The sequence below is a fragment of the Vibrio sp. 1751 genome (assembly GCF_033339895.1).
In the GTDB taxonomy this organism is placed as follows: domain Bacteria; phylum Pseudomonadota; class Gammaproteobacteria; order Enterobacterales; family Vibrionaceae; genus Vibrio; species Vibrio alginolyticus.
The window spans coordinates 1-57,671 of the sequence record NZ_JAWOVM010000022.1; the positions used below are offsets into that span (position 1 = coordinate 1).

The 57,671-nt window shown below is 42.7% G+C and carries 47 protein-coding genes (1 of these 47 running past the window's edge); 20 read left to right on the forward strand and 27 right to left on the reverse strand.

Annotated features, from left to right (window positions below; translation table 11 throughout):
• Nucleotides 1-117: 117 nt before the first annotated feature.
• From ccoP to ccoN, 4 genes are read right to left on the reverse strand one after another with little or no spacing between them, the layout of a single operon-like run.
• The gene (gene ccoP, locus R7041_RS09800) at nucleotides 118-1,092 is read right to left on the reverse strand and encodes a cytochrome-c oxidase, cbb3-type subunit III (RefSeq protein ID WP_005377487.1); all 975 of its coding nucleotides are present in this window, start codon (nucleotides 1,090-1,092) and stop codon (nucleotides 118-120) included.
• Nucleotides 1,092-1,265 carry a cbb3-type cytochrome oxidase subunit 3 gene (locus tag R7041_RS09805; RefSeq protein ID WP_005377485.1) on the reverse strand — a complete coding sequence of 58 codons (174 nt, stop codon included), beginning with the start codon at nucleotides 1,263-1,265 and terminating at the stop codon, nucleotides 1,092-1,094. The genes ccoP and R7041_RS09805 overlap by 1 nt, the downstream gene beginning before the upstream one ends.
• 9 nt (nucleotides 1,266-1,274) lie before the next feature.
• Nucleotides 1,275-1,895, reverse strand: a complete 621-nt coding sequence (ccoO, locus tag R7041_RS09810; RefSeq protein WP_005377475.1) for a cytochrome-c oxidase, cbb3-type subunit II — start codon at nucleotides 1,893-1,895, stop codon at nucleotides 1,275-1,277.
• 12 nt (nucleotides 1,896-1,907) lie between these two features.
• Nucleotides 1,908-3,335, reverse strand: coding sequence for a cytochrome-c oxidase, cbb3-type subunit I (ccoN, locus tag R7041_RS09815; protein WP_005396488.1), 1,428 nt, complete (start codon nucleotides 3,333-3,335; stop codon nucleotides 1,908-1,910).
• A gap of 257 nt (nucleotides 3,336-3,592) precedes the next feature.
• Between ccoN and R7041_RS09820 the strand changes: the two genes are divergently transcribed.
• The 3 genes from R7041_RS09820 to R7041_RS09830 all read left to right on the forward strand — a co-directional run bounded on the left by R7041_RS09820 (nucleotide 3,593) and on the right by R7041_RS09830 (nucleotide 6,955).
• Complete coding sequence (locus R7041_RS09820; RefSeq protein WP_005377473.1) at nucleotides 3,593-3,949, forward strand: hypothetical protein; 357 nt, start codon at nucleotides 3,593-3,595, stop codon at nucleotides 3,947-3,949.
• Between the two features lie 113 nt (nucleotides 3,950-4,062).
• Nucleotides 4,063-5,244, forward strand: coding sequence for an FIST signal transduction protein (locus R7041_RS09825; RefSeq protein WP_064368425.1), 1,182 nt, complete (start codon nucleotides 4,063-4,065; stop codon nucleotides 5,242-5,244).
• Complete coding sequence (locus R7041_RS09830; protein ID WP_206949497.1) at nucleotides 5,234-6,955, forward strand: ATP-binding protein; 1,722 nt, start codon at nucleotides 5,234-5,236, stop codon at nucleotides 6,953-6,955. The genes R7041_RS09825 and R7041_RS09830 overlap by 11 nt, the downstream gene beginning before the upstream one ends.
• 620 nt (nucleotides 6,956-7,575) lie before the next feature.
• Here R7041_RS09830 and R7041_RS09835 read toward each other — a convergent pair.
• From R7041_RS09835 to matP, 3 genes are all read right to left on the reverse strand, one after another.
• Complete coding sequence (locus R7041_RS09835) at nucleotides 7,576-7,899, reverse strand: hypothetical protein (protein ID WP_017634287.1); 324 nt, start codon at nucleotides 7,897-7,899, stop codon at nucleotides 7,576-7,578.
• 114 nt (nucleotides 7,900-8,013) lie between these two features.
• Nucleotides 8,014-8,325: a DUF3634 family protein gene (locus tag R7041_RS09840; protein ID WP_064368427.1), complete on the reverse strand. Its 312-nt coding sequence runs from the start codon at nucleotides 8,323-8,325 to the stop codon at nucleotides 8,014-8,016.
• 15 nt (nucleotides 8,326-8,340) lie between these two features.
• A complete protein-coding gene (matP, locus tag R7041_RS09845; protein ID WP_005396497.1) occupies nucleotides 8,341-8,790 on the reverse strand; it encodes a macrodomain Ter protein MatP in 450 nt (149 codons plus the stop codon).
• A gap of 210 nt (nucleotides 8,791-9,000) precedes the next feature.
• On the opposite strand from matP, the gene R7041_RS09850 reads away from it, so the two are divergent.
• Nucleotides 9,001-10,641: an AAA family ATPase gene (locus R7041_RS09850; protein WP_064368428.1), complete on the forward strand. Its 1,641-nt coding sequence runs from the start codon at nucleotides 9,001-9,003 to the stop codon at nucleotides 10,639-10,641.
• Nucleotides 10,642-10,711: 70 nt separating this feature from the next.
• Nucleotides 10,712-11,230: a bifunctional 3-hydroxydecanoyl-ACP dehydratase/trans-2-decenoyl-ACP isomerase gene (gene fabA, locus R7041_RS09855; protein WP_005390081.1), complete on the forward strand. Its 519-nt coding sequence runs from the start codon at nucleotides 10,712-10,714 to the stop codon at nucleotides 11,228-11,230.
• 140 nt (nucleotides 11,231-11,370) lie between these two features.
• Here the strand turns inward: fabA and rmf are convergent, their stop codons facing one another.
• The 14 genes from rmf to R7041_RS09925 form a co-directional block, all read right to left on the reverse strand.
• Nucleotides 11,371-11,544, reverse strand: coding sequence for a ribosome modulation factor (gene rmf, locus R7041_RS09860; RefSeq protein ID WP_005377453.1), 174 nt, complete (start codon nucleotides 11,542-11,544; stop codon nucleotides 11,371-11,373).
• A 181-nt stretch (nucleotides 11,545-11,725) separates the two neighbouring features.
• The gene (locus R7041_RS09865; protein ID WP_033905318.1) at nucleotides 11,726-13,459 is read right to left on the reverse strand and encodes a DUF3466 family protein; all 1,734 of its coding nucleotides are present in this window, start codon (nucleotides 13,457-13,459) and stop codon (nucleotides 11,726-11,728) included.
• Between the two features lie 7 nt (nucleotides 13,460-13,466).
• On the reverse strand, nucleotides 13,467-15,386 hold the full coding sequence (locus R7041_RS09870; RefSeq protein WP_005377449.1) for an ABC transporter ATP-binding protein: 1,920 nt from the start codon (nucleotides 15,384-15,386) through the stop codon (nucleotides 13,467-13,469).
• Nucleotides 15,364-15,606, reverse strand: coding sequence for a glutaredoxin family protein (locus R7041_RS09875; RefSeq protein ID WP_017821808.1), 243 nt, complete (start codon nucleotides 15,604-15,606; stop codon nucleotides 15,364-15,366). Before R7041_RS09875 ends, R7041_RS09870 begins: the two co-directional genes overlap by 23 nt.
• Before the next feature lie 21 nt (nucleotides 15,607-15,627).
• A complete protein-coding gene (gene rlmKL, locus R7041_RS09880; RefSeq protein ID WP_062730585.1) occupies nucleotides 15,628-17,748 on the reverse strand; it encodes a bifunctional 23S rRNA (guanine(2069)-N(7))-methyltransferase RlmK/23S rRNA (guanine(2445)-N(2))-methyltransferase RlmL in 2,121 nt (706 codons plus the stop codon).
• A 486-nt stretch (nucleotides 17,749-18,234) separates the two neighbouring features.
• On the reverse strand, nucleotides 18,235-18,777 hold the full coding sequence (locus R7041_RS09885; RefSeq protein WP_005377444.1) for a cell division protein ZapC: 543 nt from the start codon (nucleotides 18,775-18,777) through the stop codon (nucleotides 18,235-18,237).
• Nucleotides 18,778-18,945: 168 nt separating this feature from the next.
• Nucleotides 18,946-19,956: a quinone-dependent dihydroorotate dehydrogenase gene (pyrD, locus tag R7041_RS09890; RefSeq protein ID WP_017634281.1), complete on the reverse strand. Its 1,011-nt coding sequence runs from the start codon at nucleotides 19,954-19,956 to the stop codon at nucleotides 18,946-18,948.
• A 311-nt stretch (nucleotides 19,957-20,267) separates the two neighbouring features.
• A complete protein-coding gene (locus R7041_RS09895) occupies nucleotides 20,268-25,109 on the reverse strand; it encodes an NAD-glutamate dehydrogenase (RefSeq protein ID WP_064368429.1) in 4,842 nt (1,613 codons plus the stop codon).
• Between the two features lie 201 nt (nucleotides 25,110-25,310).
• A complete protein-coding gene (locus R7041_RS09900) occupies nucleotides 25,311-25,529 on the reverse strand; it encodes a DUF2835 domain-containing protein (protein ID WP_080659264.1) in 219 nt (72 codons plus the stop codon).
• Between the two features lie 65 nt (nucleotides 25,530-25,594).
• A complete protein-coding gene (pepN, locus tag R7041_RS09905; RefSeq protein WP_064368430.1) occupies nucleotides 25,595-28,201 on the reverse strand; it encodes an aminopeptidase N in 2,607 nt (868 codons plus the stop codon).
• Nucleotides 28,202-28,427: 226 nt separating this feature from the next.
• The gene (locus tag R7041_RS09910) at nucleotides 28,428-29,093 is read right to left on the reverse strand and encodes a hypothetical protein (protein WP_053304489.1); all 666 of its coding nucleotides are present in this window, start codon (nucleotides 29,091-29,093) and stop codon (nucleotides 28,428-28,430) included.
• 194 nt (nucleotides 29,094-29,287) lie between these two features.
• A complete protein-coding gene (prc, locus tag R7041_RS09915; protein WP_017634279.1) occupies nucleotides 29,288-31,294 on the reverse strand; it encodes a carboxy terminal-processing peptidase in 2,007 nt (668 codons plus the stop codon).
• A gap of 17 nt (nucleotides 31,295-31,311) precedes the next feature.
• Nucleotides 31,312-31,938 (reverse strand): RNA chaperone ProQ, encoded by a 627-nt coding sequence (proQ, locus tag R7041_RS09920; protein ID WP_005377435.1) that lies wholly within the window; start codon nucleotides 31,936-31,938, stop codon nucleotides 31,312-31,314.
• A gap of 97 nt (nucleotides 31,939-32,035) precedes the next feature.
• Nucleotides 32,036-32,509: a GAF domain-containing protein gene (locus R7041_RS09925; protein ID WP_005377433.1), complete on the reverse strand. Its 474-nt coding sequence runs from the start codon at nucleotides 32,507-32,509 to the stop codon at nucleotides 32,036-32,038.
• Between the two features lie 92 nt (nucleotides 32,510-32,601).
• Here R7041_RS09925 and R7041_RS09930 point away from each other — a divergent pair, with 92 nt between their 5' ends.
• The 4 genes from R7041_RS09930 to rsmF all read left to right on the forward strand — a co-directional run bounded on the left by R7041_RS09930 (nucleotide 32,602) and on the right by rsmF (nucleotide 39,901).
• Nucleotides 32,602-34,398 (forward strand): ABC transporter ATP-binding protein, encoded by a 1,797-nt coding sequence (locus R7041_RS09930; RefSeq protein WP_021033889.1) that lies wholly within the window; start codon nucleotides 32,602-32,604, stop codon nucleotides 34,396-34,398.
• A gap of 24 nt (nucleotides 34,399-34,422) precedes the next feature.
• A complete protein-coding gene (locus R7041_RS09935) occupies nucleotides 34,423-35,673 on the forward strand; it encodes a paraquat-inducible protein A (protein WP_005377429.1) in 1,251 nt (416 codons plus the stop codon).
• On the forward strand, nucleotides 35,666-38,314 hold the full coding sequence (locus tag R7041_RS09940) for an MlaD family protein (protein WP_017634276.1): 2,649 nt from the start codon (nucleotides 35,666-35,668) through the stop codon (nucleotides 38,312-38,314). The genes R7041_RS09935 and R7041_RS09940 overlap by 8 nt, the downstream gene beginning before the upstream one ends.
• A 150-nt stretch (nucleotides 38,315-38,464) precedes the next feature.
• Complete coding sequence (gene rsmF, locus R7041_RS09945) at nucleotides 38,465-39,901, forward strand: 16S rRNA (cytosine(1407)-C(5))-methyltransferase RsmF (protein WP_170890642.1); 1,437 nt, start codon at nucleotides 38,465-38,467, stop codon at nucleotides 39,899-39,901.
• Between the two features lie 285 nt (nucleotides 39,902-40,186).
• On the opposite strand, the gene R7041_RS09950 is transcribed toward rsmF, so the two are convergent.
• Nucleotides 40,187-41,020, reverse strand: coding sequence for a S1 RNA-binding domain-containing protein (locus tag R7041_RS09950; protein ID WP_176310977.1), 834 nt, complete (start codon nucleotides 41,018-41,020; stop codon nucleotides 40,187-40,189).
• A 192-nt stretch (nucleotides 41,021-41,212) separates the two neighbouring features.
• Between R7041_RS09950 and R7041_RS09955 the strand changes: the two genes are divergently transcribed.
• Nucleotides 41,213-42,565 carry a hypothetical protein gene (locus R7041_RS09955; protein ID WP_005377421.1) on the forward strand — a complete coding sequence of 451 codons (1,353 nt, stop codon included), beginning with the start codon at nucleotides 41,213-41,215 and terminating at the stop codon, nucleotides 42,563-42,565.
• A gap of 33 nt (nucleotides 42,566-42,598) precedes the next feature.
• On the opposite strand, the gene R7041_RS09960 is transcribed toward R7041_RS09955, so the two are convergent.
• The gene (locus R7041_RS09960) at nucleotides 42,599-43,096 is read right to left on the reverse strand and encodes a DUF4442 domain-containing protein (protein ID WP_005377418.1); all 498 of its coding nucleotides are present in this window, start codon (nucleotides 43,094-43,096) and stop codon (nucleotides 42,599-42,601) included.
• 372 nt (nucleotides 43,097-43,468) lie between these two features.
• On the opposite strand from R7041_RS09960, the gene R7041_RS09965 reads away from it, so the two are divergent.
• Both R7041_RS09965 and R7041_RS09970 read left to right on the forward strand, forming a co-directional pair.
• On the forward strand, nucleotides 43,469-44,527 hold the full coding sequence (locus R7041_RS09965; RefSeq protein WP_005390197.1) for a 3-deoxy-7-phosphoheptulonate synthase: 1,059 nt from the start codon (nucleotides 43,469-43,471) through the stop codon (nucleotides 44,525-44,527).
• A gap of 21 nt (nucleotides 44,528-44,548) precedes the next feature.
• The gene (locus R7041_RS09970; RefSeq protein ID WP_005377415.1) at nucleotides 44,549-45,031 is read left to right on the forward strand and encodes a YajQ family cyclic di-GMP-binding protein; all 483 of its coding nucleotides are present in this window, start codon (nucleotides 44,549-44,551) and stop codon (nucleotides 45,029-45,031) included.
• Nucleotides 45,032-45,133: 102 nt separating this feature from the next.
• On the opposite strand, the gene R7041_RS09975 is transcribed toward R7041_RS09970, so the two are convergent.
• The gene (locus R7041_RS09975; RefSeq protein WP_064368434.1) at nucleotides 45,134-46,054 is read right to left on the reverse strand and encodes a bifunctional precorrin-2 dehydrogenase/sirohydrochlorin ferrochelatase; all 921 of its coding nucleotides are present in this window, start codon (nucleotides 46,052-46,054) and stop codon (nucleotides 45,134-45,136) included.
• A 460-nt stretch (nucleotides 46,055-46,514) separates the two neighbouring features.
• Here R7041_RS09975 and R7041_RS09980 point away from each other — a divergent pair, with 460 nt between their 5' ends.
• The 5 genes from R7041_RS09980 (at nucleotide 46,515) to R7041_RS10000 (ending at nucleotide 51,756) form a co-directional block, all read left to right on the forward strand.
• Nucleotides 46,515-47,543: an amino acid ABC transporter substrate-binding protein gene (locus R7041_RS09980; protein WP_005377403.1), complete on the forward strand. Its 1,029-nt coding sequence runs from the start codon at nucleotides 46,515-46,517 to the stop codon at nucleotides 47,541-47,543.
• A gap of 217 nt (nucleotides 47,544-47,760) precedes the next feature.
• Entirely contained in the window at nucleotides 47,761-48,966 is a 1,206-nt protein-coding gene (locus R7041_RS09985; RefSeq protein ID WP_005377402.1) for an amino acid ABC transporter permease, read from the forward strand.
• 1 nt (nucleotide 48,967) lies between these two features.
• On the forward strand, nucleotides 48,968-50,065 hold the full coding sequence (locus tag R7041_RS09990) for an amino acid ABC transporter permease (protein WP_005389988.1): 1,098 nt from the start codon (nucleotides 48,968-48,970) through the stop codon (nucleotides 50,063-50,065).
• Between the two features lie 23 nt (nucleotides 50,066-50,088).
• Nucleotides 50,089-50,838: an amino acid ABC transporter ATP-binding protein gene (locus R7041_RS09995; protein WP_005377400.1), complete on the forward strand. Its 750-nt coding sequence runs from the start codon at nucleotides 50,089-50,091 to the stop codon at nucleotides 50,836-50,838.
• A 249-nt stretch (nucleotides 50,839-51,087) separates the two neighbouring features.
• A complete protein-coding gene (locus R7041_RS10000; RefSeq protein ID WP_005494926.1) occupies nucleotides 51,088-51,756 on the forward strand; it encodes a Bax inhibitor-1/YccA family protein in 669 nt (222 codons plus the stop codon).
• A gap of 76 nt (nucleotides 51,757-51,832) precedes the next feature.
• Here the strand turns inward: R7041_RS10000 and R7041_RS10005 are convergent, their stop codons facing one another.
• On the reverse strand, nucleotides 51,833-52,207 hold the full coding sequence (locus R7041_RS10005; RefSeq protein WP_005377398.1) for a chromosome partitioning protein ParB: 375 nt from the start codon (nucleotides 52,205-52,207) through the stop codon (nucleotides 51,833-51,835).
• A 908-nt stretch (nucleotides 52,208-53,115) separates the two neighbouring features.
• Between R7041_RS10005 and R7041_RS10010 the strand changes: the two genes are divergently transcribed.
• Nucleotides 53,116-53,445, forward strand: a complete 330-nt coding sequence (locus R7041_RS10010) for a TusE/DsrC/DsvC family sulfur relay protein (protein ID WP_005377396.1) — start codon at nucleotides 53,116-53,118, stop codon at nucleotides 53,443-53,445.
• 2 nt (nucleotides 53,446-53,447) lie between these two features.
• Here the strand turns inward: R7041_RS10010 and yccX are convergent, their stop codons facing one another.
• Nucleotides 53,448-53,720, reverse strand: coding sequence for an acylphosphatase (gene yccX, locus R7041_RS10015; protein WP_017634611.1), 273 nt, complete (start codon nucleotides 53,718-53,720; stop codon nucleotides 53,448-53,450).
• A 90-nt stretch (nucleotides 53,721-53,810) separates the two neighbouring features.
• Between yccX and R7041_RS10020 the strand changes: the two genes are divergently transcribed.
• Together R7041_RS10020 and R7041_RS10025 are read left to right on the forward strand one after the other, a co-directional pair.
• On the forward strand, nucleotides 53,811-55,214 hold the full coding sequence (locus R7041_RS10020; RefSeq protein ID WP_031781373.1) for a methyl-accepting chemotaxis protein: 1,404 nt from the start codon (nucleotides 53,811-53,813) through the stop codon (nucleotides 55,212-55,214).
• Nucleotides 55,215-55,375: 161 nt separating this feature from the next.
• Nucleotides 55,376-56,569 carry a class I SAM-dependent methyltransferase gene (locus R7041_RS10025; protein WP_025766603.1) on the forward strand — a complete coding sequence of 398 codons (1,194 nt, stop codon included), beginning with the start codon at nucleotides 55,376-55,378 and terminating at the stop codon, nucleotides 56,567-56,569.
• Between the two features lie 53 nt (nucleotides 56,570-56,622).
• Here R7041_RS10025 and R7041_RS10030 read toward each other — a convergent pair.
• Nucleotides 56,623-57,671: part of a VWA domain-containing protein coding region (locus R7041_RS10030; RefSeq protein WP_318114821.1), annotated on the reverse strand (this coding region is incomplete at its 5' end). Its footprint extends 2,398 nt past the window's final position; the window shows 1,049 of its 3,447 annotated nt.

The following is a 57,671-nucleotide window of genomic DNA, read 5'->3' on the forward strand; positions in this document are numbered from 1 at the left end:
AGGCTTTACCATAAAAAAGTTCTCAACAGCTAAATGAAAAAATGTAAGGCGTTAAATTTAAAGGAAAGACAGCCCCTCTGAAAGGGGCTGTTATTGCTATGTTACGTAATATCTCAGTTACTTACTCTCTGAGTTACTTAAACTCCAGACATATGAGGCAACGAGCTGAACTTTATCTTCACCCAAAATGTCTTTCCACGCAGGCATTACGCCTGAGCGTCCGTTCATTACGGTTTCTGTTACAGCTGCACGAGAGTCACCAAATAACCAGTCTTGGTCTGTAAGGTCAGGCGCACCGACTGCAGGGTTACCCTTACCATCGGTACCATGACAAGCTGCACACACTACGAAGCGTGCTTTACCTGCCGCGGCTTCACGAGCATTTACTTTACGACCAGATAGACTAAGTGTGTAACTTACAACTTCTTGAACACCTTGCTCACCAAGGGCATCTTTCCATGCTGGCATTTGACCAATACGGCCGTGCATGATGGTTGTAACGATCGCTGCTGGCTCGCCACCATATAGCCATGCATCATCAGTCAGGTTAGGGAAGCCTTTCTGACCACGTGCATCAGAGCCATGGCATTGAGAACAGTTTTGCAAAAACAAACGCTGACCAACTTTTAATGCTTCAGGATCTTGCGCAATTTCAGGAATTGGGCGTAGACCACTGTCATTGTGCGCAAGTTTACGGAATGCTTCGCCGAAGTAAGCGTCGGCATCATCCAGTTCTTTTGCATATTGGTTTAGTTGCTTGTTCTCTTGTGCTGCAGCGATGGCTTCTTTTGACTCTTCTAGTGAGCGAACGGTTTGAGCCGAACTCTGCCAGTTTAAAAAGCCCTTGAAGCTACCTAGGCCTGGGAATAGGGCAAGGTAAACTGCTGCGAACACAAATGTGCTTACAAACAGGTAAGTCCACCACTTTGGTAGAGGGTTGTTTAGCTCGCGAATACCATCGTACTCGTGGCCCATGTCTTCCCCTTCCTCGACGCCCATTTTATCTTTAGCGCACCAAGTCAGGAGAATCGCACAGCCTACTAGCGTACCGACAGTAATCACGATAATCCAGAGACTCCAGAATGTAGTCATTACTTCTTCACTCCTTGGTTATTAGGGGTCTTTTGTTCTTCGTCAGCAAACACCAAGTTGGCATCTTCTTCAAAGCGTGCTTTACGCTTTTTACTAAATGCCCACCATACGATGCCAATAAAACTAGCGAAGAGTACAACGGTATAAATACTATGAATTGTACCGAAATCCATATGATCCCCTTACTTCATTGCATGACCAAGAGACTGAAGGTAAGCGATGATTGCATCCATCTCTGTTTTACCTTCTACTTCTTTAGCCGAATTCGCGATCTCTTCATCAGTGTATGGAACGCCGAACTGATCACGAAATAGCTCAAGTTTCTTCTGAGTTAGCTTACCGTCTAAAACGTTTTCAGCTAGCCACGGGAAACCTGGCATGTTTGACTCAGGTACAAGCTCACGAGGATCTAACAGGTGAACACGGTGCCATTCGTCAGAATAACGACCACCAACACGAGCTAAATCCGGGCCTGTACGCTTAGAGCCCCAAAGGAATGGGTGTTCCCAAACACTCTCACCAGCAACAGAGTAGTGACCGTAACGTTCAGTCTCTGAGCGGAAAGGACGAACCATCTGGCTGTGACAAACGTTACAACCTTCACGGATGTAGATATCACGGCCTTCCATCTCCAAAGGAGTGTAAGCGCGCAGATTTTCTACAGGTTCAGTCGTTTGCTTTTGGAAAATCAGAGGCGTGATCTCTACAAGAGCGCCCCAACTGATAGCAAACACGATAAAAATAGCCAACAAACCGACATTACGTTCTAAGATTTCATGGCGATTATTAGAATTATTACTCATTCTTAAATCTCCTTATGCCGGATGTGGGATAGCTTTTAGGCTTTCTTTAGGTGCACTTACCGTTTTGTACGTGTTGTATGCCATTAGGAACATACCAGATAGGAAGATAAATCCGCCTAGGAAACGTACAAAGTAGAACGGATAAGACGCTTCTACAGACTCAACAAAGCTGTAAGTTAGCGTACCGTCAGAGTTAACCGCGCGCCACATAAGACCTTGCATTACACCAGAGATCCACATCGCAACGATGTAAAGAACGGTACCGATTGTTGCTAGCCAGAAATGCACATTAACTAGACCAACAGAGTACATACGCTCCTGGCCAAATAGGCGAGGTACCAAGTGATATACAGAGCCGATAGAAACCATCGCAACCCAACCTAACGCACCAGAGTGAACGTGACCAATGGTCCAGTCTGTGTAGTGAGAAAGTGCGTTAACCGTCTTAATCGACATCATCGGGCCTTCAAAGGTAGACATACCGTAGAACGACAGTGAAACGATTAGGAAACGTAGGATAGGGTCATAACGAAGCTTATGCCATGCACCAGATAACGTCATAATACCGTTGATCATACCACCCCAAGAAGGAGCAAATAGAACCAGCGACATAACCATACCTAGAGACTGAGTCCAGTCTGGTAGCGCTGTATAATGAAGGTGGTGAGGGCCTGCCCAAATATATAGAGAAATAAGTGCCCAGAAGTGAACGATAGATAGACGGTAAGAATAAACAGGACGTTCAGCTTGTTTAGGAACGAAGTAGTACATCATACCTAGGAAACCAGCGGTCAGTAGGAAACCTACCGCATTGTGTCCATACCACCACTGAACCATCGCATCCACTGCGCCCGAGTAAATCGAGTAAGATTTACCGAGTGACACAGGAATAGCCATGCTGTTCACGATGTGAAGTACTGCTACTGTGATAATAAAGGCACCGAAGAACCAGTTTGCCACATATATGTGTGACGTGTTTCGTTTCACCAGTGTGCCGAAGAACACCACCGCATATGATACCCATACTAGCGCAATTGCGATATCAATAGGCCATTCTAGCTCAGCATACTCTTTACCCGATGTTAAACCGAGAGGCAAAGTAATGGCTGCTGCTAGGATGATTGCTTGCCAACCCCAAAAGGTGAAGGCAACGAGTGGGCCACCAAAAAGACGTGTTTGACATGTGCGCTGTACAACATAATAAGACGTTGCGAACAGAGCACTGGTACCAAACGCAAAAATTACCGCATTAGTATGCAGTGGACGTAAGCGACTGTACGTCAACCACGGCGTATCAAAGTTTAGCTGTGGCCAAACTAATTGAGCGGCAATCAAAACACCAACAGCCATACCAACTATGCCCCATAAAATGGTCACAAGGGTAAATTGGCGAACGACTGTATAGTTGTAGTTTTGTTCAAGCTGCTTTACTTGGCTCATTTGCATGCTTCCAATTTCTAATTAACTACACTTTTACTTCCAACACGACTTGCGTCGTAACACCACCCAAGTAAACTCTAGAATTCAAGTGTTATCATCACCTTATTTCCATTGCTGACTTTAATAAAAAGTGGCATTTTCAGCGTGACACTATACTTGAATTAACAATTCAATGACAGGGTAGTAACCTTACTGGACCTCTGGAAATCATTTTTTATTTAAAAAGTTTGAAGTTTGTAACAAGGATATTAGTAATTATGCCTGCACAAAAGTTAACAAAGGCGCGACTTGCACAAATCTTAATCATGCTCAGTGTTTTAATAGGCGCATTTTTCTGGCGTACCTTTACACACGAGAGTGTTAATAGCGTTGACTGTTCACAAAAAGAACGATGCGATGTAACAATTGAAGGAGAAATAATCACGATTAATCGTGACTCAATGGGAATTTCGCTCGAAACGACAGAAAGTAGCACTCTAAAAATTGATCTAAATCAATCTGGTAATTTTATCAATCTCAATGAGAAGCATAAGTCAGTAGAATGGGACATCATGCCTGAATCGAAAAAAATCACCTTTAAAAAAGGTGAAAACATTGTTGTAGTTCAATTATAAATACGATCTATCACGAGATAATCGTAACTTATTAATGAAATTAACACCTTCTTACCTAGAGAAAATTGGTTGGAATGGTATAACAGCAGAGTGATATCCAATTATAAAATCGTATGCATTGCCAATCAGTTTTTACTCATATTAAAGATGAAGACTCAGCGATAAAAACGCTCAGGTCCGAATTGACACAACAGAACTTGTCTTACGTGATGTGTTACTACACGGAAGAATACAATTTCGAGTTGATTCGAGAAGCGTTTCTTGCGCATTTTCCTGGTGTGCCTTTTCATGGCGCCAGTTCATGTCAAGCCGTAATGACAGATCAGGGCTTTCATACAGGCCCAGTAATTGCGGCGCTTGCTGTTTATGATACAGGTCCTCATGCTTATGGTACTGGTATTTCTAATCACAACTCAGGTGACAGCGTCACCAAGGCTTTGGATATGGCCCTTGAGAGCTCTAACCGTGTAGGAGAGGTACCAAACTTAATTCTACTTCATGCCACACCAGGGCAAGAGGAATCAATCATTGCGTATATAGATGAAAGATTTGGAACTCTAATTCCAATTATTGGTGGTTCGGCCGCTGATAATAACATCGCTGGGAAATGGTCTGTGATAACCGCCCAAGGCTCTCAAACTTCAGGTTTAAGCTTAACTCTCTTTTACTCCTCTCAACCTGTTGATATCGCTTTTAGCGCTGGACATACACCAACTAATATCAAAGGTGTTGCAACCAAGACCAACGATAGATGCTTACTTGAAATTGATAACGAACCTGCGCTCAATGTTTATAGAAGGTGGACAAATCACCAGGATAACCAAGTAGGTAAAGATAATATGCTGTTTACAAACTCGAGTGCTTATCCATTAGGGCGGATCGCAGGTCATCTCTATGATCGCCCATATTACAAGTTATCCCATCCGATCCGAGAGACGCAAGATGGTGGAATCGAGTTGTTTACACGAATAGAAGAGGGTGACGAGCTCACATTAATGAAAGGAAGTCGTGAGCATCTCGTTGCGCGCGCTGCAAAAGTCGTCAATGCCGCTTTTAACCAAAAATTAGAAGAGTCTCGAAAAATTGGAGTGATAAATATCTTTTGCGCAGGTCCCATGTTGCACTTAATGCAAGACATGAATAGCGTTTGTGAACAAATTAACCAAGAACTAGAACATTTGCCTTTTATTTGCCCTTTTACTTTCGGCGAGCAAGGTAGATTTATTGGTGGTGAGAATGGACATGGAAACCTGATGATTTCATCGGCTATATTCCATAAACCTTATGAAAGATAAATACTTAGACATATATCAACAGGAAGCGCTTCAAGAAGCGTTAGTTGAGCTAAAGCAGGCTAGACAAAGAGAACGACTACTCGCTGATGAAAACAAGGCCATTCTTTCCGCGATATCTGCGATGAGTGAGGCAAAGAATCGGCATGAGATATTTACGGGATTAAACAATGTCCTCAAAAAGTACATCAACTTCGATGATTTTATTGTACTGACTCGTGATGGTGAACGATATCCCTTCAAGACATTGATATCAACTAATAGCGTATTTGATAATGTATCCTGGTTACACGGTAACACCTATCAAAGAGCTCTCAATGGTGAATGCATTCTACTGTTCGAGCCAGATAAACTCGCTGAGTTTGTTAACTTAAACAGCTTTATAAAAAGCCATGTAAACTCGGTCGTTTTAACTGGTATACGCTCAGAAGTAACGCAAACCGTAATCCTACTTATTGGAGCTCAGAAAGGGCACTTTAGCATAGAGAATAAGGAAACCTTGAGGCGGTTTCGTCCCTTAATTGAAAGGGCGGTCATTGATATCGAGACCAAAGAGAAGTTACAACGTATCGTTGAAGTAAGAACAACTCAGCTCGCTAAAGCAAGAGAAGAAGCAGAGCTTGCGAACCGGTCTAAGTCGGAGTTCTTAGCGATGATGAGTCATGAAATAAGAACCCCTTTAAATTCCGTTCTTGGAATGCTAGATATACTGAAGCAATCAACCTTGTCAGAAGAACAAATTGATGCTTTGAGCCAAATGGAGTGCTCTGCAGAGTTACTTCTCGCGATAATCAGTGACATTCTTGATCTTTCTAAAATCGAGTCAGGTCGCTTTCAGCTCAATGAACAATGGATTAACTTAAGAGACACTGTCACTTTTGTTATTTCTCAGCAAAAACAAATAGCTAAGAAGAAAAATCTTAAATTCAAGCTCAACTGTACTGTCACTAATGACAAACAATTTTGGATTGACTCCACGCGGTTATCTCAAATTCTGTTTAATCTAATAGGGAATGCAATAAAGTTTACAGACGAAGGTGAAGTAAAAGTTTCTGTATCTGAGCAAGATGCTGAACTTGTGATCTCAATATCTGACACTGGAATTGGTATATCTAAAGCAAAGCAAGAGCACTTGTTTACGGCATTTCATCAAGGAGACCGTTCCATCACGAGACGCTTCGGTGGTACAGGACTGGGGCTCGCAATAACCAAGCATTTAGTCGAAATGATGCGTGGAAAGATTGCCGTTAAAAGTGATGAGCATGTTGGTTCAACCTTTACGATTTCGATTCCAGTTTTGACTCGTTGTAATCAAAATCGTCCAGTTAGAATCGAAACCAATCAACCGACAAAAGCAATGGAACTTCTCGTCGTAGAAGATACCGAATCGAATCAGTTCGTAATAAAGCTTATCTTAAATAACCTTGGCCATAATGTTCATATCGCAAGCCATGGAGCAGAGGCATTAACATTTTTAGAAGAGAATGAGGATTTAATCGATTTGATTCTCATGGATGTCTCGATGCCAGTGATGGATGGAATTACCGCAACAAGACTTATTCGAGATAAAGGTATCAGGACCCCAATTATAGCGTTAACTGCACATGCGCTAGAAAGCGATAGAGATAAATGCCTGGATGCCGGTATGGACGGATTCATTTCCAAGCCAGTTAGAAGACAAGATATCTTTGAAGCTATACAGTCATTTCAATAAGTAAAAAGGCGTTAATATAGATCTTAACAATCGATAGATTATTAAGATCTATATTAAGTATTTTATGGTAAATAATGATTATGTTTAATGCTCACAGTAAGGCCCTTAAATTTAAAATCTGCAGGGGAATAGGAGCATACTCAGACAACATTTAGCGTACGGCGATATACAATTTAACATAACACATATAATGCGCATCAAGGAGTGAGATCTCAAAGCAATAATGTCCGGTTTTAGCTACTTTAAAATGTCCTCCTAAGATTAACAACATTGTTTGCTTTTGAGGCTTTAACCGAGGTTCCTGTGGACTTGCAATCGCTAGTTTGGTTTGTGGTTATGCTTACGAAGCAAATCAAATCTCTTATTGAAAATTGATGCGCGCTTAGTCCCCGACTTACTGGCGTGTCCTTCCGTAAGCACCTGAATCAATCTATGTATGGTGATGATGGCTAACTCACTGAATTTGCCATTCAATGGCATCACGATTACTAACTTAAGCGCTACCAAACAAAAAAGCCTTTCATACTCGCCTCGTACAACAGCAAAAATCAGCTAAACGCTCTAATCGCTCCGCAACGAAATCTGCCAAAAATCACGAGCTCAGTTGCGTTCTGAAACATTTATAAGCCTGTGGTTATATGGAGGCGAATGTACTTTTCGGGGTATTTGTAACGATAGCGTTTTCCTTTCTTCAAGTTGGACTTAACGTACCTACACACTTTTTGGTCGCCACTACTGGTTACTCTTTTTATTACTGCGTTTTTACTTTTGTGCTCCATTTCTATCATGACGTCACAATAACCTTGATAGTCATCAAACTTATTGTCTACTTTCTTTTGAAGCTTAGTCTTAATCTTTTTAGCCAACAGGTTCGTTTCTGAATCGTCAGCAAAAACTGAAGTACTTGCAAAGATCAGTATCATTAAAGTTACAACGTATCTCATCGTTTTGGTCCGTTTATGTTGTTGATTGTTCGATGATAAGTAATTTTTCTGTAGATACGAAAATGGGACGCCACATTGCGTCCCATTTAACATGATGAAGTAACTGATATGTAATTAAGCGCGCTTCTTGCTTTTGTTTGCTTTGAAGCCCTGATGCGGAAAAACGTTACGAATCCTCTGTTGAACTTTTTTGGGAATGCCTTTGGAAAAGCTTAAGCGCATTCCTGTCCGTTGGCTATACACCTTCATTTCACCAGTAAACGGGTTATGCTCACTAATATCCTGTAAGTTGTGTTTGAAAGAAGGAGGTAGATGCCCTTTTACGTTACTAATATGGCCATTATCGAACTTTACTTTTAACACCGGCCTATCGACTGCGATCAACCAAAAGATCACGATGGCTGCAATTAAGATTACATATAACATTTGGCACTCCCTATCCTAGCTAGATAGCAATTTACTCAAATCCTCTTTAATTGAGGTAACTTTTTGACTCGCTTTTTCACTTCTCGACGCTTCGGAAAGCAAATATTCAATTGCGTCAGATAACGTACAACCAAGTTCATTCGCTCTGCTAGAAAGCTTTTCCCAAACTCGGTAATCTAAATCAATGGATTTCTTCTTTGTATGGACTTGCTCTGCATTGAAGTGACGTTTCCGTTTCGCTCGGATAGCCTGCTTGAGTTTATTATCTAACTCTTCTGACATGTGGTTTTCTATCCAAGCCAAGACAAGTGTAGGCTCGTGTTCAAGGCGTTTTAGTTCTGCGACCGCTGCATCTGCTTCGCTTGTATCAATATGTCGGGTAATCGCTTCACCATCTTTCCATTTTTTGATGAGATACTTCCATTTCCACCCACATTCTAGATTCTCAAGCTGCTGATATTTCATTTGTTCCGACCCATAAACATAACCTAGTGACAGCGTAACCCAGATGGTTTACTTGGGCAAATAAAACTCTTAGAAGTATCGATGTTGATCACTCATTTGTCTAAGTATTGTTCATTGAGAGTTGAATGCCGTGAGCAAACCAAATTGGTGCTAGGGTGTTATAGTCCGTTTCGTTATAATGTCGGCAAGATTGAATTACGATGAATTTTAATGAACCAACTTAATTGGCAAGACGTAACACCTTCACTTGAGCAGTACGAAGCACTTTTAAAGTCTGCACCTTCGTTACCAAAGAAGTCTTTTACTGAGCTCCAACCGAGAATGTCGGCAACGATATCTCGTTTTTCAAAAATTTCTGGATTGACGCGAGTACTACTCATTAACTGCGTAGATAATTCTGTCTATAGAGAGTTCATCAGTAAAGCTCTTCAGAGCCAGTCTAACGCTGCGATTGTTTTGTCGGAATCACTTGATGCCAAACGCTTATTTGACCGTTACAGTGTCGATTTAAGTGGTGATATTGCCTTACAACCTGGCTTAATTTCACAGGCAGATAGCGGTTACTTAATTGTACCGGCTAATCTAATTTTGGCTAACCCAGGACTTTGGCCAAATATAAAGTCTGCAATTCAACAAAACCTTATCGAGCCACTGAACCTAAGCCCTACTCGTTTACCTACTTCAGTACCGCAAGCTAAAGCTTATGATGTAAAACTGATTGTAACAGGAGAAAGAAGTCAGTTAGCAGAGCTAGAATACATCGATGAAGACTTCTGTTCTGGCTTTGCCATGTATACGGAAGTTGAAGAAGATATTCATCTGTCAGAGCAGAATTTGACAGATTACTTTGGTTTAGTGAACTGGATATGTTCTCAATATCAGCTGCCTCACTTAACTGAATGTGGTTTTAGAAGATTGTTGCTAGCCGGTATGAGATTTACTGAAGATCAACATTATCTGCCTTTAGGAGTAATGTGGCACTCTCAACTTCTAACGCTTGCCAGCCAGTTCAGTGATGGCCGAGCATTAGATTACAAGTCGTTAGATAAAGCGATTGACGACAAGTATTACCGAGAATCTTACCTTCCTCAGCGTGCCGTGTACGATATTTTAGATGGCCAAGTCATCATTGAGACAACTGGGGAACAAGTTGGTCAAATCAATGGCCTAACCGTTATTGATATGGCTGGGCACCCTGTCAGCTATGGTGAGCCTGCACGAATATCTTGTGTAATTCATTTTGGTGATGGCGATGTTTCCGATGTTGAGCGCAAAGCTGAGCTTGGAGGCAATCTACATGCAAAAGGCATGATGATTATGCAAGCTTTCTTGAGCTCTGCTCTGAAACTGGATGAACCACTGCCTTACTCTGCCTCCATCGTATTTGAACAGTCTTATAGTGAAGTTGATGGTGACAGTGCATCTCTTGCAGAACTTTGTTGCTTGGTGAGTGCTTTATCTGAATCTCCAATTAATCAACAAGTTGCTGTTACAGGAGCTGTTGATCAGTTTGGTCGAGTGCAAGCCGTCGGTGGCTTGAACGAAAAAATTGAAGGCTTTTATCAGGTTTGTAAACATCAAGGTTTTACAGGAAATCAAGGTGTTGTGATGCCAAAATCAAACCTTAAACACCTTGCATTACATAAAGATGTAATAGAAAGCATTAAAAATGGTGAGTTCCATATTTGGTCCGTTTCTACCGTAGATGAAGCTATTCCGATTGTAATGAATAAACCTTTTAGAGGTGAAGACGATAGCATTATTGGCAAAATAGCGGAACGTATTGAAAACTTTGAAAGACATGAGCATCCAGAAGGAATTGTGCAGCGCATCAAAAACTGGTTTGTCTAGTACTGATCGGAGTTGTTTAGCGTACACGTGTTCACTAAGATGCAGCTATCAAAAATTGGAGTAATTGATAATGCAAAACAAACGTGATTCTTATAACCGTGACGATCTACTTGCTTCTAGCCAAGGCGAACTGTTTGGGCCTGGTTACCCTCAGCTTCCTGCGCCAAACATGCTAATGATGGATCGTGTTACTAAAATGTCTGAGACTGAAGGCGATTTTGGTAAAGGTTTGATCTTGGCGGAATTGGATATTACTCCAGATTTGTGGTTCTTTGACTGCCACTTCCCTGGCGACCCTGTAATGCCGGGTTGTCTTGGCCTTGATGCGATGTGGCAACTTGTTGGTTTCTTCCTTGGCTGGGTTGGTGGCAAAGGAAAAGGTCGTGCTCTGGGTGTTGGCGAAGTGAAGTTTACAGGTCAGATCCTGCCAACAGCGAAAAAAGTGACGTACGAAATCCACATGAAACGCGTTGTAAACCGTAAGCTTGTGATGGGTTTGGCTGACGGTCGTGTATGTGTGGACGGCAAAGAAATCTACGTAGCAAAAGATTTGAAAGTTGGCTTGTTCCAAGATACTTCAAGCTTCTAATCTCGATTTTAATCGATTTATTAAGGCTCCTATTTAGGAGCCTTTTTGTTATCCAGTGTTAACCTACTTCCCTATGTCCCTATAATGTAGAAAAGGCTCCGTAGAGCCCTTTCGAATCCTTCTTTTTGTATGTGGAGAGTTTATTTGTAGAGACCAGATTGTCTTTCATCTCTGGCATCACGCCAACCACCTAACCAATACGACCGAGCATCAACTTGTTGATATGGGCAAGCCTCTTGAGACCTTCCATTCAACCCAGCTTTGTAGCCTTGAGATTGAGCTCGTTCTAGGCGATCACGCTTTTGTCTCTTCATAGTTAATTCCTCATACAGGTCCATTTACTAACGTACAGCTGTTATTGTGAAACTTTGATGGAGTTTTTATGACTCCACTTATAAGAATCGATCAAAGTAGGCAATTTCTCAAGGCATAAAAAAAGCAGAGACTCAAATGTGTGAGCCTCTGCTTGATTTAAAAATTACTGACGATTTTTAACTATTTTCTACGGAACCCAAACAATCCAAGCATGGTCAAAGCTAACCAACCAAGGCCTGCACCTTGACGCTCTGTCGTCGTTGAGTCAATGCTTCGAGATACGATGTCGTCCTTAGTTGCGTCAGCAATAGGTACTAGTTTGACTGCTACAATTTGCTCTTCAGAGCTACATGTCGCATTGTTTGCTGTTGTGCTATAACCACCTGCACATTTCATAGCAGTACCAGAGATCACACCTGCATCATTAATATCAGTTGCGTCGATAATACGGAACTGATTGTTTTGTTCAGAGTAATCACCGCCATTAGTCAAACTGTCTAGGAACCAAGCTTTTCCATTAAACAATGTTGCAGCACGTTCACTAGTCTCGCCACCTAGGCTATATGGATAGATAAAACCGCGCTTACGACGTGGCTTGCCATCGTCTTCACGAGTCGTTTCCGCATCAAGTTGCCCGACGATTTCATTGTAAGAGTTGATACCGCCCATCTTACCGCCCGCACCGCTAAAGAAAATGCCAGTAGTTGGGTAAAAAGCGCTAATAGAATCCTTACGAACATCATCTACGATAAAGAGACGATTCGGAGCAGAGCCCGTTGGCATTAAGTATCCGCCCGAACGTTTCGCTTCACCAATAGCAACAAAATTAGAGTTAACGTCGGTTAATCGTGAGTTTGTATGAACCGTATCATCACCTTCGCGCTGTCTAGCTCCTACAACAACTTTATTTTTCCAAGTTGCGTTTTCAACGCTACCTTCGGCTTCTAGAGTTCCGACAAAAACAGTCGCATTCAGGTAGTTATCATCACTGTAAGTGTTGTAACCTACGCCATAGACCGTAGTTCCATCAGTGACAAGGTCACGCATGCTCCCTTGAGCTAACCTTTCTCCATCTTTAGATGTGCCACTTGGCCAAGCCAATTCACTGACGGTTCCGCTTTGATCCCAAATCGCTGCTTTTGATGTATGGTGAGATCCATTGGTATTGCTTGCTGTTCGAGAAACACTGCCAACAGTAAAAATGCCGTCTGTGCTCCAAGCATGGCTTTGCACAACACTTGCGTCACTATCGCCAGTAAGAATATTTGGCTCTACTGGTGCAACTACGGTATTTCGTGTTTCTAATGTAGAAGCATTTTCTGTGCTAACTTTACTCTGATTACCGACAGCTGCACCATCCTCGGTAAGCTGGTTGATAACATTGTTATATTCATTTTTATAAGCAGCAGAATCTTCTTCTATGAACGCTAACGCATTAGAAGTAAAGTCTTTACTACGTTCTTTATTCCACGGCGTCCAGTTTACTGAGGCCCAAGAGTCACAGGTGGAATAGCGAAGCTGGTTGTAACAGTAACGCTCAAAGTCTTTGAGTTCTTGGATGTAATAAAAGCCAGCGTCTAATCCGAATGGGATTTCTTCACGATAGCTGTTCCCATCCACGGCTTGTGTCGCTGAAATCGGTGTAGTGCGAGTTTCCATTGCAAGTTTAAACTGCTCTGGCGTGCAGTTTGCTGCTGCATCAAAGCAGCCTAAAGCGAAAGGTGAACCTGTTGAAGGATCTGTACCTGCATCGCCCTGTTGAATTGCAACCCCGTAAGCCGTTTGGTAGTCACCGTTTGAACCATGATCCTGAGGTGAAACCTCAACAACTTGATACAATGCCGCCTGTGCGTTCATTGTGGTACCAACCATCATTGCAATGGCGGTCAATTTGAATTTATTACTACAATTCATTGAATTCTTAACTATCCTGTTGCATTGCTTCGAGTTCTTCCCATCTCTCGAATGCGATTTCCAACTCCTGCTCTAGTGCAGCAAGCTGTTCCAATACCGGCTGAGTTTGCTCTACAGGTTTAGCAAAGAACTCTGGATCGTTCACTTGCTCCTGAAGGCTCTCGATATCCGACTCTAATTGTTCAAGTTTAGCTGGTAGAGCCTCTAATTCTCTTTGCAGCTTATACGATAACTTCTTCGAATTGTTCTTAGGTTGCGTAGTTTTGGGAGTTTCCTCAACCACTTTCTCTTTCTTCGTTGGTTTTTCAACCTGACTGCGCGAAGCAAGAACTTGGTCACGCTGTTGTTTAGCATCATGATAACCACCAACGAACTCTTCGATTATACCGTTACCCTCAAAAATCCAGCTTGTTGTTACTGTGTTGTCTACGAACTCACGGTCGTGACTCACTAACAATAATGTACCCTGATAATTGGCAAGCATTTCTTCTAAAAGTTCCAACGTTTCGATATCCAAATCGTTAGTTGGTTCATCAAGAATAAGTAAGTTGTTTGGTTTCAACAAGATACGGGCTAGCAATAATCGGTTTTTCTCACCACCAGAAAGTGCCTTAACCGGGGTTCTGGCGCGCTTAGGTGCAAATAAGAAGTCTTGAAGATAACTCAGCGCATGACGCTGACGTCCCCCAACCATTACTTCTTGTTTCCCATCCGCTAAGTTATCGATCACTGTCTTTTCTGGATCCAAAATCTCTCGGTACTGATCAAAGTACGCGACTTCTAATTTTGTTCCGCAGTGTAAACGACCAGACTGCGCTTCCAATTGCCCTAGTAGCAATTTAAGTACCGTACTCTTACCGCAGCCATTTGGTCCGATAAGTGCAATACGGTCACCACGCATGATGTTAAAGCTAAAGTCGTCGACAATTGTCTTGCCTTCGTAAGCAAAAGATACATTTTCTGCTTCAAATACAATCTTACCTGAACGAGAAGCATCATCGATGTTTAGGTTAACTTTACCTTGAACTTCACGACGGTCACGACGCTCTTCACGAAGTTTTTTAAGGGCTCGAACACGCCCTTCATTACGAGTACGACGTGCTTTAATGCCTTGACGAATCCACACTTCTTCCTGAGCTAGTTTCTTATCGAACTCAGCATTTTGCATTTCTTCGACGCGAAGCATTTCTTCTTTGTCATTCAAATACTGTTCGTAATTACCAGGGAAAGAAGCTAATTGACCGCGATCTAAGTCGACGATGCGTGTCGCCATCGACTTGATGAATGCACGGTCGTGAGAAATAAAGATGATCGAGCCTTTGAAGTCTTTTAAGAAGTTCTCTAACCATTCGATCGTTGTCACATCGAGATGGTTTGTTGGTTCATCAAGAAGCAATACATCAGGATCACAAACCAGCGCACGAGCTAAAGCAGCTTTACGTTGCCAGCCACCGGATAGATCGGTCAGTTTGGTTTCTGGGCTTAGTTTTAAAGCGCCAAGTACGTTCTTAACACGGTCATCAAAGCGCCAAGCATTAGAATGATCAAGTTGCTCTTGAACTTTCGCCAAACGGTTAATGTTCTTCTCACTTGGGTCTTGAGCAACAAGATCGAGAAGATCGTGATAGATCTTCAATTGTTCGCCGATTTCAGCCAAACCGCCAGATACGTATTCGTAAACCGTACCCTCTTGATTGCGCGGTGGATCTTGTTCAAGCCGAGAAACTACTACGTCTTGAGTTATTTGAATCTTGCCATCATCCAACAAAATGTCGCCGGCAAGCACTTTCATTAACGTGGACTTACCTGCTCCGTTACGACCAACTAAACAAACGCGTTCGTTTTCTTGAAGAGCGAACTCCGCTTTGTCTAGCAATGGGTGGTCACCAAATGCAAGTTGTGCGTTATGAATGGTAAGTAATGCCATTATTATCCAACCAATGTGTGAGTTGTTCTAAGTCAAACGGCCAGTTCAACTCAGAATCTTGATATTTTAATACGGGTATTGTGACGCCGTAACGAGAAAATAGTACATCATCGAACGCAATATCGATGATATCTGTTTGCTCGGCCAAACCGACTTGGTCTACTAGAGCAAATGCCATCTCACAAAGATGGCATCCCTCCGTGCTATACAATATCAGCACGTATTAATCCTTTTGTTTATACTACGCGTGCGTTACTAGCCAACAGTTATGAATCTGTTTATTACGCGCAAAATCTAATGGTAACGTTTGAGAAGAAATATTCTGAGCCTTCAAACCCAATTCAGCGAGTGATTCTTCATCCATCTTGAAGTGACGTTTGTTATTTGAAAATACGATTGTGCCTTCACTTCTCAGTAAACGTTTGAGGTTCTTCATTAGCTTAATGTGGTCACGTTGTACATCGAATGATGTTTCCATACGCTTAGAGTTAGAGAACGTAGGTGGGTCAATAAAGATCAAGTCGTACTCACTTTTTGCGTTTTCTAGCCATTGCAAACAGTCCGCTTGTTCATATTTATGTTGGCGCCCTACACAGCCATTAAGCTGCATATTGTCTTTCGCCCAGTTCAAGTAGGTGTTTGACATATCGACAGTTGTAGTGGAACGCGCACCACCAACTGCAGCGTGCACTGTTGCACTACCAGTGTAAGCAAACAAGTTAAGGAAATCTTTACCCTGTGCCATTTCGCCAAGACGACGACGAGTGATCTTATGATCCAAGAACAGGCCTGTGTCTAGGTAGTCATGAAGGTTCACGATCAGCTTCACACCGTACTCGTTTACTTCGAGCGTCTCTGATACCTGACCTAATTTTTGGTACTGGCTTCGACCTTTCTGCTTCTCACGAACTTTCAGTACAACTTTGTTCGCTTCGACACCTGTCACCTGAATCGTCGCACGGATAATGTCCGTTAGACGACGCTTGGCTTTTTCTTCAGGGATGTTCTTAGGTGCTGCGTACTCTTGAATCACAATTTGATCGCCGTACACGTCGATCGCTACGTTATATTCTGGAAGGTCTGCATCGTAGATACGATAGCAGTCTAGTTTCTCTTTACGCGCCCACTTGCCAATCTTGCCAATGTTTTTCTTCAAACGGTTTGAGAAGTCTGGTGCGATTTGAACGTTAGTATCTGCACCTTTCACTTCATCAGCGCTGCGCTCGGCAATGCTGTAGTTCTTTTGGTGACACGGTAACGCACCATTGTTCAATTTAAACTGTTTATCAGCGCGCATACGAAGGCAACTCAAGAGCTCGTCTGAGCTAGAGAAGATAGATGCTTTACATCCGCCAAACTCAGATTTTAGCTGTCCACCGAATGCGGTATAGAGCGCAATCAGCCCCGGCTCAGTTCCTAGACGCTCACCGTAAGGTGGGTTTGAAACGATAACACCGTGTTCAAATCCTGCGGGACGAGTAATAGTTGCAGCATCACCTTGCGCAAACTCAATCAACTCTTCAACACCTGCTCTGCGGGCGTTTTCTTGAGCGACTTTTAATACTTTGGGGTCGTTATCGAATCCAAAAAACTTAGCGTCAACTTTCTTGACACCTCGTCTAGCTTGAACATTAGCCTCTGATTTAATCTCAGCCCAGGTCTCCGGTTCAAAGTCTTCCAAAACTTCGAAGCCCCATTGTTTGCGCTTAACGCCAGGTGCCATGTTGGCAGCCATCATTGCCGCTTCAATAAGCAAAGTACCAGAACCACACATTGGATCGAGTAATGGTTGATGCCCATCCCAGCCACAACGCATGATAATCGCAGAAGCAAGCGTTTCACGTAATGGCGCACGACCCGATTCTGGTCGATAACCACGCTGATGAAGACCACTACCTACCATGTCTACCCCAAGCAACGCTTTATCTTTATGCAAACGAACGTGAATACGAATATCTGGGCGTTCTTTGCTGATATTAGGACGTGGCAAGCCTTTATTCTCAAAGCAATCTACGATGCCATCTTTGACCTTCATAGCTCCGTATTGGCTATTTCTAATCTCACGGTTTGTGCCGTTAAAGTCCACAACAAAGCGTTTAGAGCTATGAAATTGGTTAACCCAGTTAATAGTGGAAGTGGATAGATACAAGTCCATGTCGTTGTTACACGTGAACTCAGATAAAACACGTACAAATCGAGACGCTAAACGGCTCCACAAACAACAGCGATAAACCTGTTCGTTTGTCGCTTTAAATTTTACGCCTGCCTGTACTGGTTTCGCATTTTCAATGCCTAGTTTAGTCAGTTCTTCAACAAGCAAATTTTCCATGCCATTTGAAGTTACCGCGAGATATTGATTCATAGTGTTCTTTCGCTGATAAAAAATGGCTTCAATTATACCTGACTTTACGATCAATGCCTCGTTTTTAAAGGTATTTTCCCACCCGTTAGTTCAAATCATCACCACTCAAATGATCTAAAACTTTCAACATCTTTAGTTTGAATGTTTTTCATTCATGAACGTATTTTGTTTCCTTTAGAAGAAGTGAATACTTATTTACATGCATTTTGGTATATACCAGTCGGGATTGATTGATGTAAATTACTTACAAACACCCTTTATAGGGGAATAAATAGGTTTTTTTTAGGCGCTAGGTTGCCTAATTAAAGGAGTAATCAAATTGAAATAAGTAAAATAAAAGTGACCAGCTTCATGTTTGCATGCATAGAAAACAAACAGTTTCATGGTCTTTCGGATTGGAGTGTCAGAGGAAAGGACAAAAAAAATCGACCCAATAAGGTCGATTAAGGCAAACAAAGGAACGAAATAAAGAAAAATTAAACAGCTTTAACCCACCATTGCCATAGGGGTCATTGCAAAGAGGTGGTTTGCACAAGCCATGCGATCATGCATTACTTTAATCGGCTGCCCAAATTGAAGCGCCTTATTGCCATCAAGAACAAAGGCTTCTTGGTTAACATAAGCACATAAGCTCGATGTTTCGCCTGGTTCTAGAACGATGAACATACCATCAGAATATTGATTTGTGAGAAAGACCATGTCCCCTTCTTGAGGTTCATAATCAGAGGACTGTGCATCGAAGAACCAGCTCTTAGGCTGTACAGGTTTATGAAAACGCTTTGCAGCAACACAATACAGTGTTAATTCAGCTTGGCGATATTCACTGATATCGAGACAGCGAATGCGCTCATTAAACGTTTGAAATGCGCTGGCGTCATCAACGGTAAATTCACTGTTTGAGAAGGCACAGTTAACCAACAATTTTCGGGATAGATTGGTTTGGAAAATCATTTCCTCCCCCAGATCCAGCATTAAGCAAGCTTTTTGCTCGTCAAAATACCAATTCCATTTGTCGCTGGGTTTAAGCATTATTCCGTTCTCTCTTGACTAGTTAAATCAGTGGTAAAGAGGTAAGACGCTTAATTACCTACTCGTGATTTTTAAATTCTACAAACGAACGGATAAAAAAAAAGAGGAAACAAAGTCCTCTTTTTTATGTAACAGGTACTGATTTTTCAGTAGTTTTTGATGTATGTGTTAAAGATTCTTAACAATATCACGTACGAGACCTGGGCCGTGGTAAATAAAACCAGTGTAGACTTGAACAAGTTTAGCGCCTGCCATGATCTTTTCTTTGGCTGCAACATAGGAATCTACACCACCAACACCGATAATTGGAAGTTTGTCTCCAAGCTCTTCATGAAGCTTACGTACGACCTCCGTAGAGCGTGATTGCACAGGGCGACCACTCAAGCCACCTGCCTCATTGGCGTGTTTCATCCCTTCTACGATCGTGCGATCCAAAGTTGTGTTAGTCGCGATCACACCATCTATATTGTTTTTCAATAAAGAATCGCAGATTTGGCAGATTTCATCGTCACTTAAATCTGGCGCAATCTTTAATGCTAACGGGACATACTTGTTGTATTTCTCTGATAACTCCGCTTGTTTCGCCTTTAATTCGGAAAGCAGTTCATCAAGCGCTTCACCATATTGAAGTGAACGAAGACCTGGAGTGTTTGGCGATGAGATGTTTACTGCAATATAGCCAGCATACTCATACACTTTTTCCATACAAATCAGGTAGTCCTCTGCCCCTTTCTCAATTGGCGTATCTTTATTTTTACCGATGTTAATTCCGAGAACACAATTGAATTTTGCTCGTTTAACATTCTCGATCAAATTATCAACGCCTAGGTTATTAAAGCCCATGCGGTTGATGATCCCTTCTGCTTCCACTAAACGGAATAGGCGTGGTTTATCATTACCTGGTTGTGGTCGTGGCGTTACAGTGCCGACTTCGACAAAGCCAAAGCCCATGGCATCAAATGCTTCAATACATTCGCCGTTTTTATCTAAACCAGCCGCAAGACCAACAGGGTTACGGAATGTTAGACCCATACACTCAACTGGACGAGTTGGTAACTGTTGGCGGTAAAAGAGATCAAGTGGTGTGCCGTTAAAGCGTTGGAAGTTCTTGATTGCAAGATCATGTGCCTTCTCGGCATCGAGTTGGAAAAAGCCAGTTCTGGCTAGACGGTAAAGCATTGTGCCTCCGAAAGAAAAAAGCCCCGTATAAACGGGACAATATTATTTACCGTTTTTCATCGTATTTCAATGAAAATGAACGTAATAAGTAAAAACCTATATCTTTATAAGATTTTCAAATATAAAACAAACAATTACAATCAAGTTTCTGCGATAAAAATCGTAACTAACCGCTTAAAAGCAATCGATTTCACTCTGTTTTAATTTCAACTCAATGTGACAATGTAACTATTTTCGTTCCAAATGTGAATAATAGATAATAAAAAGCCCCGTTAAATAACGAGGCTTTTACTTATGACTTGATTATTCCACTACTCTTTCGATGAGCAGTTGAGGTTTAAAAGTACTAGCTCTCGAAGTGCTACAGAGAACTTAGCAAATTCGTGTACTGAGCCAACTTTGAACTCGTTTAAGATACTCTCCCAGCGGTGCAACGATTGCTCGTTAGTTTCAATCCAATCTTCTAACGCAGCCATCACGTCAAGCTCTTCGGTTGAGCAGCCACAAGTCAGTACCTGAGCGGTAAGTTGACGTTGTTGCCAGTCCAGATCTTCACGGAATGCCGCTCTTGCAAGTGCTTGCCAGTTGTTATCAACGGCTTGGCTATTAATTTGCTTCAAGAACCAATGCAACGATAAACGGTCACCCAAGTTAAAGTAGAGTTTCGATGCTTGCTCAACCGTTTTACCTGTTTCACTTGCTACTGATGAAATATCCAGTGCAGATTGTAAGCTTGATAAGCGGGCAACTTGGTGAGCGAGTTTCTCTTCAACCCCTTTCTCTATCCAACCTTGAGCCAACTCATTGTGTTCTTCAACTTCAGACTCAACTAACATAGTGTCTAGGGTTTCAGTGATAACATTGACATCTTGCTTGTAGATAGCAATCAACTCACCGACCGTGCATTTGCCGCTACGGTTACGAAGCAACCAGCGTGCAATTCGACGCAGTGCTCGGCGCACGTAAAACATAATTTCGTATTGAGCTTGCGCTGTCGCAACGTTATCAAGTTTGCGAGTTTGCTTGAGGATTTCTTCTAAATCAAAGATTTCTCTAGCCGCACTGTAAGCGTTGGCAATATCGACAACACTTGCACCAGTTTCTTCTTGCAAACGAGTAACGAAGTTACAGCCCATTTCATTAACCATCTGGTTAGCCAATGCTGTAGCGATAATTTCAGCTCGCAGTGGGTGATTAACCATTTGATCTTTATAGTTACGTCGTAACGCACTTGGGAAATATTCAACAAGTTGTTTTGCATGGAATTCATCATTTGCGATTTCATCCGTAACAAGTTGCTGTTTAAGTACCATTTTACCGTAGGCAACTAACACTGATAGCTCAGGGCGAGTCAGACCTAGTCCCTGTTTTTCACGCTCGATTAGCGTTTCATCATCAGGAATGTATTCGAGAGCACGGTCCAAGTACCCTGCTTTCTCCATAGTGTGGATGAATCGAATTTGCTCCTTAACAATGCCAACACCTTGCTGTTCAGTAACAGAGATCGACTCCGACTGACGGTAAGCATCATCCAAGACAATTTCACCCACTTCGTCTTCCATAGACTCTAGAATTTGGTTACGTTGCTTAACCGTAAGATCGCCATTTGAAACCAGTCCATTGAGGAAGATCTTGATGTTGACTTCATTATCCGAACAGTCAACGCCACCTACGTTATCAACGAAGTCCGTGTTCACTCGACCGCCAGTTAGTGCGTATTCGATACGACCAAGCTGAGTCATACCCAAGTTACCACCTTCGCCAACCACTTTGGCTCTTAAGTCACGGCCGTCAATGCGCAGCATGTCGTTAGCACGGTCACCAACATCTGTATGAGTTTCTGTCGATGATTTAACGTAAGTGCCGATACCACCATTCCAAAGAAGATCGACTTTCATTTTCAAGATCATCTTTATCAGATCGTTAGGCGCTAAAGATGCTTTCTTCGTACCTAACATTTTCTGAATTTCTGGCGTCAACTGGATCGATTTTGATCGACGAGAGAAGATGCCACCACCTTGAGAGATCAAGTCTTTGTTGTAATCTTCCCAGCTTGATCTTGGCAGATTAAACAAGCGGTTACGCTCTTCCCAGCTGCTGGCTGAATCTGGATTTGGATCAATAAAGATGTGCATGTGGTTAAACGCAGCTTGCAATCGAATATGCTTCGATAACAGCATACCGTTACCGAACACGTCACCTGCCATATCACCTACACCGATTGCAGTAAAATCAGTGGTCTGACAGTTGATGCCCATTTCACGGAAATGACGCTTAACAGATTCCCAACCACCTTTTGCGGTGATACCCATTGCTTTGTGATCGTAACCGTTTGAACCACCTGAAGCGAATGCGTCGCCTAGCCAGAAGTTGTATTCTGCAGAAACAGAGTTTGCCAAATCTGAGAAGGTTGCTGTGCCTTTATCGGCAGCCACTACTAGGTATGGGTCATCTTCATCGTGACGAACAACGTTTTGTGGTGGTACTACTTCTCCTTCAATGATGTTATCTGACACATCAAGCAGTGCACGGATAAAGCGTTTGTAACAACGCTGACCTTCCGCAAAAATTTCATCACGAGTGGTGAGAGATGGCTGGCGTTTACAAACGAAGCCGCCTTTTGCACCCACTGGTACAATTACAGTGTTCTTAACCTGTTGCGCTTTCACTAAGCCAAGAATCTCCGTACGGAAGTCTTCTTGACGATCTGACCAACGCAAACCACCACGAGCCACTTTTCCACCACGAAGGTGAACACCTTCAATATCTGGTGCGTAAACAAAGATCTCGAATGCAGGCACAGGCTGCGGAATCTCAGGAATATCACTTGGCTTCATTTTCAAAGATAACCAAGGCTTAGGCTGCTTATTCTCGTCTACTTGGTAGTAGTTGGTACGAAGCGTCGCCATGATCATTTCAATATAACGACGAATAATACGATCATCATCCAAGCTCTCTACACGATCCAACTGCTCTGTTAGCTTTTTAATTAGATCGTTTTGGCCTTTCTCGCTGCCTTTGTGTTTCGGATCAAATCGCTTGGTGAACAGCTTGACTAGACCTGTCGCTAAGTCTGGGTAGTGGCTTAGCGTATCTTCGATGTACTGCTGACTGAATGGGAAGCCGACTTGGCGCATGTATCGTGCGTAAGCGCGAAGAATGGAAATCTCACGGCCAGATAAAGACGCACCTAATAACAATCGGTTGAAACCATCACTTTCAAGATTACCCGCCCAAATGGCAGCAAATGCTTGTTGGAAACGGTCACGAGCTTCACGAAGGTCAACGGTTTTCTCGCTCTTATGCAGCATAGAGAAGTCAAGGATCCAGAAAGTCTGCCCGTTGTTTTTCTCGATCTCATATGGCGATTCGCCAATCACACGCAAACCAAGGTTTTCCAACATCGGCATTACGTCAGAAAGGTGAATTGGTTCATCGCGATGGTATAACTTTAAGCGGACAGCTTTGGAATCTGCACCCTCTTCTTGAGGTCGGTAGAACAACATGCCAAGTTTATTATCATCACTTAACGCTTCTAAGCGCTCGATATCTGCAACCGCAGAACCTGGCATCATGTCCTCTTTGTATGAGCGAGGGAACGCACTCATATATTCTTTTGAAAGAGGAAGGCCTTTGCTTTCACCAAAGTTAGCAATGATGGATTCTTTTAGTCTGTCATCCCAAGAGGTAGAAACTTCCATTAGATTTTGCTCGATCTTTTTCACGTCTACGTCAATGTTGTTATTGTCTACACGAACAATGTAATGTGTTCTCGCTAGTGGGCTTTCTGAGAAGTACGTTGTAAATTCAACCTCTTGCTCGCAACCAAAGTACTGCTTAAGAATGCGTTGAGTTTGACGACGCAATTCTGTGTTGTAACGATCTTTAGTGACATAAACCATGCAACTGAAGAAACGACCAAATGGGTCTTTACGAACAAACAAACGCAGCAAGTCACGATCTTGCATTTGTACAACACCCATTCCCACCTCAAGCAGCTCTTCTTCATTAGCTTGAAGCAACTCGTCGCGTGGGTAGTTTTCTAAGATATTGTGCAATGCTTTGTATGAGTATGATCCGTGGCGGTATCCACTTGCTTCAAGGATACGGTCAACTTTTTCACGGATCAGAGGAATACTTTGTACCGCTTGGTTGTAAACAGCGGAGGTATATAAACCAGTAAAGCGATGCTCACCTATTACTTTACCGTTTTTATCAAACTTTTTAATACCGATGTAATCAGTATAAGCTGGACGGTGGATACGAGATGCTTTGTTACCTTTGGTGATGATCAGAGCGTATGGTTTTTTCGCTTCTAATCGCGCTGAATCTGATAATTCAGAGAGCTTGACGCTACGAACGCGCTTGTCATCAGCAAACAGACCTAGTCCTTTTTCTTTAGCAGGAACAAGTTCGGTATCACCATTGACCTCTTTTAAGTCATAATCTTTATAACCCATAAAGGTAAAGTTATGATCTTCTAGCCAACGAAGAAATGCGATCGTTTCATCCATACGATCCGTTTGGATAGAAACACGATCTTTATTTTTCTCAAGTTCATCAGTAACAAACTTAAGCTTATCAACCATCTGCTTCCAGTCATCAACGACTAAGCGAGTATCAGATAGAATTCTTAACAGCTCTTCTTTAAGCGCTTGCATCTCGTCTTTACTAGTAAGGCGGTCTACCTCTATGTGGAAAAGTGATTGAAGAACACCACCCTCACCGTTTACGTCTGTAACTTGGCCTTTTTTATCACGCTGAATCTGTGTTGGGTTATTCAACATTAGGTGACAAACAAGATCCAAACGTGCTAAAGCCATTTTGACTGAGTCCACTAAGAATGGACTATCTGGAACAACAATTTCTACGATTGTGTGTGTGGATTGCCAGCCTTGACGACTTACGGTCGGGTTAAATACTCGAACCGAAATCTCTTCTGGTTTTTTTTCATTGATATGGTGCCAAAGGCTAACGACAGCACCATAAAGGTCGGATTCGTTTCGCTGAATTAGATCATCATCAGCAATGTTACTGAATAAGTGTTGAGCAAGTTTAGTTACAAGCGTTTGGTGAGAAAGCTCGAGTTTGTCTTGAATCAGTTGGTAAACCTTTTCAAGCAGAACCGGCACTACATTTTCACGCGCGGTCATATTCACACTCCACATTAGAATTGTTGTTTTGTAGGGGGACTTAGTAGCTAGGCTGTTACCTTAGAAACTAAGCATAGGTAATGCATGTGCCCATTGTAAAAGCATAATTACAAATGTTTAACAACTAATCGTAGTGGTAAGAGGTGAAATGTCCGATTCTGTGACTAAGATTCCTATTTAACTCTCTGCAAATACAATACATCACAGAGTTTCTAACTTAAGAAACTTATTATTTTGGTTAGTTGTTAGTCTAAACTGGCCTCTAACGCCCAATTGACTAAGAAATGGTCTAAATCTCGCGGCGGGTAACTGCAAACGCAAACCGTTGTGTGTGACAACTTGAACAACACTTGCCGCACCAGAATAATGAGATAAAAACGTTTGATATGAAATGTTGAGATTGAAGTAGTAATAGTTCATGAAGTGAAAACTAAGTGACATAAACAAATAAGGTGGTCTAAATGACCACCCTATTGTGTTGTTTACTATTCGTCTAGTGCTTTAGTCACTTTTTCGAATAGATCTTTAGCAAGATTATCCATTGCTTTGAGCTTTTCAAGTTCTGCACGAATCATTGCTTGGCGAGCTTCATCGTATTTACGGAACTTAAGCAAAGGATCAATCATTCGAGAAGCTACTTGTGGGTTCGAATCATTTAGTTGGCGAAGAATTTCACCGGCAAACTGGTAACCTACACCGGATGTATCATGGAAACGTACAGGGTTCGCACTTAAGAACGAGCCAATTAAGCTGCGCGTACGGTTCGGATTTTTCAAACTAAATGCTTCGTGGTTCATGGTTGCTTTTACTTTTTCAAGAGCATCCTCTGCAGGATTGCTACCTTGCAGTGCAAACCACTTATCCATAACCAAACCATCGTGCTTCCATTTATCGCTATAATCAGCCATAAGTGCTTCACGACACTCGAGCTGAGCGTTATTTGCGGCACTCATCGCAGCAATCGTATCTGTCATGTTATTTGCAGATGCGTACTGCGCGTTGACTAAATCATTACCTTTTTCCGTATATGCTAGGTACTGAAGGCAACGGTTACGTAAAGCACGCTTGCCAATAGCAGCATGGTCGATCGTATACTCTGTTTGCTTAAGCGTGTGATAAGTCGCACTTAGCTCATCTTCTAATTCCTTAGAAAGTGACACTGTAATGCTGTTTAGCACTTTGTCTACGGCATCGATATCAATTTGCTGGTACCAACCAGTAATCTCATTGATTGAAGGCATAGAGAAAACTTGAGCAATGAAAGCAGGCTCAAGCGTTTCATCCAACAGCACACCGCGGAAAGCATCTATCACACCTTCAGAAAGCGATACTTCTTGTCCCGCTTGAACGTTTTTCACATTCTGACGAATGTATTTAGCCAATAGCATTTGGCTAGCGTCCCATCGAGCAAAATCGTTCGTTGCGTGCTTCATCAAGAAGACTAACTCGTCATCGCTGTAATCGTATTCTAATTTGACTGGTGCCGAGAATTCACGCAACAAAGATGGCACTGGCTGTTCTTCGACATTTTCAAATACGAACGTTTGCTTATCTTGTTTAATATCCAGCACGTTATTAACTGATTCACCGTTAATCACCAGTGGGATAACTCGACCTTTCGAATCATACAACTCGATATCGAACGGAATATGCAGCGCTTGTTTTTCTGCTTGGTCTTGCGTCGGCTCCGTAAATTGCTCTACCGTTAGTGCGTAAGTTTTTGCATCAGCGTTGTATTCGCTATTTACGCGCAGCGTTGGTGTACCCGATTGGCTGTACCACAGACGGAACTGTTTTAAATCAACACCGGTGGCATCTTCCATTGCAGAAACAAAGTCTTCACACGTCGCGGCGGTACCATCGTGACGTTCAAAATAAAGTTTCATTCCTTTTTGGAAGCCCTCTTCGCCAAGGAGTGTATGGTACATACGAATAACTTCGCTGCCCTTTTCATACACCGTTAGCGTGTAGAAGTTATTCATCTCAATGACTTTGTCAGGACGAATCGGGTGAGACATTGGGCTTGCATCTTCCGCAAATTGAGGACCACGAATAATACGTACGTTATCAATACGGTTATCAGCACGAGAGCCTAAGTCAGAAGAGAATTCTTGGTCTCGGAATACGGTTAAGCCTTCTTTTAGACTTAGTTGGAACCAGTCACGACAAGTGACACGGTTGCCAGTCCAGTTGTGGAAGTACTCATGACCGATCACAGCTTCGATGCCTAAATAATCACGATCTGTCGCAGTTTGATCGTTCGCCAGCACATATTTTGAGTTAAAAATGTTCAAGCCTTTGTTTTCCATTGCACCCATGTTGAAGAAATCAACAGCAACGATCATGTAAATATCCAGATCGTATTCTAGGCCAAAGCGTTCCTCATCCCACTTCATCGAGTTGATCAGCGATGTCATCGCATGGCCTGCACGATCTAAGTTACCTTTATCAACAAAGATTTCTAAATCAACACTGCGACCTGACATCGTTGTATATTTGTCACGCAATACATCAAAGTCGCCTGCAACAAGGGCGAACAAGTAAGCTGGTTTTGGATGCGGATCCTGCCATTGAACCCAGTGACGACCGTTCTCTGCATCGCCTTCTGCAATTCGGTTACCATTGCTCAGCAAATATGGGTAAGCAGCTTTATCTGCGATCACTTTTGTTGTGTATTTTGCTAGAACATCCGGACGGTCTAGATAGTACGTGATACGGCGAAAGCCCTCAGCCTCACACTGAGTACAAAATGCACCGCCTGATTTGTACAAACCTTCGAGTGCTGTATTCGCTTCAGGATCAATTTTGGTGACGATTTCAAGTTCAAACTCGGATGGAAGATCGGTCAGTACCAGCGATGACTCCTTCACCTCGTGATGAGCCCAATCCTCACCATTTACTTTTACAGCGCGTAGCTCAAGCCCTTCGCCATCGAGTTCTAGCGTTGTTGTATCGCCTTTTTGAGCAACTTTTGATACCGCCGTAACGATTGTGTCATTGTCATATAGATCAAAAGTAAGATCGATATCAGTAATCGCATGAGATGGCTCTTTATAATCTTTACGATATTTGGCCAGGGGAGCTTGAGACATGAGCATAAATCCTTGTATGTCGAACAACAAAAATACCAGACTGCATGATCAAAAATGCATTTCTGGTATCACTATATAAGCTATTTGTAGGGGTTGTGGTATCAGAATACAAGTCTTTCCATCAAAAAACGGAGCTTTTAGTGCTCTAGCTCCGTTTTTTGATTAACATTTAAACAACATTAATGACTTACCGTACGCACGCGTAATTTGGCGCATGTTAAAGGCATCATGGCGTAACTCTATTGAGTACGGCGTACATATCACCATTGGAATCTTCGATCGTTAGCTCATTCTTGTTGAGCTTATACGTGGTTCCATGCTCGCCATTTTCATACAGCAGAACCAAAAACTCATCTTCTGTGTAAAACACACCTTGTTTGATGGACTCATCCCCTTCTTCGTTCGAAACCCTAAACATGAACACGAAATCAGGTTGAAGTATCAAATCCATCTGATTAATGTTGTTGGCCACAAGACCGTCGCCAGATACGTGAGAGCTAGACCACATACCTGCAAGTGAATTGGATAATCCCTTAGTGAATGTTACACCATTAAGATCAAGCGTATTATGGTTGTTGCGATAGGCATAAATTTGAGGCTCGTCGGTGTTTAAACCAAGAACGATTGTGTCTTCATTTGCGTTATACAGCCCTTCCCAATGGTCAACGGAATAGTCTTTCTTTTGAATATCAATAGAAAAGCTGTAGTCAGAACCTAATGAGAGTTTGATCGCACGAAAGTTTTCAGCCGACTCTTCGGGGTTTGGGTTCATCAAATACCAGTCTCCGATGAGAAACGGCGTGTCAAAGTGACTTAATTCATCTTCTCTGGTGTTTTCTCCACCAAACACACTAAAGCAGCAAAAGCTAAGTAAAATAAAGAACCACTTCATATCGGCATCCTTATCGTTTTCTTTTAGCTTAGCCAGTAGTCCTCACTTTCGCGAAATTTTAGATGTAGATCACGTAAATTATTGGGGGAAAATAAGCGAATATCTTGCTCGATATCGAGACAGCGGAAGACAAAAAGGCATAAAAAAAGAGTGAATCTGAAAGACTCACTCTTTTTATTCTAAATTGCCAGTTATTATGACTGATTTTCCTGCTTAAGTAGATCGACCATAATCGCGACAGACTCATCTAAATAAACATCAGGAGCCTCGTAGTCTTTTGGTATGTCATCCAATGTTTTAAATGCTTTTTTACCCAAAGCAACTTGACGTTCATTTATGCGTTGTAATCGAAGGGCTTCCGCTTTATCCGATTCAGCCTTACGAACTTTTTCGTTCAAAGACAAAGTATTATCGTCTTTTTCTTTACGATATTTCTCGATGTCTTCATTGATAAAGCGGAACTCCATTTCATCAGAAATACGCTTGTTATGAAGAGCAGTAAGTTTTTCAACTAAGGCGTCGTTACTTGGAAACGTTTGATATTGTGCTTTATCAATCTGATCCCAAGGTAAAGCATTGTCTTCAACACTTTCACCTGTTTCAGAAGCCTCAATTGGCGTTGGGTACGAAATATCTGGTGCAACACCACGATTTTGCGTACTTCCACCGTCAATACGATAAAACTTCTGAATCGTGTACTGAACATAACCTAGCTCTTTATCGAAAAGATCGTAAATATGATTCAGTGAACGATGTTGCTGAACTGTACCTTTACCGAAAGAGTTTTCACCTAAGATGATTGCACGATTATAATCTTGCATTGCCGCTGCAAAAATTTCAGATGCTGAAGCACTGTAGCGGTTAATCAACACCGTCAATGGGCCATCATAACTCACTTTTCCATCGGTATCGGCATTCACCTTGATGCGGCCATAGCTGTCACGAACTTGAACTACAGGACCTTCTTTAATGAATAAACCTGTCAATGCCGTTGCTTCTGTTAGCGCACCACCGCCATTGTTGCGTAGATCAACGATTACGCCGTCAACGTTTTTGGTTTTCAACTCAGCTAGTAATTTATCGGTGTCTTTCGATAAGCCGACGTAGAAACTTGGTACTTCTAAAATACCAATCTTCTTACCGTCTTTTTCGATGATTTCTGACTTAACTGCACGATCTTCTAAGCGAACTTTGTCACGAACAATTGTGACAATGTAACTCTTCGCATCGTTACCTTCTGGCAAGATCTGTAGATTAACCTTTGTGCCTTTAGGGCCTTTGATTAACTGAACAACATCATCCAGACGCCAACCGATCACGTCGACAATTTCTTCACCGTCTTGTCCAACACCAGTGATTCGGTCCCCTTCACCAAGTTGCTTACTCTTTGAGGCCGGACCGCCAACAACAAGTGAACGAATTACTGTGTAATCGTCTGTCATTTGCAAAACGGCGCCGATGCCTTCTAGAGAAAGGTTCATTTCCGATTGGAATTGCTCGGCATTACGTGGAGAAAGGTAGCTTGTATGAGGGTCAACCTGTCGCGCGAAGGCATTCATATACAACTGAAATGCGTCTTCATTGTTGGTCTGTGTGATGCGCTTCATCGCGTTGTTATAACGCTTCTCTAAAACTTCTTTAATCTCTGGCCACTCTTTGCCAGTCAGTTTCAGATTTAACGCGTCATATTTCACACGCTTGCGCCACAACTCGTTGAGCTCTGCTTCGTCTTTTGGCCATGCGGCCTCAGAGCGGTCTAACTCTATCTCGTCATCGGTATCAAACTTGATCTCTTCATCGAGTAGAGTTAACGCATAAGCAAAACGATCGAAACGCTTCTGCATTGAGAGGTTGTAAACATCAAAAGCAATTTGGTTGTTGCCCGATTTAAGCTGATCATCAAGCTCGACTGACCAATTTTTAAATGAATCGATGTCTGCTTGAGTGAAAATATTTCTATTGTAATCAAGCAACTCTACATAGCGTTCAAAGATCGCTTTAGAGAAATCATCATTGAGGCTGAAGTGCTTATAATGAGAGCGGGTAAATCGCGAGGTGACTCGTTTGCTAGCTGTTTCATGCTGAACTTCAGGAGAAAGAACCGGCAGGTCATCTTTATGTAGTTTGGCTTCAAGAGCCTGAGCTGATGCTGCTAGCCATAAGCTAGCAGCAATCAGGGTCACTTTTGAACGGCAATTCATGCGTAGGAGTATCTCCTTTATGCGCGCAAGTGCTCCGCTTTCACAACCATTTGTAGGCCGTTAGCAAGTTGAACACGTACATCATCCTTATTGATTTCAACAATGGTCGCTGCCATGTTTCCTTTGCCCATGTTCACGTTAACTGCGTTACCTACTGTGATTTCATCAGCATTTAGAGCGCGCGTTTCTACAGGCTTAGTTGGTTTTTGTACTTTTGGTTTATTAGTACGACGAGGCTGTTGAGGCTTTTTAGCCGCAGGTTTCGCTTTCGCCTTACCCTCTTCACGAGCTTTTTGTGCTTGTTCTTTACGACGAGCCTGAACTTTCGCCTTGCTTTCTGCAAGTGTCGCTTTCGCGTGTTCAACGTGCTCTTCTTCTAGCTCACCACAAGGGTTGCCATCTAGGTCTACACGTACTGCACCTGGTTTTACACCGTGTAGGTAACGCCATGATGAAGTGTACTGTCTTAACGCTGCACGAAGCTGTGTTTTGCTTACTTTTTCGTCTTCATTTAGACGTTCCGCAAGATCTTGAAAAATACCAATTTTCAGAGGTTTTGCTTCACCTTCTAAAGTAAAGCACTTAGGGAAACATTCAGCAATATATGCAATAACTTCTTTGCTGTTTTTTAACTTTTCAGTCATGAGGGGTCCTGATTTGAGCGGATTTCCGCGAGCATTAAGAAAAAATATTCTCGTATTATAGTGACATGCCAAGGAAAAACCACACTCGAAGGCTAATTTATGCGTCGTTCGCGTGTGAATTAAGCAGCTTTTCTACTTCAACCATGAAATGAGTGAGACCTTCTTCGTCTGTTTCATTAAATCGGCCAATACTTGGACTATCAATATCAAGTACACCAACCACCTTTCCATTAATAGAAAATGGAATCACAATTTCTGAATTGCTCGCTGCATCGCACGCAATATGCCCCTCAAATTCGTGAACGTCGTATACTCTTTGTATAGTATTAGTTTGTGCAGCAGTACCGCAGACGCCTCGACCCATTGGGATACGAACACAAGCTGGTTTTCCTTGGAACGGACCAAGAACAAGCTCTTCACCTTTTGTTAGGTAAAAGCCTGCCCAGTTAAGATCGTCAAGTTCCATGAAAAGCAATGAGCTCAAGTTTGCTAGGTTCGCAATAAAGTCTGGTTCAGACTCAATTAGAGCAACAGCTTGTTTGGTTAGTCTTTGGTATTGTTCTAAGTTCATATTAACTTCCTACTTACTATAAAAGCTTCCATTCTCAATGTATGGCGCTAAAATGCAGCCCTACTTTATAATAGGACTTATTCTCAATTACAATGCTTCTGAAAAATGACACTATTAGCCGTTCTTGGTTGATAACACAAGTAAAAAAGCACAAGTCCAAGCTGATCATAGCGAACTTGATAGCGGTGCTTGCAACCTTGATTAGTGTTCCAATTCCCCTCCTCATGCCTTTGATGGTTGATGAGGTCTTATTGGACCAACCTGCAAAAGGCTTAGATGCCATGAATGCCATTCTCCCTGAAGCGTGGCACACTCCGACAGGCTATATTTTCTTCACCCTGTTCTTGGTTGTTCTTATGCGAGCTGCGAGCCAAGGATTAAATATCCTTCAAAGCCGACAATTTACGCTTGTTTCAAAAACCATCACGTTTGAGATGCGCAGTAAAATGATCGACAAACTCGGCCGTATCAGCATCCGACAATACGAAACCAAAGGTAGCGGAGGAATCAACGCACACCTTATCACTGACATTGAGACCATTGATAAATTTATTGGTTCTACGTTAGCAAAATTCGTTATCAGTTTTCTTACTGTTATTGGTACTGCTATCGTTCTACTTTGGCTCGATTGGCGACTTGGTCTGTTTATCCTGTTAGTTAACCCTATTGTCATTTACTTCTCACGTAAACTAGGCAGTATGGTTAAACATCTGAAACGGAAGGAAAATCATTCTTTTGAAATTTTCCAAAACCGCTTAGTTGAAACATTAGATGGAATCTACCAACTACGCGCGGCCAATAAAGAACGAGAATTCCTCCAACAACTCAAAGACAGTGCGAACCAAGTTCGCGTTGATGCAGACAAGTATGCTTGGCAATCTGAAGCGGCTGGTCGCGTATCTTTCCTTCTCTTTTTGATCGGCTTTGAATTATTCAGAGCTGTCGCAATGTTAATGGTCATGTTCAGTGACCTTACTATTGGCCAAATATTTGCCGTTTTTGGTTACCTATGGTTCATGCTGTCTCCTGTTCAAGAGTTGCTTGGGATTCAGTTTTCTTGGTACAGCGCTAAAGCCGCATTAAAACGCATCAACGACTTATTAGAGTTAGAAGAAGAGCAGAGACCGGTTCCTAAGGTAAATCCTTTCAAAGAAGGTAGAGAAGTTGACGTTAAAGTAGAAAACATTAATTTCTCTTACAATAATGAAAACAAAGTCCTAGATAATCTTTCTTTACATATGCCGGCAGGAAAGAAAGTGGCGTTAGTTGGTGCAAGCGGCGGTGGTAAGTCAACCTTGATACAATTACTTATTGGGGTTTACCGTCAAAACTCCGGTAGCATTCGCTTTAATGATGAATTAACAGAAGATATTGGTTTTGAAGTAATTCGCGACAAAATTGCCGTGGTATTACAGCAACCTATACTATTTAACGACACCTTGAGGCATAATCTAACGCTTGGTGGGGATTTTGACGAAATGTCACTTTGGCGTGCGCTTGAAGTGGCTCAGCTGCAAGATGTTATTTCTCAACTGAACCACGGCTTGGATACTCAAGTTGGTCGTAATGGCATTCGTTTGTCAGGAGGTCAACGACAACGGCTTGCCATTGCTAGAATGGTGCTGAGTAATCCTCAATTTGTTATTTTAGACGAAGCCACGTCTGCGCTAGATACCGCTACTGAAGCGGCTTTACACAAAGCACTGACCGAGTTCTTACGTGGTAGAACAACATTAATCGTTGCGCACCGACTGTCCGCTGTTAAACAAGCCGATTTGATCTACGTGCTTGAAGATGGGAAAGTGACGCAAACAGGTACTCATGGTGAGTTAGTTGAGCAAGAAGGCTTATATCAAACCTTATATGGGGGCATACAGTCCCACGCTTAAATCGTTCAAGCTAGAGAGGTCGTTATGACCTCTCTGTCTAAGCACGCCATGCAACCCAATAACGTACGTTTGTGCCAAGGTTGTGAATTGCCTGTCGACATCGTCGACTTACCCCATGGCAAAAATGCACACTGCCCTCGTTGTGGTACACAATTATATCGCGGAGGTAGCCCTAGCCTCTCTGGTAATCTAGCCGTCGCGATAACCTGCATCCTACTATTTATTCCATCGCACTTTTTTAACTTTATTAGCATCCGACTCTTTGGTGTGATGATTCCGGCAACCCTACCTTCAGGGATGATCACATTGATGGAAGAAGGATTTGTTCTTCTTTCATTGCTCATTCTATTTTGTAGCTCTCTTGCGCCACTGACGGTTTGTGTTTCAGTGGTAACGGCACATATTTCTTTACATCAACGATGGTTCCGTGGGCTTCGTATCTCACTGTGGCTAATTCAACATTTGAAGCATTGGGTTATGTTGGATGTGTTCTTAGTTAGCATCGCCATTTCCTGTTTTAAACTCCAAGATTATTCCGACATTTTCGTCGGTCCAGGGTTAATTGGTCTGGTTCTTTTGCAGATATTTACCGTTTTGTTAGTTTCAAGAATCAGCGTGCGTCGTTATTGGGAAGCTTGGAAGCCAGAAAGTTTATATGCTTTTGAGCATAAAGATGTGCATTGCCATGAATGCCACTTGTCCCAACCTGAAGGTGACCATTGCCAGCGTTGTCATCACGAGTTATATCATCGCAAGCCAAACTCCATTCAGAAAACATGGGCTTACCTCATCGCAGCAACGGTCGCCATCTTCCCTGCTAACCTGATCCCTATTTCCATCTTGCTTACCAATGGTAAGCGTTTGGAGGACACTATTTTTTCAGGCGTGGCTGGTTTGGTAAAAAGCGGCATGTATGGAATCGCTGCGATCATTTTTGTTGCCAGTATCGTTGTCCCGGTGATTAAAATACTTGGGCTCGCCTACATCATGCTTTGCATCCAATTCAAACGTTCGGTGTTTAAGAGACAACGAATGATGGTTTACTTTGTTGTTAAATGGATCGGTAAATGGTCTGTGATGGATTTGTTTGTTATTTCTATCATGATGACTTTAGTCGATCGTGGTCAGATACTGGATTTCACACCAGGATATGGCGCCGTAGCATTTGGTGTTGTCGTAGTGTTGACCATGCTTGCAGCAGAAAGTATTGATCCAAGGCTAATCTGGGACCAAACAAGCCCAAAACAATCAGAAAAAGAGTCAATGAATGAGTGATCAGAACAGTTCTCAAACGTCATACGTACCAGATGTAAAGCGGAGTAAAGGCATATCTCCTCTTTGGCTGTTGCCAATTTTGACCATGGTCTTAGCTGGCTGGCTTGTAGTGAAGTCGATACACGATGCAGGACAACGAGTGCAAATCTATTTTTCTGATGCCGCTGGTCTTGTCGCCGGCCGAACCACTATCCGTTACCAAGGATTAGAAGTCGGCATGGTAAGAGACATTAACCTCACCGAAGATCTCGGCAGTATTTATGTCGATGCTGATATCTATCCTGAAGCTGCAAAGTTACTGAACGATAAAACACGCTTTTGGTTAGTAAAACCAACAGCTAGCCTAACGGGAGTTTCCGGACTGGATGCGCTCGTCTCAGGTAACTACATCTCGATTCAACCCGGAGATGGTCAAGAGTTTGAGACAACATTCCATGCGTTAGACTCTGCCCCAACAGATTTACGTGTTTCTCAAGGTTTGAATATTAAGCTCAAAAGCCGTGATTTAGGTGGTGTATCGGTTGGCTCTCAAATTGTTTATAAGAAAATCCCAATCGGTGAAGTGTACAGTTACCAGCTAGATGAAGATGCAAAATCTATCACTATTCAAGCCAACATTCAGGATCAATACCGACATATCATTAACAACCGCAGTCGATTCTGGAACGTCAGTGGAATTGGTGCCAGCATCGGTTTTGAAGGTGTCGATGTAAGACTAGAAAGCATGAGTGCCTTACTGGGTGGCGCCATCGCCGTCGACTCTCCGGATGATGGTGAGCCTGTAGAAGAGAACACCGAGTTCCGTTTGTATAAAGATTTGAAAACTGCTGGTCGAGGCATCGCGGTTAAAATTGTCCTACCTGATGACAGCAAGATCAGCGGAGAAGGCGCTCCAATTATGTATCGCGGAATTGAAATTGGCCAAGTTACGGACTTGAGCCTTTCCGAAGGCCGAGAAGTGATATTGGCGTCAGCGGCAATTCAACCCGCTTTTAGTGACATGCTGACGACAGGTACTCGATTTGTCTTAGAAGAAGCAAAGGTGTCCCTTTCTGGTGTTGAAAACATTGCTAATTTAGTGCGAGGAAACTTCTTAACGATCGTACCGGGCGCGGGTGAACGCTCTCGCCGCTTTACTGCGATTCGTAAAAACGTGTTTAACCAACAGCAAGAAAAGTCCATCGCGATTCGGTTGGTGTCCGACAATTCGTTTGGCCTAGATAGCGGTGCCAATGTACTTTATAAAGGCATCGTTGTTGGTTCAATCATCAAAGTGGGCCTAGTTAAGGAAGATAAAAAATCACAACACGAAGTATTTATGGATGTATTGATTGACCATGAATACAAACATCTGATCAAATCAAACAATCGTTTTTATGTAACCGGCAGTGCATCAGCAGAGTTAACTGAATCGGGGCTCAGCGTTACCGTTCCTCCAGCAAAGCAGTTGTTAACCGGGTCAATTAGTTTTGTGAGCGAAGGCAAGCAGGATATTCAAAAAGAGTATCAACTGTTCCAAAATGAATCATTGGCTGAATTGGCGCAGTACAATCAAAGTGGCTCTAGGGCGCTAACACTATTTGCTTCTGAATTGCCGCCGATTTCCAAAGGCAGCCCTCTACTCTATCGTAATCTTCCAGTTGGTAACGTCTCCGATTTCCAACTAGTTGATGGCGGAGTACTAATTAAGGCTACTATCGAAAACCGCTTCGCTTATCTTGTAACGCCACAAACCGTTTTTTGGAATCGTTCAGGGATTGAGATAGATGCATCATTAGCTGGCGTCAGTGTGAAAGCGCACCCTTTGAAGTCGTTAATCGAAGGTGGCATCGCTTTTGACTCCGTACCAGGCGTTGAAAACAAAATCGGAGAAAACTGGAAGCTGTATTCTGATCAAAAAACCGCTCGCAAGTTTGGGCGCGTCATTGCTTTAGAAACCGACGGTTCGCAAGAGATTGCTAAAGGAATGCCGATTGAATATCAAGGTGTTAAAGTTGGTGAAATCACTCTGGTTGTACCGAATTTTCGTCGTAACATGGTTGAAGTCACTGCAAGGATCCTACCTGAATACGTAGAAAACATTGCAGTTGAAGGCTCACATTTTTGGCTAACTGAACCAGAAATTGGTTTAGGTGGCGTTAAAAACCTCGGGGCGTTGGTGTCGAAATCCATCAGTGTTGAACCAGGTAAAGGTAAAGCTAAATTTGATTTTCAATTAGAAAATAGTTCAGAACGCGTGCATGGAATCATGTTTACGTTACAAAGTGAACAAAGAGGCTCAGTACAAGTCGGTACCCCTATTCTTTACCGCCAGATGGAAGTTGGCCAAGTGACCGACGTAAGCCTAGGAGAATTTGCTGATCGCATCGTCACGACTATCAAAATACAGCCTGAATATGCTTACCTCGTTCGTCAAAACAGTGTGTTCTGGAATGTTTCAGGAGTAGATGTTTCCATCGGGCTTACCGGCGCTAACATCAAAGCGGGAACCTTTGATAGTTTAGTTCGCGGAGGAATTGCGTTTTCAACGCCAGAGCAATCGACTATTCCACCAGCGGCAAAGAGTGGGCAATCTTTCTTTTTGTATCCACAAGCTGAAGAAGGTTGGACTCAATGGCGTACAGCAATTCCGAAGCCGTAGAATAAAGCTCAATTCACGTACAATTGAAGTTTGATCATTTTAAAAGAGCAGCAATCGCTGCTCTTTTTTATTGCTCGGCCCTTGTCACTATTCGTTTCTGCTTCGCTTTCGTATATTATTTGCCACAAATTCTGCAAACGAGATCCCACATTGCATCCTAATGTTTACATCCCAGACGCGTTTCTGGAAAAAATCCAAACTATTCTTCCTGCTCACCTCAACATGGAAGACTTTATCGCGTCGTGCCAAAAGCCACTGCGCAAAAGTATTCGAGTTAATACGTTGAAGATCAGTGTTGAAGCGTTTCTAGAACGAACAGAAGCAAAAGGCTGGAAGCTTTCTCCCGTGCCTTGGTGTGACACAGGTTTTTGGATTGAAGCGGACGAGTCAGTTGTACCATTAGGCAACACAGCAGAACACATGTCTGGCTTATTCTACATTCAAGAAGCCAGTTCGATGATGCCGGTATCTGCTCTGTTTATGAATGATGAATCTTACGATGCCGTGTTAGATACCGCAGCCGCTCCAGGCTCAAAAACCACTCAAATTGCAGCTTTAATGAACAACGAAGGTGTGCTTGTGGCCAATGAATACGCCGCAAGTCGTGTAAAAGTACTGCACGCTAATGTGGAACGTTGTGGAGTACGTAACGCCGCACTAAGTAACTTCGATGGGCGCGTTTTTGGCGGTTGGCTACCAGAACAATTTGATGCGGTTTTGCTCGACGCGCCTTGCTCTGGAGAAGGCACCGTTCGCAAAGACGAAGATGCGATGAAAAACTGGACGCAAGCTTCCGTACTCGACATCGCTGACACACAGAAAGATCTTATTGAAAGCGCCTTCCATGCATTAAAGCCCGGTGGTGTGATGGTTTACTCAACATGTACGCTCAGTACAGAAGAAAACCAACAAGTTTGTCAACACTTGAAAGAAACCTTTGGGGATGCTGTAGAGTTTGAAAGCCTTGAGAACTTGTTTGAAAACGCAGAGGCAGCTCTAACTGAAGAAGGCTTTTTGCATATTTTCCCGCAGGTCTACGACTGTGAAGGGTTCTTTGTTGCAAGAATTCGCAAACAGGCTGCTGTTGAGGCGCCAGAAGTCAAAAAGCGCATGGGGAAATTCCCCTTTGCTAAAACTTCAAAAAAAGAATCGACAGAAATTGCTCAACAACTCCAAAGCGCGTTAGGTATTAAACTTCCAAATGACAGTTCTGTATGGCTTCGCGATAAAGATGTCTGGTTATTCCCTAATGCTTTAGAAGCGATGATCGGCGAATTACGCTTCTCCCGTATGGGTATAAAGATCGCGGAAGCCCATAAAAATGGCTACCGTTGGCAACACCAAGTCGCGACTGCCCTGGCGACAGGTTCTGAAAGCAACGCCATTGAACTCAGTATTGAAGAAGCGCGCGAATGGTACATGGGGCGTGATGTTCGCCCACAAACCATTCCTGAGGGAATGAAAACAGGTAAAGGCGAAGTGCTTGTCACCTATCAAGGCGCAGTTATTGGCCTTGGCAAGTGGGTAAGCAACCGAATAAAGAATGGTCTCCCTCGCGAATTAGTACGAGATAAGAACTTATTTTAAAAGACGTAAAACGAACCATAAATAAATGAAAAGCCATCGTATTTGCGATGGCTTTTTAATTCGTAAGTATGAAAACAAGTGGGCTCGCTAGCGATCCGGACACGCTGTACTAAACTAGTTGTATCAAAGTAATGCTTTGATGTGGCATTTCTCTCTATGTTCACCAACAAAATTATTGTTGGACAAGTTTAGCGCAGGCTCTGCGGAGCCGTTTCCCCTAGGCCCAAAAAAAGGAAAAGTTTGGGCCGTTTTTTTGGCTGTAGATCCGCTATACGTGAGTTTGGACTACGCTAGACGAATACCGTCTTTCTCAATGACAATTTTACCCTGCTTGTATAAGCCACCGATGGTCTTTTTATAAGTCCCTTTACTTGTGCGGAAAGCATCAAAAATCGCTTCAGGAGACGACTTGTCATTCAAAGGCAAAAATCCGCCTTTCTTCTCTAGCAGGTCAAGGATCTTACTAGAAAGATCGTCCATTTTCGCCACACCTACTTTTTGTAGAGCAAGGTCGATTTTACCATCTTCACGAATGTGCTTAATAAAGCCTTTCAGCTTTTTACCGATGTAAAGCTTACCAAAAACATCCGATGGGAAAATCATGCCCCAATGCTTACCGTTAACGATAGCTTTATAACCAAGTTGACTACGCTCTGCGATGATCAAATCAACTTGTTCGTTAACTTCATAATTCGCTGGAGTTTTATCTAACCATTTATTGAACTTAGTCGTACCAACAATGCGACCTGACGCTTTGTCGGTATAAACATACACTAAAATGGTTTGTCCGGCAGAGAAGCGAGTGCGTTGCTCACTAAAAGGAATCAGTAAGTCCTTTTCTTTGATGCCCCAATTTACAAAAGCACCTGTCGCATTCACACTCTCAATCTTCATTAAACCCCACTCACCCACTTGGGCAATTGGTCTTTCAATGGTCGCAGCAAGTTGGCTTTCTGAATCGAAGTACAGAAATACGTCTACATACTCACCAATTTCAGTACCCTCTGGTACATACTTACTAGGTAGTAGAACAGAACCGTAATCATCGCCATCCAGAAATACGCCAAAATCAGCCTTTTTAATGACTTCTAAGCTGTTAATTTGACCAATTTTAATCATTGATTTTGTCTCTTTTTAAATTTACGTGGAATTATACCTAAACTAACAAGAAAATCAGAGAGAAAAGCATAGTGCTCTGTTATGCTGTTGTCGTTCAGCTATATGCCCCAGTCACTCTTTTAGCACTCTTATACTTACCTGCTCAACGGAACGCATAAGTTAAGAATGCTTTAGCAAAGTCAGGAGCTTTCTTTGGTCACCGTCGATAAACAAGACTCAATAACATTAAAAATCAGTCATGCACTCGCAAAGAGCAAAAGTGTCGACCTAGATATTTACTTTTTTATACCTGGTGAGCTTGGTTTAAACGCCGATATCATCAGTGAATCCGAATTTTATTACACCTCAATCACACAGCAACGATCTTATTACAGTACTGAAATCCTTCTTCCGCTAGTACACAGTCGACTTGCCAAACGTGGACGCCTGTCGAATCAGCAATACCGAGTAAGTTTGAGTTTGTTCGCTTACCAATACGTTATCGCGCTAGACAAAGCGGTAGCAAGTTTAAACAAGCATGAGAACAACTCCGTAACGGAAGATGAAGTGGACGAAGTTATCGAGCTCACGCTTGAGATCTTAAAGCGCTTGCGGCGTTCTATTCCTTATGAAGAGAACTTAAAACGCTACTACGTTAACATCGATAACTATCTGTCTTGGTATACCGAGCAAAAGTTCCTGTCACTGGTGGCCCATCTACCACGTGAAGGCGACTATGGCACGATCAAAAAGCGTCTGATCACGCTATGTGAGAAAGAGCAAGCCCATCGTAAACTCAACAAATACAACTCATCAAGAGTCGTTGAAGACGTTACTCGCCTATCTAACAAAATGCGCTTGCTAAGGCGATTGATTGAACACCCTATCGTGCTTCGTGAAGAAACCATATCGATGGGTAACAACATTAAGCGCGCTATCAAAGGTATTGCAACCGGTTTAGTGATGGTTGTCGTGACCTCGACAGTGATTCTCGCTCGCGATTATCTGGGGGAAATTTCTGCCTCATTCATTATCGCGATGTCTTTTATTTACGCTTTACGAGAAATCTTTAAAGATGATTTACGCGATGCCATGTGGCGATGGATCCGTAAAGGCAAGCCAAAATGGCGTAAGAAGTATGTTGATCCAACGACGAAAAAAGTGGTTGGCAAAAAATTGGAGTGGCTCGATTATCGTACCTTAAGTAGCTTGCCGGATAAGATTCAAAGAATACGTAAAAAACGCGTCGTGCAACGTGAAGAGCAGATTCTTCATTATCACGAGAAAACCGAAATGGCGACCTCTCTTTTCTTGAGTGGTTACGAACAAACGAGAGAAACATTGAACATCAGTTTGCGCCCTATCATCCGCTTGATGGATAAAAGCTCAAACCGAGTTTACCGTTTAAATGAAGGTCAAGTAACCAAAGAGTCAGTAGAGAAACGTCATTTGCTCAATGTGATTGTCAAAGAGGACAACCACACCGATGAGCCTGTTTATTACCGCTGGAAAGTGGTCTTAAATCGCTCCAAAATCGTCTCTATCGAGAAGATTGAACTCAATTAAGCCACCACCTTTAAACAAGCGAGCCACAAACCACTAGGCAGCCTCTTTTCTTTGTTGGGCTGCTTTTTTTATCGAAAGAGTAAGCGAGAATTCAGCCATTGGCTCGTCACCATGTAAGTTAGGACACAGCGCGACAATTTTTACGTCACGATTTACTCGTTCACCCGTTGCCAAGGTGTGCTCGAGCATCTCATCAATGACATGACCATCGTTACAAACAAAGTGCACATCGGCTTCCGGGCGCTTTAAAAACTCGGCTTTCACACCTTTAAATGCCAGCGAGATCGCTTCTCCCTTTTCTTGCGCTTTACTCATAGCAAGAAAACCACCAGCAACATCAGCGCCAACGGCTAAAGCACCGAAATACATGCTATTCAGGTGGTTCTTCGTCCTTCTGCGCAATGGGATACGAACCTCAACATGCTTGCTATCTATCGCAATGATTTTAGGGTGGCAAAGCCAAATCAGCGGCACTTTTGAAAAGCCAAACAGATTTAGATACAAATTCGCACGACGTAGAGCTGATAACATTTTGGTCTCCTTACCAATCTAGTCAGACCAGTTAATCAACGAAAGAAATAGATGTCAAAGAAATGTTAACAAAAGCTCGATCTCACGAGTTATTTAACCTTCAGGAAGTGACGGCGTCACCCGTGAGGTATGAAGTTTATCGCAGTTACTTAGATTACCTTACAGCGAGATAGATAAAATGGTTATAAATTCAAATGTATATATATTGATTTAATGATCAAGTTTTGTCATTTATACATAAGTCATTTAAATGAATACCTACACCTTTGTATACAATTCGGTATTTCCTGGCGAAGATTCCCGTGAAACGGTTTATTCCTGCCTGTAATTCCGTTATCTTTACCCCTTCGCAATAGAGAATAAAGCTATAACATGCCTATAAAAACAGATGAATTGAGAACCCAACCTTTGGGTCCAATGCCTACCCCAGCAGAGCTAGGTAGTGTACATCCTATTACGGATGACGTTGCAGACCGTATCGCTCAATCTCGTCGTCAGATTGAAAACATTTTATCGGGTGAAGACGATCGCCTTCTTGCGATTGTAGGTCCGTGTTCTGTTCACGACACTGAAGCTGCCATTGATTACGCCACTCGCCTGAGTGAAATCCAAGACAAGTACAAAGACGAACTGTTTATCGTGATGCGTACTTACTTTGAAAAGCCTCGTACAGTAGTTGGTTGGAAAGGTTTGATTACGGACCCTAACCTAGATGGTTCTTACGCACTTGAAGCTGGTCTTCATAAAGCTCGTAAACTACTACTGGATATCAACAAGCTTGGTCTTGCGACTGCTACTGAGTTTCTTGATATGATCACTGGCCAATACATCGCGGATTTGATCACTTGGGGCGCGATTGGTGCTCGCACAACGGAATCACAAATTCACCGTGAAATGGCGTCGGCACTATCTTGCCCAGTTGGTTTCAAAAATGGCACAAATGGCAACGTAAAAATTGCAATTGATGCAATTCGCGCATCGAAAGCATCGCATTACTTCTACTCGCCAGATAAGAACGGTCGAATGACGGTTTACCGCACAAGTGGCAACCCTTACGGTCATATTATTCTGCGCGGTGGAGAAAAAGGCCCTAACTTTGATGAAGCATCAGTCAAACAAGCATGTGATGCTTTAGCTGAGTTTGGATTGCCACAACGTTTGGTTGTGGATTTCAGCCATGCAAACTGTCAGAAGCAACACAGAAAACAAATCGACGTAGCTCAAGACATTTGTAACCAAATTAAGTCAGGCAGCACTCGTATTGCGGGTATCATGGCTGAAAGCTTTATTCTTGAAGGCAATCAGCCAATGACTGACATCAATAACCTAACGTATGGTCAGTCTATTACAGATCCATGCCTAGGTTGGGAAGACACTGCTACAATGCTAGATATGCTGGCAAGCGCTGTTAAGTCCCGAAAGTCCCTATAACAAAATAATCAAGGAATCTTCATGCCATCGTTTGATATTGTTTCTGAAATCGATACGGTTGAACTACGTAACGCCGTTGATAACGCTAACCGTGAATTGTCTACTCGTTTCGATTTCCGCAACGTAAATGCGAGCTTTGAGCTAGTAGAAGAAAACGTAAAAATGTCTGCGGAAGGTGACTTCCAACTTAAGCAAATGCGCGACATTTTACGCGGCCACTTAGCGAAGCGTAACATTGACGCGAACGCAATGGATGCACAAGACCCAGACGTTACTGGTAAAAACTGGCACCAAACTCTGCTTTTCCGTCAAGGTATTGATACTCCAACGGCGAAAAAAGTAGTGAAACTTATCAAAGACGCAAAGTTAAAAGTACAAGCTTCTATTCAAGGCGACAAAGTACGTGTTACTGGTAAGAAACGCGACGACCTGCAAGCGACAATGGCAGCGATTCGTGAAGCAGAGATGGGTATCCCATTCCAGTTTAACAACTTCCGTGATTAATCAATCTGAGAAGTAAGTAAAAACGCCAGCGCATAATCCGCTGGCGTTTTTTATTGGCTTTTGTGTAACGAACTACGTATCCACTTTTAGCATTTGGCATTGCTAGATAACCAAGTCCTGCCCTTGCAGCAATACGAATTCGCTCGTTCCTTGTGGTATGAACACGCAAATTCGAAGCTTTTCAGCTTTAGCCTTGGCCAGCATATCCGAAAGCTCAGCAGCGCTCGAGAAATCTTCTCTTTCTGCATCTCTGCGTATTAGTTCTAACACATTCGCTTCACATCGAGTTGAGTACAGAGCCAGCTCCGCTTGTTGCATATAGCGTACGGCTTTTATTGGCAACATCTCAACATCTTTCCCAACATGTATCCAAGTACAACTTCCCTTTTCATCTAAAGGTGTTGCCATGGTCGCTTGGTAAATTGCTTCTAACTCACGATTATCTCGCGCGTTTTCCACCTCGGGATTCGAGAAAAATTGCTCCCAAAACTTGCGGCGTAAATCGACGCTAGGCAGTGCCTCTTTAATTGAGTTTCGCTTTGAGTTAGCAAAATCCGCCATCAACCCCATGTTTTGTGGCAGTATCGATTCAAGCTTTTCACGGATGTTTCGAATTAAAACTGGCGAAGCTCCACCACTAGAGATAGCGATTTGGATGCGGCCACGATTAATCATTGACGGCGTGATGAAATCACAATAAGGCTTATCATCCACAACGTTAACCAAGATGCCTAGCTCTTTGGCATCTTTGTACACTTGGTGATTTAGCTCAGGATTGTCTGTCGTCGCCCACACTTGAACAAAGTTTTTAGTGACAATGTCACTCGAATAGAAACGTTGTACCCAGCGCAGTTGATGCTCAGAAGCAAGCTTAGACAGAAAATCAACCAACGTCGGAGAAACGATAGTCACATCCGCCCCAGCCTTTAGCAACGCTTCCACCTTTCGGCTTGCCACCTCACCGCCACCCACGACGAGAACGGGTTTATTAATTAAATCTAAGAACAGAGGAAAATATCGCATTTCAATCCATGATTACTCTAATTAGCTGTTGTAGACCATGCTACCAAAAATGGGGCAAGCTCATCACCCTGTTTCGGTATCACAAATAATTTTTGTTTGAATTTTTACTGAACTTCACCTTGCTCAGCTAATGACAGTTTTAATAACAACTTTTTATTCTTTTGTATTGTTCACTCTTCTATTGATTGTTCTGATGCACCAAATTGTCCATGAATTGCACTATTTACAAACAATTAACATTTCGTCATTCTAAATCTCAAGGCACTTTGTAAGTTCTCTCAAAACTTCATTTAAATTATATATTTGAGAATTAACAGATCCTTTCCTACGCTTATAACTGGTTGATCTATCGAATGCCGTTTCTTCGAAAATCAATCACGTAGGACGATAACTCTAACGAATTGGACACGTTATTTCAGGTCACTCCTGATTAAACATGGATCATACAGGAAGGATACAAATGGCAAATAAACTCACAGTTCTTGCTTCCGTCGTAGCGGCTTCTACTGCGATGATGGCAACATCAGCTCAAGCAGCAGACACTACTCTGGACAAAGTCACAAAACAAGGTTTTCTTACTTGTGGCGTAAGTACCGGTCTACCTGGTTTCTCTAACCCTAACTCAAAAGGCGAATGGGAAGGTATCGACGTAGAATATTGCCAAGCACTGGCTGCAGCCGTTCTTGGGGATAAAACGAAAGTTAAATATGTACCCCTAACCGCAAAAGAACGTTTCACTGCGCTTCAATCTGGTGAGATTGATGTGCTTTCCCGTAACACGACCTGGACTCTCCACCGTGACACTGCACTGGGCCTAAACTTCGTAGGTGTGAACTACTACGACGGTCAAGGTTTTATGGTGAAGAAGGAACTTGGTATATCAAGTGCTAAAGAGCTTGATGGTGCGTCGGTATGTGTTCAATCAGGTACAACAACCGAGCTAAACCTTGCAGATTATTTCCGCAACCAAGGCATGGCGTACAAACCTGTGGTATTCGACACAGCGGCGCAAACTTCGAAAGGTTTTGATGCGGGACGCTGTGACGTATTAACAACTGACCAATCTGGCCTTTATGCACTGCGTTTGAATTTGAAAGATCCGTCCTCTGCGGCCGTTCTTCCAGAAATCATCTCTAAAGAGCCACTAGGTCCAGTCGTTCGTCAAGGCGATGATCAATGGTTTAACATCGCTAAGTGGACATTGTCTGCGATGATTAACGCTGAAGAATACGGTATTAGTTCGAAGAATGCGGATGAAATGCTGAAGTCAACAGATCCAAACATCAAACGTATCCTTGGTGTTGATGGCCCTAAAGGCAAAGGGTTGGGTATCCGCGACGATTGGGGCTACCAGGTTATCAAACAAGTTGGTAACTATGGTGAAAGCTTCGAACGTACAGTCGGTACTGGTTCGCCGTTAGAAATCTCTCGTGGCGTTAATGCGCTATGGAATGCAGGCGGCTTTATGTACGCGCCACCAATCCGATAGAAAGAGTTAATCAGGGCGGTTCATGCCGCCCTTTTTCTTGATTATATCTCACTGTATGAGTAAGGATCGCTCATTGGATGGCGAAAAGCGCTCGCTTGGTGGAACGGCTTTAAAGGTTCGTACGTCACCAGACATGGAGCGTTATTCTTTAGCCAGCAAGGACGAAACTTCGTTATACAGGCCGATATCTATAACTAAGGTTTGAGGTTATCGCTGTATGAAACCGACACAAGATGCATCGCCAAGTACGATGTCCAAACCAAGCGGAAGCAAGAGCCTGATTTATAATCCTGCCTTTCGTTCTGCTATTTTCCAGATCATTGCCATTGCTGCACTGGTATTTTTCTTTTACACGATTGTAAACAACGCTCTCAATAACTTAGATGCTCGTGGTATTGCAACGGGCTTCGGTTTTCTGAATCAAGAAGCCGGGTTTGGTATTGGGTTAACATTAATTGAATACGATGAAACGTACTCTTACGGTAGAACATTTATCATCGGCCTTCTTAATACGGCGTTAGTCTCTGTATTAGGTATTATTCTGGCTACTGTGATTGGCTTTACCATGGGGGTTGCCCGCCTTTCTTCTAACTGGTTAGTTAGTCGTTTAGCGGCAGTTTATATCGAAACTTTCCGAAATATCCCCCTTCTTCTGCAAATATTCTTCTGGTATTTCGCTGTTCTTCAAGCATTACCCTCACCACGCCAAAGCTTAAGTCTTGGTGAAGCTATTTTCCTGAACGTTCGTGGCTTATATTTCCCTGCACCGACTATGGAACCTGGCAGTAGCTACGTTATTGCCGCGTTAATCTTCGGGGTAATCGCAAGCTTATTAATTAATGTATGGGCGAATAATAAGCAACGTCTCACTGGGCAACAAACCCCAATGGGAAGAATAGTTTTGGGTTTAGTTGTTGGCCTTCCATTGGTTGTGTACTTCCTTGCTGGTATGCCAATTTCACTGAATTATCCTGAACTAAAAGGGTTTAACTTCCGAGGTGGTATTAGCATTATTCCTGAATTGGCTGCGCTACTTTTGGCATTGAGTGTTTATACAGCTTCTTTCATTGCTGAGATTGTGCGCTCTGGTATTAATGCGGTTAGCCATGGTCAAACCGAAGCAGCGATGTCGCTAGGCTTACCACGCTCGAAAACTTTAAAGCTTGTTGTCATTCCTCAAGCGTTACGAATTATTATTCCACCTTTAACCAGTCAATATCTCAACCTCACCAAAAACTCATCGTTAGCGATGGCGATTGGTTACCCAGATCTTGTCTCTGTGTTTGCTGGTACTACCCTGAACCAAACGGGACAAGCGATTGAGATCATTGCGATGACGATGGGCGTGTACTTGACATTAAGTCTGATTACGTCTGCATTAATGAACTTGTATAACCGTAAAGTCGCGCTGGTGGAGAGATAATATGAGTACTCATCAATTTCAACCGGATCTCCCGCCACCCGCCAATACTGTAGGCTTCGTTGGTTGGATGCGGAAAAATCTATTTAATGGCCCTATCAATTCCATTGTTACTGTCATTCTTGCGTATATTGTCGTAACTGCAATATGGTATATCGTGGATTGGGCGTTTATTAACGCAGACTGGATTGGCTCAACGCGTGACGACTGTAGCCGAGATGGTGCTTGCTGGGTATTTATCAGCGTGCGCTGGGAGCAGTTCATGTATGGTTTTTATCCAGAGTCCGAACTATGGCGCCCTCGCCTGTTCTATATCACATTAGCCATATTTACTGTTTTACTCGCGTATGAGAAGACACCGAAACGGATGTGGATTTGGCTTTTCTTCGTAAACATCTACCCATTCATCATCGCTGGACTTTTATACGGTGGTGTCTTTGGACTAGAAGTGGTAGATACACACAAGTGGGGTGGACTACTCGTTACGCTCATTATTGCGCTAGTTGGTATCGTAGTTTCATTGCCAATTGGTGTGGTGCTTGCGCTTGGTAGACGTTCAGAGATGCCGATCATTCGCAGCATTTGTACCGTCTACATTGAAGTTTGGCGTGGCGTTCCGCTGATTACGGTTTTGTTCATGGCTTCGGTTATGCTTCCATTATTTATGTCTGAAGGTTCAGAGACAGATAAACTGATTCGCGCCCTTATCGGTGTGGTTATGTTTGCCTCCGCTTACATGGCAGAAGTGGTACGCGGTGGTCTACAAGCCATTCCGAAAGGTCAATATGAAGCCGCTGATGCGCTTGGGTTAAGTTACTGGAAAAAGACTGGGCTGATTATCTTGCCACAGGCGCTAAAGATTACTATTCCTTCTATCGTGAACACCTTCATCGGTTTGTTTAAAGACACCAGTTTAGTACTCATCATTGGCATGTTTGACGTACTCGGTATAGGGCAAGCAGCAAACACCGACCCTGAATGGTTAGGTTTTGCTACAGAAAGTTATGTATTTGTCGCGTTAGTGTTTTGGGTATTTTGTTTTGGCATGTCGCGCTATTCGATATGGCTTGAAAACAAACTTCATACCGGTCACAAACGATAACTCATCAAGAGCAAGGACGTATTATGACGCAACAACAAGACTACATGATCCAATTGAAGGACATGAATAAATGGTATGGTGAGTTTCACGTACTAAAAAATATTAACCTCGACGTTAAGCGCGGCGAGAAAATCGTTATCTGTGGTCCATCAGGGTCGGGAAAATCAACGATGATTCGCTGTATTAACCGCCTTGAAGAACACCAAGCAGGCAGCATTTACGTCTCTGGTACGGAATTAACTGAAGACTTAAAGAACATTGAAGCAGTACGCCGAGAAGTGGGCATGTGCTTTCAACACTTTAATCTCTTCCCTCATTTAACCGTACTGGAAAACTGTACGCTCGCGCCTATCTGGGTGAAGAAGATGCCAAAAGATGAGGCAGAAGCAGTTGCGATGAAATATCTGGAACGTGTAAAAATTCCAGACCAAGCGGAGAAGTATCCCGGTCAGCTGTCTGGTGGTCAGCAGCAACGTGTGGCGATTGCTCGCTCTTTGTGTATGAACCCTAAAGTCATGCTTTTTGATGAGCCAACATCTGCACTCGACCCGGAAATGGTTCGCGAAGTACTGGATGTAATGGTCGAACTCGCCGAGGAAGGCATGACTATGCTATGTGTGACACATGAAATGGGCTTTGCTAAAGAGGTTGCCGATCGCGTGATATTCATGGACGCAGGAGAGATCATCGAAGAAAACAACCCTGTTGATTTCTTCGAAAATCCTCAATCGGATAGGACCCAAAATTTCCTAGCGCAAATCTTACACCACTAAGATTTAGCCGAATCGACATAAAAAAGCACTGGTTTCTATGAAGCCAGTGCTTTTTGTTACTAAATTCAAAAATCTGTGTAAGAATCAACATAGCTATGCTAGGCAGTAATATTGTGTTACAAGTTGCCAAATACATAACATCTTATTTCCATTATCATTTTATCTAGGATATGCATGAAAAGGGCTTGATTTTTTGAACTTTCAGCCCCATAAATGTACCAATAGTAAACTCCCTTATTGAGGATAATTATGAACAGTCCAATGTTTACTCGTTCAACAAGTGTTCCTAATACACTAGAAACTAACAAAGTACTGAAAAACACTTACTTCCTACTGTCGATGACACTGATGACCAGTGCTATCGCAGCAGTCGCGACTATGGCAATGCAAATTTCACCAATCATGGCAATTGTGATGCAGCTTGCAGCGATTGGTATTTTGTTCTTTGTTATGCCAAAGGCAATCAACTCATCATCTGGTATCGTTTGGACATTCGTTTTCACGACTCTAATGGGTGGTGCTTTAGGTCCAATGCTTAACTACTACGCATCAATTCCAAACGGTCCTACTATCATTGCTCAAGCTCTAGGTTTGACTGGTATGGTGTTCCTTGGCCTATCGGCTTACACCATTTCAAGCAAGAAAGATTTCTCTTTCATGCGCAACTTCCTGATGGCAGGTTTGATCATTGTGATCGTTGCAGCGCTGATTAACATCTTCGTTGGTTCAACAATGGCTCACCTAGTAATCAGCAGTGTTTCTGCACTCGTGTTCTCTGGTTTCATCCTATTCGATACAAGTCGTATCGTTCGTGGTGAAGAGACAAACTACATCAGTGCAACAATTTCGATGTACCTAAACATCCTTAACTTGTTCACTAGTCTGCTAAGCATTCTAGGCATCATGAACGACGATTAATCGTTTCTCGTTAAGTAGAATAAAAAAGCCCGAAGGTAATTCCTTCGGGCTTTTTCTTTGTGTGCAATTCAGTGTATTACGCCTGCTCTACTGACAACTCTATAACTTCGTCAGCTTCTGGATTTTCTCTAAAGCGTCTCACTTTGATCGTTTCCTCTCCTAACATGATTTGCTTGGCGATTCGGTGCATACCGTCAAAAACACGATAGTCACTGGTTAAGATTACCGGATACGACAAATCAGCATTGTTGATTCGTTGGCAATGTTTTGCAATTTCACGGCAGGTTGGCTGTGGCCCTTCATGACTAAACCAAGTCACTTCATTTGGGCCTTTGATATCATCAATCGAAATTTCTTCTACAGGTAAGGATTCTGCAAGTTGCCAAATACGCTCGATGGACCAAGTGGATTTTACATTGTCATTAATCTCAATGTAACGTTGTTTCGACATGACTAACTCCTTGTCATCATTGTTGTTTCTAACCTGAATACAGGCTTTCATTAATCCAATGAGAATATCGGTCTATGAAAACAAACACAACGTTTAAGCTATTAATTCTCAAACAATCGCTATATCGCTTGTATGAGCGCTTTATAATCACCTCTCTCAGTTTGTAAACTGATTTCAAGGTATAACTTGTCTTAATTCAAACCGCGACTTCGCAATCGCTCATCGACTGATGACAAGAAGCAAAATACTCCAAACGCAACCCACCAATAACCGAACATCTTGAGCGCGGGCAACCAGACTACTGATTTACCAGCTACGCTAAAAAATATGTAGGCCGACATCATCGGTGTCACTAACATGACTCCCCAAGTCAAAAAAAGTAACGGCCCATAGATGTACTGCAACCAAGCATACTTCGGTTTTATAGGATTATGTTTTACAAATCCCGTCAGACATAGAAAAGAGAAAATGCTAAAGCATGCTTGCAGTACCGCCCATCCAATGGAAACGAAAAGATTCGACCACTCCATACACTCCTGAATTGCTCCGTGTTGTTGTTAAGCATGGGTGAACATAACGATTTTTTTCAATTTATTCTTTTGATTTAAAACTAGTTTATATTCGTTGTGATCGACTTATCTAAAACAATAAATATAACTGACAAATCAATCACACCAAGCGAATTGCATAACAATGCAAAACCACCGATATCAACCCCGAAAATTTTCTAACAACACGAATAAAAAAACAAACTTATGCTTAAAATATAATTTAAGAGTATTCAGTTATAGGCCACTACTTTGTACGCTTTTGATTCGCTCGATACGACTTCGAGATTCTTTTGTTGAGAACATTCTCGGCTGTCGCTAATCTATAAACATCCATGTTTACTTAACGGATAAAACGTTATGTTCGTTTACAACGGCAAAGAAATTGAAACGGATGCTCAAGGCTACTTATTGGATCATACTCAATGGGAAGAAGGTATGATTGAGCTTTTAGCAAAAGAAGAAGACATCGAGCTTACGGATGCTCATTTGGAAGTTGTGCATTTTGTGCGAGACTTTTATGAAGAGTTTAATACCTCCCCTGCAGTGCGTATGCTTGTGAAAGCGATGGAAAAAGCGCACGGCCCAGAAAAAGGTAACAGTAAGTATCTATTCAAGCTGTTTAAAAAGGGGCCAGCCAAACAAGCAACCAAATTAGCCGGCCTACCAAAGCCAGCTAAATGCTTGTAGATTCATAAAATTTTAAAACCGCGTAACGGCTTATACGACGCAGGTTCCTGCATCACATGCTCTACTGTTGCCGTTCGCGGTCCTTCTTGTAACCATTCCGAAAACGCAACTATTTGCGCGTCTGTTCCACACGCCATCACTTCAACATCACCATTGTTTAGGTTCTTCGCATAACCTGTTAACCCTAGCTTCAATCCTTGATGGGAAGTATGGTAACGAAAGCCCACGCCTTGAACATGACCTTTTACTATAAATCTCTCACACTTTACGTTCATCTTTGTACCGCTTCTTTTTACTGAGTGATATATTCTTTTCGTCTATTCACCCCACTAAGGATAGTGGGTTTTTGCACGGTTATTATAATTATGAAAGAAATTCCATTCCGCTGGATTGATAAGTATCTCATTCACTTAAAGATTCAAGAAAAGTTCTATTTGCTCTTCGTTCTCCCTCTTCTTGCTTTAGTCATTCTCACTCTCGTCCTTAATAGCGCGGCTAATACACTGATCTCAAATATGTACCAAGAAGAGCTCATGCTTATGAAAGGTCTGATAGAGGCAGGCAACCTTTCTCAATCTCAAGTAGCAAGCCTCATAGCGGGTTCAGAAACCGTTTCTATTGGCTCAGGGCCGCAATCCGTGTCAGTTTTAAATGGTGCGTACAGCTTGGTTGCAAACCATGAACTTTCTTTATGGACTGCCCTATCAACGACTCAAGTGAGCATCATCTGTGTGAGCTTGTTTATTCTCGCTCTTGGCGTTTACTACATCATGACGTTTATTGGCGGCGCGATGTTCACGATGAACAAAGCATTAAACACTCTTGCTGGTGGCGACCTAACTGCGAGAATGAACTTCTTCCCTGTTCGCGACGAGTTTAGTGAAATTGCTATTACGATAGACAAAGTTGCAGAACGAGAGCAACAAATGGTGCTGTCGATTCAAGAGTCTGTGGCTTTAATGCAACAAATTAGCTCAGATCTGAATCAATCGATTCATCACAGTTCAGATATTTCAGCGACTCAGCAGGAACACCTCAACTCTCTTGCGAGTGCAACTGAACAGATGGCATCAACGATTCGAGAAGTCGCGACACTAGCTCACGATTCAAGCACGCAAACCGATGATGCACGTAACGTGGCTCAGTCTGGACAAGTGAAAGTTGAGAATACGCTTCACTCGATTTCGAACCTTTCTAATGAGATTCAATCTGCGTCTCAAGCCGTTGCCGAGTTAGATGCCAATGCAGCACAAATTGATGAAGTAGTGACAACAATCAATGGGATCTCCGAGCAAACCAACCTACTTGCTCTGAACGCGGCTATTGAAGCTGCACGTGCTGGAGAACAAGGTCGTGGATTTGCGGTCGTTGCGGATGAGGTTCGCGCTCTTGCGGGACGCACTCAGCAAGCGACAGTTGAAATCCAAACGATGATTGAATCATTACAGCGTAACAGCCAGTCGCTTACTAAGCTGATGGAAGTGACAGTTAATAATGCAAATGAGGGACAAAACCTCATGACGGAAGTGAATCACGAAATCGGCTCTTTGGCAGATAAAAATCAAACTATCTCCGACAGTAGCATTCAAATTGCAACAGCAGCTGAAGAGCAAGGTGTAGTCGCGGACAATATCGCCTCAAGCGTTGAAGAAATTCGAGTTCAAGCAGATAACGTGTGCAATATGATAAGCACGACTTCACAAAACGTTGATCAACTGCGTAAGCAAAGCGACACAATGGAAGCACTACTTACTGGACTTAAAGCATAGCAACGGAATCTGTTACAGCAAATTCAAATAAAAGGGTCACTTTAGTGACCTTTTTTGTATTTAAAAGTCACTACAATGTACTGGATTGCCGAGGGATATTGCTTTTACCATTCACATCCCGGACAATACGCCCCTTTCAAAATTCAACAAGAGCTAATGAAATGACAGCTGCTATCTATTTGGTTAAAGGTCGTGAGAAATCGGTCAAGCGCAAGCACCCTTGGATCTTCTCTCGAGGCATCAACAAAGTTGAGGGCGAACCTGCTCTTGGCGAAACGGTTGATGTATTCACTCACGACGGTAAATGGCTAGCTAAAGCGGCATATTCGCCAGCTTCACAAATTCGTGCTCGTATTTGGAGTTTTGATAAAGAAGAAATCGACACCGCGTTTTTCGTTAAACGACTTAAAGACGCACAACTTCTTCGTGAAGACATTATCGAACGTGATGGCCTTACGGGTTATCGCCTTATCGCAGCAGAGTCTGACGGCTTACCAGGCGTTACGATCGACCGTTACCAAAATTTCTTTGTGTGCCAACTTCTCAGTGCTGGCGCAGAACACAATAAGCAGGCTATTGTTGACGCTCTGGTTGAGTGCTTCCCTGATTGTAATGTGTACGAGCGCTCTGACGTGGCCGTTCGTAAAAAAGAAGGTTTAAAAGAGAGCACGGGCGTCTTGCACGGCGAAGAGCCACCTAAATCAGTCGTCATCGAAGAAAATGGCGTAAAGATTAGTGTAGATATCGTTGGCGGACACAAAACAGGTTTCTACCTAGATCAACGTGATAGTCGCCAGCAAGCGATGAAATATATGAAAGGCAAAGAAGTTCTTAACTGCTTCTCTTACACAGGTGGCTTCGGACTTTACGCTCTAAAAGGTGATGCAAAGCGTGTGATTAACGCTGACGTGTCGCAACCTGCTTTAGATACCGCAAAATTCAACGCAGAGCTAAACGAGTTTGATATTTCGAAGAAGCGTGCCGTGTTCCTAAATGCAGACGTGTTTAAGCTGCTTCGTGAGTATCGTGATCAAGGAACTCAGTTCGATGTTGTGATCATGGACCCACCGAAGTTCGCAGAGAGCAAAGCACAACTAAACGGCGCATGTCGTGGTTACAAAGACATCAACATGCTAGCAATGCAAATTCTAAAACCGGGCGGCACGCTACTAACCTACTCGTGCTCTGGCTTGATGGATCAAGTTCTGTTCCAGAAAATCATCGCTGATGCAGCCGTAGATGCTAACCGCCAAGTAAAGTTTGTGGAGCGTTTTGAACAAGCCGCTGACCACCCAACCGATACCGCATATCCAGAAGGTTTCTACTTAAAAGGTTTTGCATGTAAAGTGCTTTAGGCTACGAATAAGTAAGACAAAGCAGAAGAAAAGGGCCTACTGGCCCTTTTTCATTATGGCTCTAAGTTAACCTTAGTTAGTGCGGATAACACATCTCTCTCAAAGTCCGCATTTCCCACGATTAAATCACTAAACTCTGTCGCCCCGTTTTCTATTACGATAGTTTGAATTGAGTTTCCATCGTTATGGGTTATTTCTAGAGATAAGTCATCGCCATCAATGTTCAAGTCAATACTATTGAGAAGTTCTTCTATCGTATTGTGCCCTGCATCTTCAACGACTTCACTCAGATCTAAGGTGTCCAAATCTCTCTCAAAACCTCTAATTAGATCTGTTCCTGTATCCAAGGAGTCGTTGACCCATTTAAAGACATCTGCCTCGTTATCATTACCGATCAAGATGTCATGACTTACGTCCACTTCAGCTTCAATAATATTTGCAGAGCCATTACTTGAAGCATTTACTCCTCCGTTTTCATCAATAACGAATTGCAGGGTGTTCTCACTTTGATCACCATCGTTATCCGTCAATACATAATCGAAGTCTAACGTTTCAACTGTATCACCCACCGCACCATAAAATGCATACGCACCGTCGTTTAAGTCGATTTCCAGAGTATGTTTGCTGTCGATATAGATAGTAAGCTGCATCGTTGTGTCGTCAAATGCATGCGAAATACCATCGTTATTGTCAGTTACTATTAGGTCTGAACCATCAAACGAATAAGTGACACCGTCATGTTCTATTTCGCTAATATAACCACCATCTGCACCAATACCTGTATCTGGAGAAGTGGTATACATCAAGTTCCCCCCAACAGGTTGAATCACTGACTGCAACATAACCGGAGGTAATTGAGTTACGTCAGGAACCACAACACCATCAAGGTCTTGATTCAAAAAGCCATCATATGCTACGCGATCTAATTGCTCCGGCATAAGATTAACGCCCATACCATACGCTAGGGCTGTTATCTGATTATCAGGATCGGTTAGGTGATCAATCCAACTCTGCTCGCGAGCGTCGTTTATAAATGATGACGCAGGGTTTGGCTGACCATCTGACAAGAAGTAACTAACATTCGACGCACTGGTTAACTTAC

Coding starts and splice junctions, on each gene's coding strand:
- R7041_RS09980 (WP_005377403.1), top strand. CDS start 46,515: ATGGCAAATAAACTCACAGTTCTTGCTTCCGTCGTAGCGGCTTCTACT.
- pyrD (WP_017634281.1), bottom strand. CDS start 19,956: ATGCTTTACCGTCTAGCCAGAACTGGCTTTTTCCAACTCGATGCCGAG.
- R7041_RS09870 (WP_005377449.1), bottom strand. CDS start 15,386: ATGGCATTACTTACCATTCATAACGCACAACTTGCATTTGGTGACCAC.
- proQ (WP_005377435.1), bottom strand. CDS start 31,938: ATGACTGAAAAGTTAAAAAACAGCAAAGAAGTTATTGCATATATTGCT.
- R7041_RS10020 (WP_031781373.1), top strand. CDS start 53,811: ATGAAAGAAATTCCATTCCGCTGGATTGATAAGTATCTCATTCACTTA.
- R7041_RS09970 (WP_005377415.1), top strand. CDS start 44,549: ATGCCATCGTTTGATATTGTTTCTGAAATCGATACGGTTGAACTACGT.
- matP (WP_005396497.1), bottom strand. CDS start 8,790: ATGAAATATCAGCAGCTTGAGAATCTAGAATGTGGGTGGAAATGGAAG.
- R7041_RS09975 (WP_064368434.1), bottom strand. CDS start 46,054: ATGCGATATTTTCCTCTGTTCTTAGATTTAATTAATAAACCCGTTCTC.
- R7041_RS10025 (WP_025766603.1), top strand. CDS start 55,376: ATGACAGCTGCTATCTATTTGGTTAAAGGTCGTGAGAAATCGGTCAAG.
- R7041_RS09820 (WP_005377473.1), top strand. CDS start 3,593: ATGCCTGCACAAAAGTTAACAAAGGCGCGACTTGCACAAATCTTAATC.
- R7041_RS10000 (WP_005494926.1), top strand. CDS start 51,088: ATGAACAGTCCAATGTTTACTCGTTCAACAAGTGTTCCTAATACACTA.
- R7041_RS09925 (WP_005377433.1), bottom strand. CDS start 32,509: ATGAACTTAGAACAATACCAAAGACTAACCAAACAAGCTGTTGCTCTA.
- R7041_RS09950 (WP_176310977.1), bottom strand. CDS start 41,020: ATGATTAAAATTGGTCAAATTAACAGCTTAGAAGTCATTAAAAAGGCT.
- ccoP (WP_005377487.1), bottom strand. CDS start 1,092: ATGACTACATTCTGGAGTCTCTGGATTATCGTGATTACTGTCGGTACG.
- R7041_RS09840 (WP_064368427.1), bottom strand. CDS start 8,325: ATGTTATATGTAATCTTAATTGCAGCCATCGTGATCTTTTGGTTGATC.
- R7041_RS09850 (WP_064368428.1), top strand. CDS start 9,001: ATGAACCAACTTAATTGGCAAGACGTAACACCTTCACTTGAGCAGTAC.
- R7041_RS09830 (WP_206949497.1), top strand. CDS start 5,234: ATGAAAGATAAATACTTAGACATATATCAACAGGAAGCGCTTCAAGAA.
- R7041_RS09960 (WP_005377418.1), bottom strand. CDS start 43,096: ATGTTATCAGCTCTACGTCGTGCGAATTTGTATCTAAATCTGTTTGGC.
- fabA (WP_005390081.1), top strand. CDS start 10,712: ATGCAAAACAAACGTGATTCTTATAACCGTGACGATCTACTTGCTTCT.
- pepN (WP_064368430.1), bottom strand. CDS start 28,201: ATGTCTCAAGCTCCCCTGGCCAAATATCGTAAAGATTATAAAGAGCCA.
- ccoO (WP_005377475.1), bottom strand. CDS start 1,895: ATGAGTAATAATTCTAATAATCGCCATGAAATCTTAGAACGTAATGTC.
- yccX (WP_017634611.1), bottom strand. CDS start 53,720: ATGAACGTAAAGTGTGAGAGATTTATAGTAAAAGGTCATGTTCAAGGC.
- R7041_RS09990 (WP_005389988.1), top strand. CDS start 48,968: ATGAGTACTCATCAATTTCAACCGGATCTCCCGCCACCCGCCAATACT.
- R7041_RS10010 (WP_005377396.1), top strand. CDS start 53,116: ATGTTCGTTTACAACGGCAAAGAAATTGAAACGGATGCTCAAGGCTAC.
- R7041_RS09940 (WP_017634276.1), top strand. CDS start 35,666: ATGAGTGATCAGAACAGTTCTCAAACGTCATACGTACCAGATGTAAAG.
- R7041_RS10005 (WP_005377398.1), bottom strand. CDS start 52,207: ATGTCGAAACAACGTTACATTGAGATTAATGACAATGTAAAATCCACT.
- rmf (WP_005377453.1), bottom strand. CDS start 11,544: ATGAAGAGACAAAAGCGTGATCGCCTAGAACGAGCTCAATCTCAAGGC.
- R7041_RS09835 (WP_017634287.1), bottom strand. CDS start 7,899: ATGAGATACGTTGTAACTTTAATGATACTGATCTTTGCAAGTACTTCA.
- R7041_RS09805 (WP_005377485.1), bottom strand. CDS start 1,265: ATGGATTTCGGTACAATTCATAGTATTTATACCGTTGTACTCTTCGCT.
- R7041_RS09825 (WP_064368425.1), top strand. CDS start 4,063: ATGCATTGCCAATCAGTTTTTACTCATATTAAAGATGAAGACTCAGCG.
- R7041_RS09930 (WP_021033889.1), top strand. CDS start 32,602: ATGCTTCTGAAAAATGACACTATTAGCCGTTCTTGGTTGATAACACAA.
- R7041_RS09900 (WP_080659264.1), bottom strand. CDS start 25,529: ATGAACTATTACTACTTCAATCTCAACATTTCATATCAAACGTTTTTA.
- R7041_RS09995 (WP_005377400.1), top strand. CDS start 50,089: ATGACGCAACAACAAGACTACATGATCCAATTGAAGGACATGAATAAA.
- ccoN (WP_005396488.1), bottom strand. CDS start 3,335: ATGAGCCAAGTAAAGCAGCTTGAACAAAACTACAACTATACAGTCGTT.
- R7041_RS09985 (WP_005377402.1), top strand. CDS start 47,761: ATGAAACCGACACAAGATGCATCGCCAAGTACGATGTCCAAACCAAGC.
- R7041_RS09895 (WP_064368429.1), bottom strand. CDS start 25,109: ATGACCGCGCGTGAAAATGTAGTGCCGGTTCTGCTTGAAAAGGTTTAC.
- rlmKL (WP_062730585.1), bottom strand. CDS start 17,748: ATGAATCAATATCTCGCGGTAACTTCAAATGGCATGGAAAATTTGCTT.
- R7041_RS09885 (WP_005377444.1), bottom strand. CDS start 18,777: ATGCTTAAACCCAGCGACAAATGGAATTGGTATTTTGACGAGCAAAAA.
- R7041_RS09865 (WP_033905318.1), bottom strand. CDS start 13,459: ATGAATTGTAGTAATAAATTCAAATTGACCGCCATTGCAATGATGGTT.
- R7041_RS09965 (WP_005390197.1), top strand. CDS start 43,469: ATGCCTATAAAAACAGATGAATTGAGAACCCAACCTTTGGGTCCAATG.
- prc (WP_017634279.1), bottom strand. CDS start 31,294: ATGAATTGCCGTTCAAAAGTGACCCTGATTGCTGCTAGCTTATGGCTA.
- R7041_RS09935 (WP_005377429.1), top strand. CDS start 34,423: ATGACCTCTCTGTCTAAGCACGCCATGCAACCCAATAACGTACGTTTG.
- R7041_RS09910 (WP_053304489.1), bottom strand. CDS start 29,093: ATGAAGTGGTTCTTTATTTTACTTAGCTTTTGCTGCTTTAGTGTGTTT.